The 45,936-nt window shown below is 41.5% G+C and carries 42 protein-coding genes and 3 riboswitches; of the genes, 15 read left to right on the top strand and 27 right to left on the bottom strand.

Features of this window, described 5'->3' with window-relative positions; all coding sequences use genetic code 11:
- Positions 1–266 (top strand): hypothetical protein (locus GJU40_RS20845; RefSeq protein ID WP_212029853.1); only part of this gene is annotated, 266 nt, incomplete at its 5' end.
- A 143-nt stretch (positions 267–409) separates the two neighbouring features.
- On the opposite strand, the gene GJU40_RS14450 is transcribed toward GJU40_RS20845, so the two are convergent.
- Positions 410–1,834, bottom strand: a complete 1,425-nt coding sequence (locus tag GJU40_RS14450; protein ID WP_246188376.1) for a dipeptidase — start codon at positions 1,832–1,834, stop codon at positions 410–412.
- Between the two features lie 250 nt (positions 1,835–2,084).
- Between GJU40_RS14450 and fosB the strand changes: the two genes are divergently transcribed.
- A complete protein-coding gene (fosB, locus tag GJU40_RS14445; RefSeq protein WP_154308781.1) occupies positions 2,085–2,504 on the top strand; it encodes a metallothiol transferase FosB in 420 nt (139 codons plus the stop codon).
- A gap of 350 nt (positions 2,505–2,854) precedes the next feature.
- Here the strand turns inward: fosB and GJU40_RS14440 are convergent, their stop codons facing one another.
- From GJU40_RS14440 to GJU40_RS14420, 5 genes are all read right to left on the bottom strand, one after another.
- A complete protein-coding gene (locus GJU40_RS14440; protein ID WP_154308780.1) occupies positions 2,855–3,388 on the bottom strand; it encodes a 1,2-dihydroxy-3-keto-5-methylthiopentene dioxygenase in 534 nt (177 codons plus the stop codon).
- 21 nt (positions 3,389–3,409) lie between these two features.
- Positions 3,410–4,039, bottom strand: a complete 630-nt coding sequence (locus GJU40_RS14435) for a methylthioribulose 1-phosphate dehydratase (protein WP_154308779.1) — start codon at positions 4,037–4,039, stop codon at positions 3,410–3,412.
- On the bottom strand, positions 4,036–4,701 hold the full coding sequence (locus GJU40_RS14430; RefSeq protein WP_154308778.1) for a 2-hydroxy-3-keto-5-methylthiopentenyl-1-phosphate phosphatase: 666 nt from the start codon (positions 4,699–4,701) through the stop codon (positions 4,036–4,038). The genes GJU40_RS14435 and GJU40_RS14430 overlap by 4 nt, the downstream gene beginning before the upstream one ends.
- Positions 4,698–5,921, bottom strand: a complete 1,224-nt coding sequence (mtnW, locus tag GJU40_RS14425) for a 2,3-diketo-5-methylthiopentyl-1-phosphate enolase (RefSeq protein ID WP_154308777.1) — start codon at positions 5,919–5,921, stop codon at positions 4,698–4,700. Before mtnW ends, GJU40_RS14430 begins: the two co-directional genes overlap by 4 nt.
- 81 nt (positions 5,922–6,002) lie before the next feature.
- A riboswitch (SAM riboswitch) is annotated at positions 6,003–6,112 on the bottom strand.
- Positions 6,113–6,205: 93 nt separating this feature from the next.
- Entirely contained in the window at positions 6,206–7,378 is a 1,173-nt protein-coding gene (locus tag GJU40_RS14420) for a pyridoxal phosphate-dependent aminotransferase (RefSeq protein ID WP_154308776.1), read from the bottom strand.
- Between the two features lie 94 nt (positions 7,379–7,472).
- Between GJU40_RS14420 and GJU40_RS14415 the strand changes: the two genes are divergently transcribed.
- The 6 genes from GJU40_RS14415 (at position 7,473) to GJU40_RS14390 (ending at position 14,665) form a co-directional block, all read left to right on the top strand.
- A complete protein-coding gene (locus tag GJU40_RS14415) occupies positions 7,473–8,258 on the top strand; it encodes a carbon-nitrogen family hydrolase (protein WP_154308775.1) in 786 nt (261 codons plus the stop codon).
- A 145-nt stretch (positions 8,259–8,403) separates the two neighbouring features.
- A riboswitch (SAM riboswitch) is annotated at positions 8,404–8,566 on the top strand.
- A 177-nt stretch (positions 8,567–8,743) separates the two neighbouring features.
- The gene (gene mtnK / locus GJU40_RS14410; RefSeq protein WP_154308774.1) at positions 8,744–9,934 is read left to right on the top strand and encodes an S-methyl-5-thioribose kinase; all 1,191 of its coding nucleotides are present in this window, start codon (positions 8,744–8,746) and stop codon (positions 9,932–9,934) included.
- Positions 9,935–9,948: 14 nt separating this feature from the next.
- On the top strand, positions 9,949–11,025 hold the full coding sequence (mtnA, locus tag GJU40_RS14405; RefSeq protein WP_154308773.1) for an S-methyl-5-thioribose-1-phosphate isomerase: 1,077 nt from the start codon (positions 9,949–9,951) through the stop codon (positions 11,023–11,025).
- Positions 11,012–12,169, top strand: a complete 1,158-nt coding sequence (locus GJU40_RS14400; protein ID WP_154308772.1) for a sugar ABC transporter substrate-binding protein — start codon at positions 11,012–11,014, stop codon at positions 12,167–12,169. Before mtnA ends, GJU40_RS14400 begins: the two co-directional genes overlap by 14 nt.
- Entirely contained in the window at positions 12,169–13,722 is a 1,554-nt protein-coding gene (locus GJU40_RS14395; RefSeq protein WP_154308771.1) for a sugar ABC transporter ATP-binding protein, read from the top strand. Before GJU40_RS14400 ends, GJU40_RS14395 begins: the two co-directional genes overlap by 1 nt.
- Complete coding sequence (locus GJU40_RS14390) at positions 13,691–14,665, top strand: ABC transporter permease (protein WP_154308784.1); 975 nt, start codon at positions 13,691–13,693, stop codon at positions 14,663–14,665. The genes GJU40_RS14395 and GJU40_RS14390 overlap by 32 nt, the downstream gene beginning before the upstream one ends.
- A gap of 137 nt (positions 14,666–14,802) precedes the next feature.
- Here the strand turns inward: GJU40_RS14390 and GJU40_RS14385 are convergent, their stop codons facing one another.
- From GJU40_RS14385 to GJU40_RS14370, 4 genes are all read right to left on the bottom strand, one after another.
- Entirely contained in the window at positions 14,803–15,381 is a 579-nt protein-coding gene (locus GJU40_RS14385) for a DUF2087 domain-containing protein (protein WP_154308770.1), read from the bottom strand.
- Between the two features lie 415 nt (positions 15,382–15,796).
- Positions 15,797–16,582, bottom strand: coding sequence for an SDR family oxidoreductase (locus GJU40_RS14380; RefSeq protein ID WP_154308769.1), 786 nt, complete (start codon positions 16,580–16,582; stop codon positions 15,797–15,799).
- A gap of 176 nt (positions 16,583–16,758) precedes the next feature.
- Positions 16,759–17,247, bottom strand: coding sequence for a methylated-DNA--[protein]-cysteine S-methyltransferase (locus GJU40_RS14375; RefSeq protein WP_154308768.1), 489 nt, complete (start codon positions 17,245–17,247; stop codon positions 16,759–16,761).
- 16 nt (positions 17,248–17,263) lie between these two features.
- A complete protein-coding gene (locus GJU40_RS14370) occupies positions 17,264–19,462 on the bottom strand; it encodes a PAS domain-containing sensor histidine kinase (RefSeq protein WP_154308767.1) in 2,199 nt (732 codons plus the stop codon).
- Positions 19,463–19,762: 300 nt separating this feature from the next.
- Between GJU40_RS14370 and GJU40_RS14365 the strand changes: the two genes are divergently transcribed.
- The gene (locus tag GJU40_RS14365) at positions 19,763–20,785 is read left to right on the top strand and encodes an acyltransferase family protein (RefSeq protein WP_154308766.1); all 1,023 of its coding nucleotides are present in this window, start codon (positions 19,763–19,765) and stop codon (positions 20,783–20,785) included.
- 352 nt (positions 20,786–21,137) lie between these two features.
- The gene (locus GJU40_RS14360; protein WP_154308765.1) at positions 21,138–22,934 is read left to right on the top strand and encodes a B12-binding domain-containing radical SAM protein; all 1,797 of its coding nucleotides are present in this window, start codon (positions 21,138–21,140) and stop codon (positions 22,932–22,934) included.
- A gap of 361 nt (positions 22,935–23,295) precedes the next feature.
- Here the strand turns inward: GJU40_RS14360 and GJU40_RS20735 are convergent, their stop codons facing one another.
- The 11 genes from GJU40_RS20735 to GJU40_RS14315 all read right to left on the bottom strand — a co-directional run bounded on the left by GJU40_RS20735 (position 23,296) and on the right by GJU40_RS14315 (position 32,420).
- Complete coding sequence (locus GJU40_RS20735; protein WP_170289420.1) at positions 23,296–23,469, bottom strand: hypothetical protein; 174 nt, start codon at positions 23,467–23,469, stop codon at positions 23,296–23,298.
- Positions 23,470–23,474: 5 nt separating this feature from the next.
- Positions 23,475–23,636 carry a hypothetical protein gene (locus tag GJU40_RS20730; RefSeq protein ID WP_170289419.1) on the bottom strand — a complete coding sequence of 54 codons (162 nt, stop codon included), beginning with the start codon at positions 23,634–23,636 and terminating at the stop codon, positions 23,475–23,477.
- A gap of 54 nt (positions 23,637–23,690) precedes the next feature.
- Complete coding sequence (locus GJU40_RS14355; RefSeq protein ID WP_154308764.1) at positions 23,691–23,846, bottom strand: hypothetical protein; 156 nt, start codon at positions 23,844–23,846, stop codon at positions 23,691–23,693.
- Positions 23,847–24,159: 313 nt separating this feature from the next.
- Positions 24,160–24,984 (bottom strand): carbohydrate ABC transporter permease, encoded by an 825-nt coding sequence (locus GJU40_RS14350; protein ID WP_154308763.1) that lies wholly within the window; start codon positions 24,982–24,984, stop codon positions 24,160–24,162.
- 12 nt (positions 24,985–24,996) lie between these two features.
- Positions 24,997–25,896: a carbohydrate ABC transporter permease gene (locus GJU40_RS14345; RefSeq protein WP_154308762.1), complete on the bottom strand. Its 900-nt coding sequence runs from the start codon at positions 25,894–25,896 to the stop codon at positions 24,997–24,999.
- Between the two features lie 132 nt (positions 25,897–26,028).
- Complete coding sequence (locus tag GJU40_RS14340; RefSeq protein WP_154308761.1) at positions 26,029–27,291, bottom strand: ABC transporter substrate-binding protein; 1,263 nt, start codon at positions 27,289–27,291, stop codon at positions 26,029–26,031.
- Positions 27,292–27,334: 43 nt separating this feature from the next.
- A complete protein-coding gene (locus GJU40_RS14335; RefSeq protein ID WP_154308760.1) occupies positions 27,335–29,446 on the bottom strand; it encodes an amylo-alpha-1,6-glucosidase in 2,112 nt (703 codons plus the stop codon).
- Positions 29,447–29,541: 95 nt separating this feature from the next.
- Positions 29,542–30,573, bottom strand: a complete 1,032-nt coding sequence (locus GJU40_RS14330) for a LacI family DNA-binding transcriptional regulator (RefSeq protein ID WP_154308759.1) — start codon at positions 30,571–30,573, stop codon at positions 29,542–29,544.
- 103 nt (positions 30,574–30,676) lie between these two features.
- A complete protein-coding gene (locus GJU40_RS14325) occupies positions 30,677–31,504 on the bottom strand; it encodes a metallophosphoesterase (protein WP_154308758.1) in 828 nt (275 codons plus the stop codon).
- 62 nt (positions 31,505–31,566) lie between these two features.
- Complete coding sequence (locus tag GJU40_RS14320) at positions 31,567–32,142, bottom strand: YkoP family protein (protein WP_154308757.1); 576 nt, start codon at positions 32,140–32,142, stop codon at positions 31,567–31,569.
- A 101-nt stretch (positions 32,143–32,243) separates the two neighbouring features.
- Positions 32,244–32,420, bottom strand: a complete 177-nt coding sequence (locus GJU40_RS14315) for a hypothetical protein (protein WP_154308756.1) — start codon at positions 32,418–32,420, stop codon at positions 32,244–32,246.
- 152 nt (positions 32,421–32,572) lie between these two features.
- Between GJU40_RS14315 and GJU40_RS14310 the strand changes: the two genes are divergently transcribed.
- The gene (locus tag GJU40_RS14310) at positions 32,573–33,682 is read left to right on the top strand and encodes an MGDG synthase family glycosyltransferase (protein ID WP_154308755.1); all 1,110 of its coding nucleotides are present in this window, start codon (positions 32,573–32,575) and stop codon (positions 33,680–33,682) included.
- Positions 33,683–33,811: 129 nt separating this feature from the next.
- Here GJU40_RS14310 and GJU40_RS14305 read toward each other — a convergent pair whose 3' ends face one another.
- Both GJU40_RS14305 and htpX read right to left on the bottom strand, forming a co-directional pair.
- Positions 33,812–35,161 carry a TrkH family potassium uptake protein gene (locus GJU40_RS14305; protein ID WP_154308754.1) on the bottom strand — a complete coding sequence of 450 codons (1,350 nt, stop codon included), beginning with the start codon at positions 35,159–35,161 and terminating at the stop codon, positions 33,812–33,814.
- A 199-nt stretch (positions 35,162–35,360) separates the two neighbouring features.
- The gene (htpX, locus tag GJU40_RS14300; protein WP_154308753.1) at positions 35,361–36,239 is read right to left on the bottom strand and encodes a protease HtpX; all 879 of its coding nucleotides are present in this window, start codon (positions 36,237–36,239) and stop codon (positions 35,361–35,363) included.
- Between the two features lie 144 nt (positions 36,240–36,383).
- Here htpX and GJU40_RS14295 point away from each other — a divergent pair, with 144 nt between their 5' ends.
- Entirely contained in the window at positions 36,384–37,106 is a 723-nt protein-coding gene (locus GJU40_RS14295) for a DUF1836 domain-containing protein (protein ID WP_154308752.1), read from the top strand.
- Positions 37,107–37,294: 188 nt separating this feature from the next.
- Positions 37,295–37,498: an alpha/beta-type small acid-soluble spore protein gene (locus GJU40_RS14290; RefSeq protein ID WP_154308751.1), complete on the top strand. Its 204-nt coding sequence runs from the start codon at positions 37,295–37,297 to the stop codon at positions 37,496–37,498.
- Positions 37,499–37,537: 39 nt separating this feature from the next.
- On the opposite strand, the gene GJU40_RS14285 is transcribed toward GJU40_RS14290, so the two are convergent.
- The 4 genes from GJU40_RS14285 to GJU40_RS14270 all read right to left on the bottom strand — a co-directional run bounded on the left by GJU40_RS14285 (position 37,538) and on the right by GJU40_RS14270 (position 42,689).
- The gene (locus tag GJU40_RS14285) at positions 37,538–38,812 is read right to left on the bottom strand and encodes an anti-sigma factor domain-containing protein (protein WP_154308750.1); all 1,275 of its coding nucleotides are present in this window, start codon (positions 38,810–38,812) and stop codon (positions 37,538–37,540) included.
- Entirely contained in the window at positions 38,809–39,564 is a 756-nt protein-coding gene (gene sigI, locus GJU40_RS14280) for an RNA polymerase sigma factor SigI (protein ID WP_343031563.1), read from the bottom strand. Before sigI ends, GJU40_RS14285 begins: the two co-directional genes overlap by 4 nt.
- 516 nt (positions 39,565–40,080) lie before the next feature.
- Positions 40,081–40,881 carry a TerC family protein gene (locus GJU40_RS14275; RefSeq protein WP_154308748.1) on the bottom strand — a complete coding sequence of 267 codons (801 nt, stop codon included), beginning with the start codon at positions 40,879–40,881 and terminating at the stop codon, positions 40,081–40,083.
- A 35-nt stretch (positions 40,882–40,916) separates the two neighbouring features.
- Positions 40,917–41,076, bottom strand: a riboswitch (yybP-ykoY riboswitch).
- A 56-nt stretch (positions 41,077–41,132) separates the two neighbouring features.
- Entirely contained in the window at positions 41,133–42,689 is a 1,557-nt protein-coding gene (locus GJU40_RS14270; RefSeq protein ID WP_154308747.1) for an aldehyde dehydrogenase family protein, read from the bottom strand.
- Between the two features lie 166 nt (positions 42,690–42,855).
- Here GJU40_RS14270 and ku point away from each other — a divergent pair, with 166 nt between their 5' ends.
- On the top strand, positions 42,856–43,734 hold the full coding sequence (gene ku, locus GJU40_RS14265; protein WP_154308746.1) for a non-homologous end joining protein Ku: 879 nt from the start codon (positions 42,856–42,858) through the stop codon (positions 43,732–43,734).
- A 39-nt stretch (positions 43,735–43,773) separates the two neighbouring features.
- Positions 43,774–45,621, top strand: a complete 1,848-nt coding sequence (locus GJU40_RS14260) for a DNA ligase D (RefSeq protein ID WP_154308783.1) — start codon at positions 43,774–43,776, stop codon at positions 45,619–45,621.
- Positions 45,622–45,936: the final 315 nt, after the last annotated feature.

The following is a 45,936-nucleotide window of genomic DNA, read 5'->3' as shown; positions in this document are numbered from 1 at the left end:
TTATCGTCGTTGAAAACAGTGTTGACAAGAAGGAACAAAATGACTCTTTCTTTTTACACAATTATATGGACTTAATCCAGGCAAGGCCCAAATCTATTAGAAAAGTGCAAACTGAGCCCCCAATAGACGGAGGAATTCCGCTTATCTGGCTGATATCATCTAAAATAGTGGAAATAGCCGGATGGATTCCGGCTATCTTCTTAACAAGGCTTGAAATGAGGCTTTTTCACAGGCTTAACCGGGATTCCTACCCTTATAATCCTTGAAAAATGCCCAATTTGGAACTTAACCGGAAAACGTCCGTTTATTTTTCCACCTGAGAAGGCTCCACCCTGCAATTACCCCGACTACCTCCGTTTATACTTCTCCCGTCAAAAAATAGCACCCTGTGGATGCTATTTTTTATCAGTTACTGACTGACATAGAAAATGATAGTTTCTTTTGCAACTTTGCCTGATGATGCTGCAGCCTCAAATGTAACAGTATGGAATTTCTCTTTCAGTTCTGCAGTTACCTGAAGAGACATGATTCCTGTTTTTTCATTGTATGAAGGGTTATAGGAGATACCGTCCACTATCATACGAAGCTGTTCCCTCTTCAGCTTGCTGCCTTTAGCTGTTACTTTTGCTTGCAGAAGCGGTGTATTGCTGCTCGCTTCCTCTCCCATTTTCAGTTCCGGCTGAATGACGATTGCATTTTGGTCGGAATTTGAATTGTAATTCGAAAGCTTTTCCACTTCTTTTAACAGGCGCAGAGTGTTTTTACCAAGGAGCTTTTCAATATCCTTTTTAGAATATCCGCGTTTTACAAGCTCTTCTGTTACTTTATACAATTCTGATGAATCTTGTATATCAGACGGCAGCGGTCCTCCGTCAAAATCTGATCCAAGAGCTACATAATCAATTCCGATTAAGTTGACGATATAATCTATGTGATCGACATAGTCTTTGAGTGTATTCTGTTTTTCCGGCCATCCATATGTAAGAAAGTCCGGATAAAAGACTACACCCACTACTCCTCTATTTTTAGCAATTGCTTTCAGCTGATCGTCCGTCAAGTTCCTGACATGATTTCTGAGCGAATAAACGCCGGAATGTGTAGCCATGACTGGGGCTTTTGTGACTTTCATGACATCCCAGAACGTGCTTTCCGCCATATGAGAAACATCGATAATCATTCCCAGCTTGTTCATTTCCTCTGCAACTGTTTTGCCTAACGGAGTCAATCCGCCTTGTGAAGGTGTGCGTGAAGGATCTCCGTATGTTCTGTTAGCACCCTCTCCAAGTGCATTAGAGTAATTCCAAGTAAACGTGATTGCGCGAATGCCAAGATCTCTGTATTGGTGAAGAAGTCCGATTGCATTGTCTTTGTCTATTGAATAAGCCCCTTCTACTGTAGGAACTGCTGCAATTCTGCCATCCTTGACTGCTTTTTCAATTTCTTTCACTGTTGGAGTGATCGTGAAAACATCTGAATTTCTTTCTTCCGTCCAATATAGTGCATTAATCAGCGCAAGCGTTCTGCTCAGGCTGCGGGGAGTATTTCCGTAATAACCGGATGTATAAGCTGCGAAGAATGGAACATCCAGTCCGCCGGCATGAAGCATTGGTATATCAATATGAAAAGATGTATTTCCTCTTATATCTGTTTGCGGGAGCCAAGTATCAGGGTTGACAGCCTTCATCATCGTATCATTATGGCTGTCTGCTACTACAGACTGAAAGTGAATGGCTTTGGCATCCAGTTCTTTGGCCGGGGCAGCTTCTGCAGGTTGAGCAAGGCCTGAGGACCAAATGAACAAAGAAACTGCACAGACTGACATTATTTTTTTCATACATACCCTCCTGTATTCTATTTTTATTACTTCTATAAATTGTAAATTCAGAATTTTTTAAAGTCAATTATTCTGGAAAAATCAGTTTATTTGACCCCCAGAGATTTCGGTATAATATGAAATCTGACTGATGCTGTTTCTTCCAATTGAAGACAAAGGCCTAACTTTTTCCTGGTTGATATTGCATGCAGCAGCATAGTGAAATACAGTAGAATAATAGGCAGAGTTTATTGTGAAAGGATGATATCTTATGAAAATAGAAGGCCTGAATCATTTGCTGTTTTCCGTTAGTAACCTTCAAACATCCATATTTTTTTATGAGCATGTTCTTCAGGGAAAGCTGCTTGTTTCCGGACGATCAACAGCTTACTTTGATATTAACGGCATTTGGCTTGCACTAAATGAAGAAAGGGACATCCCAAGAAGTGACATACATTTATCTTATACACATATTGCTTTTTCTATAAAAGAAGAAGATTTGAATTCCTGGCTTGAACGGCTGCACCAATTCGATGTTACTGTCTTGAAGGGCAGATCCAGAGCAGCAGAAGATAAATCATCCATATACTTCACTGATCCTGACGGCCATAAATTTGAGCTTCATACAGGAACATTGGAGGACAGACTTGCGTATTACAAAAGCAGCAAAGACCATATGACGTTTTACTGAGGATCTTCATGTTGGTTAATGAACGCGGAGGAAACAAATATAAATGGACGTTAGAGTTCTGGTTTTAACATTTCACCGGATCAATAAGCGTATCATTTCCGCTTATTGAATAAACAGCACGAAAAAAGCCTTATATAGCCGGAGGTATTCCGCCTATAGAGCTTAAATAGCGCGAAATAGAGGTTTTTAAGCACCATAAATGGAATTCATTCCCTTATATCCCCTGAAAACAGCGATTTTCAGCATATAGCCGGAAAAGCTCCGTTTATGTTTCTTATTCGTTAGTAAATCAGCCCAAATAAAAAAAGCCGAAGCAGAAGCCATTCAGCTCCACTTCAGCTTTTAATTTCTTATGCATTCACTTCATCCTGCTCGTAAATCGGAACCCAGCCTTCACTGGTGACAAAGATACGGACAGCTACAACTTTGCGGTCTTCCTGAAGCGTAAAGTAATGGCGGGTGTTTTCAGGTACGGAAATGAGATCTCCCGGATTCAGTTCTACATCAAAAAATTCGCCGTCTTCTCCTTGAATGGCAAAGATCCCGTGTCCGCTGACAATGAACCTTACTTCATCATCTGTATGGTGATGCTCTTGTATAAAGTTTTGCAGCAGTTGATCCAAGTTTGGCGTCGCATCTGATAACGAAATCACATCCTGCGCCTGATAGCCTCTTCTTTCAGAGATATCCTTGATTTCTTCTTTATAAACCTCAAGAATTTCGCTTTTTTCTTCATCTGAAAGCTGAAACTTTTCTCTCAGGTGGCTCGGCAGCTTTTCAATATCCCAGCTTTCATAAATAACCTCCTGCTTCTCCAAAAACGCTGTTACTTCCTCTTGAGATGTTAGTCTTTTATTGCTTTCATGAAAACGAATTGTAGCCATGTCATATTCCTCCCAGATTTTTTAATTTGTTCCTTGCAGCTGGCGCAAAGATGCCAGTTTTAATGTATAAGAAAATAAAAACTCAAAAGCTTCAAGCCATTTTTTTGCCTCAAATGCATCTCTGCCCCATACTGTAATGCCATGATTTCGAATCAGCACGGCTCCAGCATCACCGCTGATATGTTGAGCAAATTCATCAGCAAGCTGAGGGATGAAAGCAGTATTGGGAATAATCGGGATGGTAATGCTTGCATTTTCTTCCCAAAGGCCAAATGCTTTAATCAGCTCTTGACCTTGAAAAGTAATAAAGCCTTTGTCTCCATATAACTCAGAAATCACATTATTATCAAGTGTATGCACATGAAGGCTGCAGCCGGCTCTCGTTCTTTTATAAATTTCAACATGAAGGAGTGTTTCAGCCGAAGGCTTTAAAGAAGTCTGTTCAGCCGGCTTCCCTTCTTCATCAACAAGCAGAAAATCTTCTTCTGTTACCTTACGTTTATCTTTTCCGCTTGCCGTTACAAGGAAAGTTAACGGGTTGGAGTCTACCTTAATGGCTAGATTGCCGCTTGTACCCGGAAACCAGTCCCTTGCAGCCAGCTCCTGCTTCACGTCAGACAATTCCTGCCACTTTACTTTATAAGCTGTCATACTGTCACCTCCTCCAGCTTTTTCAAAATAGAAATGACATCATGAAAATCCGAAAATTCCTTGTAATTCAAATTGTACTCTTTTGACTTTTGAAGCAAAAGATCCCTTGCAATAACAAGATCAGCAAGTTTCGCTGCCTGCAGATCCGTTATGGAATCACCTATGACAATTTTCCGGTAATCCTCCAAGGCTAGTTTCCTGACAACCGATGGCTTGCAGCAGCCGCAATCATTTTCACAAAGATGATCACATTCATGCGGCCAGAGAATGGTAATGGCAGATTCGGAAAAATCAGCTGAATTGCAAAAGATAGAATCAGGGTCAACCAGACCTTCGAGCAATGGCTCAACAAAAAAATCAATTCCCCCGCTCACGATATAGAGCGGATAATCACTGTTTTTTGCAAAAGCAGCAAATTCTGCAAATCCTTCCCGAATGGCTGCATGCTTCAAAATATAATTTGTAATTTCCTGTTTTTGAGATGAACTTAGAAGAGAAAACATCTCTCCCACACCTTCCCTGATGGAAATCTCTTCTGAAAGAACTTCATCCTTCAGTTTTTCCCATTGAGGAGGTGCAAACTTTTTCATGATTGCGATGATGTTGTCACTGTTAGTTATGGTTCCGTCAAAGTCGCAGATAATGGCTGTTTTCCTGCTCATTTCGCTGCCTCTGCATATCCCCAAAGGTTTAAAGCCTGGCTGAGGTCCTCATGACTTTGTGCCTGTTCAGAAAGCGGAATGCCCTGCAGCACTGCATCTATGGCTGCAGTAAACGCTCTTCCTCCGCCTTGTGCACCCTGCGGATGTCCATGTACGCCGCCCCCCGCATTAATTACACTGTCAATTCCGAAATCCTGATACAGCAGCGGGACCAATCCAGGGTGAATTCCCGCTGATGGAACCGGAAGGATGGTTTTAAAGCTGTCGTTTTCATGGCATGCACGTGAAATGCCAAGGGCCTTTTCCTTTTCCAAAGCGACACTCCCGTAAGGTGACGGAAACAAGGAAAAATCAGCACCCGCATATCTCAGCAATTTGCCAAGCAGCAGTGAATGTGAAAATCCGTACGTTTCTGAAGAAGTAAATGCTCCGCTGACGGCAGGATGTGCCATGAGAGGCACCTGAATTTGAGGATCCTCTGCAAGCTCCTGAAGAACATCAAGCCCATACGCAAATACATTAAATAATAAGGCACTAGCACCAAGATCTGCAGCTTTTCTTGCCTTATCCTTCAGCTCAGATGTGCGTCCTGTCAAATTGACAGCATACAACGCCCTGCTGCCGCTTTGTTCGTATATTTCTTTCAGAACTTCTTTTCCTGCCGTAACCCGCTCTTCAAAAGGGGCAGACTCATTTTCAAAGAGAATTTCATCATCTTTTACAATGTTGACTCCTCCCAAGAGCTGCTCCTTCAACTGATCCTTCAGGTAGTCCAGATCTCTGCCGATTACTCCCTTAAAGATGCTCATTAGAAGGGGTCTGTCGTAGACCCCCGTCAATTCTCTTATGCCCTGAATACCAAATTTGGCACCAGGAAAGGTCTTTTTCAGGGTGTCAGGAAATGAGAGATCCAGGAGTTTTACTTCTCCATCAAGTGACAGCTTGCCAAACACAGTTGTTAAAATGGCAGGGATATCACTGCTGAAGTTAGCTGTTGGATAGGCGATCTTCAATATACCCCGTTTTCCTGCTGCCCGGCCTGCAGGATCAAGTTCTTTTATAGATACCACTCTGCCTTTGTGTTTTCTGAGCTGCTCTTGTTCCAGCGCATGCAAATCCGTCCAAGATCCAACAGTCAGTCCCAAGGCGATGCTTTCGGCCTTTTTTTCTAAATTACCTTTTTCGTCATATACCAGATAGCTGGCAATCAATTCATCCATACTATTACCTCCGTTGCAATAAGCATATAAAAAGCCTTTTCACCGCTGCGCGAGAAAAGGCTAAAAGTTTATACTTTCATCTCCTTATCTCTCAGCTGACGCTGCAAGATTTAGCACCGTGCTTAATTGGGAAAATTAAGTCGGTTGCCGGGCTTCATAGGGCTTTTCCCTCCACCTGCTCTTGATAAGAACGAATTGTTCATACTATTCAAATGATTTCGATTGAAATTAATATGGATTATGACATGTAATTTTCAACCTGTCAATGTTATTGAATGAAATTTTCAAAATAAGTTCAGCGCACCTATTCTTTCAGCTGCTTCTCTCAGCCTGTCTTCGCTTGTTAGGAGACCTACTCTTACATAGCCCTCGCCATATTCACCAAAACCTGCTCCGGGGGCAACCACAACCTGCGCTTTTTCCAAAAGAAGATCAGAAAATTCCTCAGAGCTGTAACCCTCCGGCACCGGCAGCCATGCAAAAAAGGACCCTTGTGGCGCTTCAACACTCCAGCCTATTGAATTCAGGCTGGTAATCAGCGTATTTCTGCGGGCTTCATACATGTCCACAAGCTTGTTGACAGGTTCCTGATCCTCCAGCAGTGCAGCAGCTGCAGCTTCCTGGATAGCACTGAATACACTCACATACATATGGTCCTGCAAGAGGTTGATCGCCTCAATCACACTTGGATTTCCGACTGCAAATCCGATGCGCCATCCGGCCATATTGTATGTTTTGGAAAGGGTGTATATTTCAATTCCTGTTTCTTTCGCCCCTTCCGTCTGCAGGAAGCTTCGCGGACGCTTTCCGTCAAACCCGATTGCACCATAAGCAAAATCGTGAACCACACAAATATTGCTGCTGTTCGCCAGCTCTACTGTTTCCTGGAAAAATTTCTCCGTTGCGGTTGCCCCGGTAGGATTATTCGGGTAATTCAAAAACATCAGCTTAGCTTCATTCAGCACTTCTTCAGATAACAAACTGTAGTCAGGCAGAAACGAATTTTCCGTTTTGAGGGGCATAACTGCCATCTTTGCTTTTGCAAGCTCAACCCCTGACCAGTAATCAGGATAGCCAGGATCAGGTACAAGTGCAACATCTCCCGGATTTAGCAGACATTGGGGAATTTCAACTAGGCCCGCTTTGCCGCCGAACAAAATAGCTACTTCTTTTTCCGGATCCAGTACTACTCCGTATTCACGCTCATAAAATTGTGAAATAGCATCCTTTAGGAAAATTTGTCCTCTAAACGGCGAATATTTGTGGTACTGTGGTTTTTCAGCTGCCTTCTTTAATGAATCCACGATATGCTGAGGCGTCGGCTGATCTGGATTTCCCTGTCCGAGATTAATAACATCATAGCCCTGCTGAACATAGGAATTTACTTTTTCTACAAGCGTGGCAAAAAACTGCTTTGGCAGTGAAGCCAGCAATTGTGATTGTTCGAATTTTTTCATTTTTACACCTTCTCAAATAGTTCTTGAAATTACAGTCACAAATCATATATTGTTAATAGCAAAATGTAAAGGAAATTCTTTAAGGAGTGAGTGCATGAATAGAAAAATAACCTGCCTTCAGTTTGACATAGCTTTTGGCAAGCCAGAAGAAAATTTCACAAAAGCACTTCAGCTAATCAGGGAAGCTGCAGAAGACAAACCTGATATCATTGTGCTTCCTGAGCTTTGGACAACAGGATATGACCTGAAGCGGCTGGACGAAATTGCTGATGAAGACGGCAGGGAGACAGCATCATTTCTAGCTGAACTTGCAAGAAAACATTCAGTTTCCATTGTGGGCGGATCTGTTGCAAAGAGAACTGGAAATGAAGTAAGAAACACGCTGCTTGCTGTCAGCCCGGAAGATGGCATCATTCATGAATACAGCAAACTTCACCTGTTCAGGCTGATGAATGAGGATCATTATCTTGCACCAGGCTCTGAGAAAAGCCTGTTTACGTTGAAAGGCGTCAAAAGTGCCGGCCTCATTTGCTATGATATCAGATTTCCTGAGTGGATCAGAACTCATACTACAAGAGGAGCCCAAGTGCTGTTTATTGTAGCAGAATGGCCGCTTGCAAGGCTGGAGCACTGGAGAACGCTTCTTTTGGCAAGAGCCATTGAAAATCAATGTTTTGTCGTTGCTTGTAACCGTTCCGGCTCAGATCCCAGCAATGAATTTGCAGGACACTCGATGATCATAGATCCATGGGGAGAAATTCTTGCGGAAGCAGGCAAAACAGAACAAAGCATCTCTGCAAGCATTCAACTTGATAAAGTAACTGAAGTCAGGAGCCAAATCCCAATTTTTGAAGATCGCCGCCCTTCTTACTATGATTGACTACACAAAATAAAGATTGACAGTTTTCAAAATCACCTGTTATGATTTCAAACAAGTGATTGCTTTCCAACATCATATTCCGGCAGTTTACGCTGCCGCGGCATGACATAATAATTTAATAGGATTCCTGCTTTGCAGGATCCATCTCTTATCAAGAGTTGGTCGAGGGTTTGGCCCGATGACACCAACAGCAACCGGCTGTAATTCCATTGCGAAATGGGGCGCTGCAATTTAGCGCCGGAGAGTACTTACTCTCTTTAAAGCACGGTGCTAATTCCATCAGAAAGATATTTTCTGGGAGATAAGAGGTGCGGAGCCAGACTTCACGCCTCTTTCTTGCGAAAGAGGCTTTTTTCATGCAGTTAAAAGAAGAACTGTTATGTAAGCACTGTCCGCAACAAGTGTTGTGCACTTTGTTTCAATAAGAATTTTTAATATTCATTAACCTGAGGAAATCGTGAATTTCATCAACTGGAGGTAAAAACATGAACAGACAAAAATCATCCTATAAGCCGCTTTCTGAAAACTCAGCTATCGCTTTAGCAGTACGCCTGAATCTTTTTCCAGCCGGAAGCGACCTGCACTGCCGTGAAATTGGAGATGGGAACTTGAACCTTGTTTTCCATATTGCAGACAAGAGCAGTGATAAGGGATTTATTATCAAGCAGGCTCTTCCCTATGCAAAGGTTGTCGGAGAGAGCTGGCCTCTTTCTTTAGACAGAGCAAGAATTGAAAGCAGTGCCCTTCAAAAGCAAGCGGAAACTGTTCCAGCCCTTGTCCCGAGAGTTTACTATACAGATGATTCTCTCGCAGTTACCGTCATGGAAGATTTATCACATTTGAAAATATCAAGAACAGGCCTAATAGGTGGTGAAAACTACCCACTTCTTTCTGAACATATCGGTGAATTTCTTGCTAAGACACTATTTTATAGTTCAGATTTTGCATTAGAGCCCTCAGCGAAAAAAGAACTCGTAAAGAAGTTCACAAACCCTGATCTTTGTAAAATTACTGAAGATCTTGTTTTCACAGATCCCTTCTTTGATCATGATACAAATGATTTTGAAGAAGAGCTGAGAGCAGATGTAGAGGCATTATGGGCAGATACAGAGCTGAAGCTTGAAACGGCCAAATTGAAGCGTAAGTTTCTGACAGAGGCAGATGCCCTGATTCATGGAGATCTTCATACTGGAAGTATTTTTGCCAGCGATACAGAAACAAAGGTAATCGATCCTGAGTTTGCATATGTCGGCCCGCTTGGATTTGATATTGGACAGTTTATCGGCAATTTACTGCTAAACAGTTTAAGTAAACCCTCTCAGGAGCAGGAAAGCTTATTTCAGCACATTGATACCACCTGGGAAGTCTTTCAAAGAGAATTTTCTAAATCCTGGGAAAGAGACAGCCTGGAGGTTTTCACCCGTACAGAAGGCTATCTGCAGCACGTGCTGACAAAGGCTTTTGAGGATGCTGTCGGATTTGCGGGGTGTGAAATTATCCGCAGAACAATTGGTCTTGCCCATGTAGCAGATTTGGACGGCATTGCTGACAAGAACCGCAGAATTCAAGCAAAACAGCAGGCCCTTGCACTTGGCACTGCCCTTATTAAAGAACGCACGTCTATTACCCAAACAAAACAACTGCGGAGCTACTTTGCACAAGTAGCTGCAAGCTAAGGAGAGACTACAATATGCATGAGAATAACAATAACTGCATTCCACGATCCGTGGAATGGAAAGAAACATCTATATCACTGCTCAATCAGCAAAAGCTTCCTCATGAGACAGAATATCTTGAACTGAAAACCATAGAGGATGTTTGGGATGCGATTACCACTTTAAAAGTTCGGGGTGCGCCTGCTATCGGCATTGCCGCTGCGTTCGGCCTGGCACTGTCAGCTGCTGATATCTCTGCAGACAGCCTTGACAGCTTTCACAGGCAACTGAATTCACAAAAAGATTATCTGGCAGGAAGCAGGCCGACTGCTGTTAATCTTGCCTGGGCGCTTGACAGGCTTGTAAAAGCAGCACAGAAAGCAATTTCTGTAAATGAAGCCAAAACCCTGTTAATCCACGAAGCTATTCGAATACAGGTTGAAGATGAAGAAACATGCAGGCTGATCGGAGAGAATGCTTTGTCTCTGTTCAAAGCAGGAGATAAGGTGATGACCATCTGTAATGCAGGGTCAATTGCCACTGCAAAATATGGAACTGCGCTCGCTCCCTTTTACCTTGCCAAGCAAAAGGATATTTCTCTTGAGGTGTATGCCTGTGAAACCCGCCCTGTTCTTCAAGGAGCGCGGCTGACAGCTTGGGAGCTTCTTCAAGCGGGTGTTGATGTAACCCTGATCACTGACAACATGGCTGCCCATACAATGAAATCAAAAGGTATTACTTCCATTATTGTTGGTGCGGACCGCATTACAGCAAATGGAGACACAGCTAATAAAATAGGAACCTACAATCTTGCCATTCTTGCAAAAGCGTTTGATATTCCGTTTTATGTTGCAGCTCCCCTCTCTACCTTTGATCCTTCCCTGGATAGCGGTAAATCTATTCCAATTGAGGAACGTAATCCAGAAGAAGTAACACATCTGCATGGCGTAAGAATCGCGCCAGAAGGTGTCAATGTGTTCAACCCTGCCTTTGATGTGACACCTTCCGAACTTATAACGGGGATTGTTACTGAAAGAGGCATCCTAACCGGAGATTACTTGTCAAAAATCAGAAACTTATTTAAGGAGGAAGCACAATATGTGGAAAGCTAAACAATTTCTTATTTCCTTCACGCTTGGCATCACTTTGCTTGCAGGCTGCACAAACGAACAGGATGCTGCAGGCAGCAGCAGTAAATCAGCCTCGACTCAGGCAGCAGCATCCGAAACTGCTGAAAAGAAAACTCCTTCTTCTACACAAGGCGGAGAAGCTGCCGAGATTCCTGAAGCTCTGCAAAAACCCGTCAAAATAGCAGCAATCATGCAGATGTCAATCGGCACTTTTTCATCTCAGTATATATCCGGCTTGAAAGAACAGGTTGAAACATTCGGCGGAGAAGTTCAAATTTATAACGCTGACAACGATTTGTCCAAAATGGCTACATATGTTGAAAATGCCATTACACAAAATGCTGATGCAATACTAATAGATCATGGGCGTGCCGATGCTTTAAGGGTTCCTGTTGAGAAAGCTTTGGCAAAAGGCATTCCTGTAGTTGCATTTGATAATGATTTGACACTCGACGGCGTTACTGTCATTGATCAGGATGACTACAGTCTTGCATGGAAATCTTTAAAAACACTTGCAGAAGATTTGAACGGCGAAGGAAACATAGTTACTGTCTGGGTCGGCGGCTTTACACCGATGGAGCGCAGACACGTTATTTATGATGCTTTTAAGCAGCGTTACCCGGACATTAAAGAGATTGCTAAATTTGGAGCAGCAAGTAGCAATACTGCCCTTGACACACAAACCCAGATGGAAGCGATTCTGAAAAAGCACCCTAACAAGGGAGATATTGATGCTGTTTTTGCCACATGGGACGAATTTGCAAAAGGCGCCTCACGTGCGATTCAGCAAGCTGGCCGCGATGAAATAAAAGTATATGGAATTGATTTGAGCGATGAAGATCTGGAGCTGATGCAGCAGGAAGGAAGTCCTTGGGAAGCTACAGCAGCAACGGATCCTGCTGAGGTTGGCCGCGTGCAGGTTCGGTTTGCCTACCAGAAAATTGCCGGAGAAGAAACGCCAAACATCTTTTCGCTTGAGCCGCATCTTGTAAGAGCTTCGTCTCTGCCTGAAGAACCAATCAAAATGGATTCTCTTACAGATCATGTTCCGAACTGGGGCACCTCTTCTGTAGCAGTCTCTCCCTGGATGAAAGCGCTCGAAGAAAAGGAAAAGGAGCAAAAATAATGCATGCTTTGGAAATGAAGCAAATCTGCAAAGCATTTGAGGAAAACTCTGTTTTAAAAAACGTGGACTTTACTGTGAAAAAGGGTGTAGTCCATGCCCTGCTGGGAATGAACGGTGCCGGAAAAAGTACACTTATGAAAATTTTATCCGGTGATTATCAGCCTGACAGCGGAAAGATCTTTCTTTCCGGAAAAGAAGTTTCATTTTCTTCTCCCCAGGATGCCAAAACATCAGGAATTGGAATACTCGTTCAGGAAGTAGACACTTCACTTTTTCCTGAACTTCCCGTTTTTGAAAATCTCGCAGACATGCCAAACGAAGACTTCCTAATCTCGGTCTCACGGCAAAAAAGCAATGCAATCAAGCTGGTGAATTCCATTGGACTTAGCATAAAGGTCGAGCAGCTGGTGCAGGACTGCTCACTGCAGGAAAAGCAGCTGATTTTACTCGCTAAAATTCTTTCCTCTTCCTCAGATTTAATTATTCTGGACGAACCTACCGCCCCATTGAGCCAGTCTGAAACAAGTGTGCTGTTCAATATTATCAAAATGCTGAAGAAATCAGGAACAGCGATTATCTATATTTCCCACAGGCTGTCTGAAATTAAAGAAATCTGCGATTCTGTAACGATCTTGCGTGATGGGGTTACTGCTTATACAAATTCCGTTGCTGCAACGGACATACCTGTCATGATTAAAGAGATGACCGGCTCTCAGTCAGGTTTGAAGGGGGCTGCAGGCAAATCTTCTGTGAATGAAGAGAAGCTGTCCTTAAAAGTCAGAAATTTATCCATTCCCCAAAAACAAACAGCAGTAGATTTCACTGTTCATTCAGGTGAAATTGTCGGGATTGCCGGCTTGGTTGGTGCAGGTAAAACTGAGCTTGCTCAGGCATTGTATGGTTTAAGCGGGGAAAAGGTCAGCCTGGAAGTAGAGGGAAAAGCAGTATCTGTTTCCTCCCCTTCTGATGCCATATCCGCAGGAATATGCCTGATACCGGAAGAGAGACGCAGACAGGGCTTATTTATCAAGCACAGTGTTGCTGAGAACATCACTTCTCAAATTCTCAAGAAACTCAGCGCTGCTGGATGGGTGAATAACAGAAAACAGCGGAATGAAGCTGAAGGACTAATGAAACAGCTGACAATCACGCCACAATCAACTTCTATTGCAGCCAGATATTTAAGTGGAGGAAATCAGCAAAAAGTCGTAATTGGAAAATGGCTGAAAACTGACAGCAGTGTTTATTTATTTGATGAACCAACAAAAGGAATTGATATTGCTGCTAAACAGGAAGTATTTGACATCATTGGGTCACTTGCTAAAAGCGGAAAAAGCATCTTGTATTTTACCAGTGAGTGGCAGGAGCTTTTGGAGGTTGCCGACAGAATACTCATCATGTATAACGGCAAAATGGTCAAGGAGCTGTCCTGCAGGGAAACTTCTTTAGAAGAAATTATTTATTATGCCAGCGGAGGAGATCAGAGTGGTACAAACAGAACTTCAGACAACAAGGAAACCTATGAAAGAAAAAGCTCTTCAGTTTCTATTTAAGCACGGAACTCTCCTTGTAACAGGAGCGCTCATCCTCTTTTTTTCAATTATTATAGATGAATTTTTAAGTTATTCAAATTTCAGCGATATACTGCGGTCCATCAGTATTGTGACCTTTGTTGCAATCGGTATCACTTTTTCATTAATCGTAGACGGCTTTGACCTGTCTGTTGGATCAACGGTAAGCCTTGCAACAGTAACAAGTGCCGCAGCACTTGTGCTTTATCGGCAGGAATTATTCATTGCGCTTATCATTCCAATTCTGCTCGGAGTGTTAATTGGGCTTTTTAATGCATTTTTGGCTGTGAAAATTAAGCTTCCTGACTTATTGGCTACCCTTGCTGTTATGTACATCATCAATGGCGTACAGCTGACCTATACAAAGGGCTTCTCCATTTATAATAATATGCCGCTGGAGAGCGGAGGAACAGCACCGGGCAGATTTATCCCTTCATTCCTATACATCGGACAAGGCGAGCTGTTCGGCATTCCTTTTTCAGCACTGCTCATGATTGCAGCAGTCATCGTTGTTCACCTTTTTCTTCAATACTCCCGGCCGGGCAGGCTTTTTTATATGACTGGCAGCAACCGGGAAGCAGCCCGCATATCCGGCATTCCTGTAAACCGCTATAGAACGTATGCATATGTTCTAAGCGGCATTTTTGCCTCTATCGGCGGGATTATTCTTGCCTCTAGAATTGGAACGGGTCAAGTATCAGCAGGCGCCCCTCTTTTAATGGACGCAGTGGCAGCAGCCTTCATCGGTTTCTCTGTCTTTGGTGCAGGAAAGCCTAATGTAGTCGGAACATTTTTCGGAGCTGTGTTAATTGGGATCCTGCTTAACGGTTTGACTATGCTGAACGTTCCCTATTATGCACAGGATATATTAAAAGGAAGTATTCTGATAGGTGCTCTTGCGCTTTGGCATTTACAGAAAAAGTAACATCACTATCTCCCCTCTAGATGTAGAGGGGAGATATTTGTTTCTCTAGGAAATATGCTGGGAACTGCCTGCCTCTCTCAAAAGGGCTTGTCCTGCCTAAAAGCGGAAGTTTTCCTCAAACTCAACTTTCAAGGAAATTAATCAATGTTATTCCACATTTCTTTCGGATTTAGCTCGTATATACCATCTTCTCTGTACATCATAGAATTCATAATCAATTCCCGGCGGAGGGTTGCAAAATCTTCATGGTATTTTAGCAGATATTCATTTATTTCTTTTTCAGGGTATTTGCGGCCTGGCTCAAATTCTTCCACAATATGTCTTAAAACAATTAGCTTTCTTTTTCTCTGAGATGGAATGACTTTCAGTTTCCCCTCTTTTGTTAAGTAATTCCTCAGTATCATGTGGTCACTCCCCTGCTGTGCGCTCATTTCCTCATCCCCTCCCTTACGTACCGTTTCTCCAACTGCAGCAGCATAATGATCATACACATTGTGATGAAGTGCAAAATATATACTGTTTTTCACCCGTTTCTCCTCAATCAAATTTAAAGCCCTCAGTTTTCCAAGGTGATGGGAAATAGTTGGCGCCGTTAAGCCGAGTATACCCGCTATTGCCTGGCCATGCTTAGGCCCGCTGGCAAGCAGTGTGACAATTCTGATTCTGGTTGGATCTCCCATCACTTTGTGAAACTCCACTAATTTATTCAGCTGCATAGTCACAATCCTCTATTTAGATATTTATCTAATTAGATTATAACCTAATTAGGTAAATTGTCAACAATATCCAAAGTACTCTCTTTCAAAAGGACAAGCCAGCATGAAAAACGATTTTTCATTTTTGTTTATTTGAAGACCTGCTGTTTTTTCATGATTTGCTCTTTCTCATCAGCTGAGATTATCCCCATTTTATGAACCAGCCATGATAGTGCTTCAATTTTATGAACACGGGAAACCAACATTCTCCACCACCTTTTGCATTAAGGAAACTTTTTTAACCTTAGTAAATTATATGTTGTTCATTTGTTGATGTGACAAGTATGATCCTTTTTTATGTACAACTAAAAGACCAAAAAGCTAAGCTAATTGGTCAGGTTGTATCCATATGAAACTTTCAGTGCTCTTCAATCTCTTATAGAAGAGATTCTGCACCGTCTATGAAGAGCTCTGTGCCGGTAATATGTTTGGAGGCATCTGATGTAAGAAAAAGAACCAGATCGGCTACCTGCTCAGGTTCACCAGCTTTTTGCTCCAGCGGCTGATTACCTTCAGGATACTCTACAGGTATTTCAATCTTTTTCAGCTTTTCCTTCTCTGGGAAGGTGTTTTCATCGATATTGGTATCGATTGCACCTGGACAGATGATGTTAACACGGATGCCGTACTGAGCAAGCTCCAGTGCAGCCATTTTACCAAATGCCATCTGTCCTGCCTTTGAGGTACTGTAGGCTGACATTCCAAAGTTTTTAAAAATTCTGTTTCCGTTGATGGAGCTTGTAATGACAATACTTCCGCCGTTCTCTTTCATATAAGGAATACAGTATTTCACTGTCATAAAAGTGCTTTTTAAATTAGTATGAATGGTTTTGTCCCAGTCTTCCACATTCAGGTCTTCAATGGGAGAAAGAGTACCATTTATACCTGCATTAACAAGAACCGCGTGAAATTCTCCCCATTTCTCTCCTGCTTCTGTAACCGCCGTTTTAAGTTTTTCCTCATCACTCACATCTGCTTCCAGCACAAGATATTCAGCATCAAGCTGTTTCAGCTCTTTTTCAACTTCCTCTGCGCCTTCCTTGTGGTGAACAAGCAAAGCAACTTTTGCGCCTGCCTTAGCGAGGCTGATGGCAGAAGCCATTCCAATCCCTGATGAAGCTCCTGTTACAAGTGCAGTTTTTCCCTTCAAAGACAAATTCATAAATATCCCTCCTTCATTTTCTGTTAGTTATATCCCCCATTTTTTCACTGTATAATCTAAAATCTATTAAGATCTTAGATAAGTTTCTGCTATCACCATCCACCCCTATAGAGCAAAAAATAAAAAAAGCCTGCTGCAGACACTGTTATCTCTAACTGGCTGCAGCAGGCTTTCCTTCAAGGTGAATAAGAAATGTTTTCTAAATTTAACAGCAGTTCTTTCAAATTTGTTCTGCTTCCAGCATATCCGGTTAATGATTGATTTTTACCTATCACCCTGTGACAAGGAACGATAATTGGCAGGGAATTTCTTCTGTTGGCCTGGCCAATTGCCCTGACAGCCTTCGGACTTCCGACTTCTTCTGCGATTTGTCCGTAGTTTTTGGCGGTTCCATAAGGGATTTCCTGCAAAGCTGCCCAGACACTCTGCTGAAAAGGTGTCCCATTTTGTTTAATAGGAAGGCTGAACACTTTCCTTTTTCCTTGAAAATATTCTTCCAGCTGTACAGCCGCTTCCTTTAGCAAAGGAGTTTCTTCCATTACTGCGAGGCTTTCCTGCCGGGAAGCCTTGTAATCTTCCTCATTTAAATACAAATGCGTCAGCATGCCATCCTCTTCAATGATATACAATTCTCCGAGGGGGCTGGAGTATGTTATGCAGTTCATTCTTTTCTCTCCTGTATCATATTTGTTCCTGGTGTATTGGCAAGGTAATATGAAACGTTGTTCCTTCGCCTAGAGTGCTCTCAACCTTGACTTTGCCTCTGTGCTCTTTAATAATTTTATAGCTCACCATCAGCCCAAGTCCGGTTCCCCTTTCCTTTGTCGTGTAGAAAGGCTCTCCCAGTCTTTTTAATTTATCTTCAGGAATTCCTGCTCCTTTGTCGCGAATGCAGATGGTGATGTGCTGTTCGTCCTTTTTATCCATCGTCACTGAGATGAAACCGCCTTTCGGCATGACTTCAATGGCATTTTTTAAAATATTGATAAATACCTGCTTCAGCTGATTGGGCTCACAGTAGATATATGGGATATTTGAATAGCTGGAAAGCCTGATTTGGACATTTGCCATAATAGCTTGAGCATTTAGCAGTTCAATCGTCTCTTTCATGATTTTTACCGCACTTTCCTGCTGATAATGAACGGCCTGCGGTTTCGCCAATACCAAGAACTCTGTAATAATTGATTCAATTCTTTTGAGCTCGGACGTGATCACATTGAAATACATCGGATAATCGCCCTTCACACTTCCCTGAAGCAGCTGAATAAAACCTTTCAGTGCCGTCATCGGGTTTCTGATTTCATGTGCAATCCCTGCCGCAAGCTCTCCAACCACATTTAACGTATCTGATTTTCTCAGCCTCTCTTCCAGCTCTTTCCGTTCAGTGACATCCCTGAAGATAGCCAGGTTTAGGTTTTCAATTACATTTCTCTTCACAGAACATTCTACAATGACTTTTTGGCCGTTCTTCAGGAACAGCGGAAATTCTTCGGTCACCTCATCAAGCAGGTTAAAGCTTTCCCTCTTCGCCTCATTGCAGCCTATTTTATCGAAACAGAACAATTCATACAAATTGCTGTTTTTTAATTTTTCAAGTGAAATATTAATAATTTTACTGGCGATTGGATTTGCATCCACAATATCATAGCTGTCATTAAATAAAACAATTCCGTCCATTGCGCCATTAAAGATTTTTCGGAATTTTAACTCGCTTTCTCTCAGCTCTTTCTCCATTTCTTTTCTGTCACTGACATTGCGGGCAATGATGAGATGCTGGCTGTCAAAAATATTCATTTTTGAAGTAAACTCTAACTCTTTACATTGGCCATTAGGCATACTGAATTTCAATTCGTCCCTGATGGCACCATTATCCGAATATCTCTTTGCCACCTCGATAAACCGGGAATCCTGTTTATCAATAAAATTCATAATATTGCTTTCCATTAATTTCTCTAAAGGTAATTCAAATGTTCTGCATGCCGATTGATTCGCTTTGGCAATTCTGCCGTCTTTCTCCACAATGAGTATAGAATCAATTGCGTTCTCAAAAATTTCCCTGAATCTTTCTTCGCTTTTATAAAGTCTCATTTCCATCATTCGCTTCTCAGTAATATCTCTCATGATGGACATATAAAATCCATTTAAAATATTGGAACTTGTAGTAAATTCAAAGATTTTCTTCTGCCCGCTTTTCAAGCGGAATGTAAGCTCGCCTTGAGCCCTTCCTGATACCCTCAGACTGCTCCAGATCTGCTCTTCAATCTCCTCTGCTTCAGCAAACATATGCAGATAATAAGCCGCAAGATTTCCCTTATCAATCTCAAGATCATGGCAAAACGACTGATTGGCATCAATAAAATTTCCTGCATCATCAAAAATAATAATACCATCTACAGCCCTGTTAAACAGATCCTTAAAAAGCTGCTCATTAATTATCCGTTCCCGTTCAAGCATCTTTTTTGATGAAATATCCCTCATGATTGTTAAATGATAACGGCCGAGAGCACGATTCTTTGCTGTGAATTCAATAAACTTAATATCTCCTCCATCCAGCTTGAGCAGCAGCTCTCCACAAAAAATACCTTCCCTCCGTAAGATATCAGATTGACGCTCCAGTTCATCTGCAGGCATTAAACTTAAAAAGTCCGATAAGTTTCTATTTAATAAATGCTCTCTCGACAGCTTAAACATTTCACATGCTGCAGCATTCACATTTATAAAATTCATATATTCATCAAAAACCATAATCGCATCCAGTGCTCCATGAAACATAATTTCATGTGTAAACAGTTTTTCCTGCAGCGCATCATTTTCTTTCCGAAGCCTGTCCAGCTCTTGCCTCATTTGAACCACTTCATCATTCATCATCGTATGATTCATGACGTCCTCCCCTTTTGCCGCTTCTTTCATGTACATAACTTTCTACAAATGCACCTAGAGTCCTTCACCAGAATGGATAAAATGACGATTTTTTCACCGCTTATTTCGACATATTTTTCATGCCTTCCCACTTTCTTACTGATATGTAACAAGAGGATGACAAGTTTCTAACAAAGGCTGTGATATGACTGACTTGCTGTTACTCATGTTTTATCCTAATGTAGCAGCGGGTATTTCTTAATTAAAAATACCAATATCTTACTCTGCTTTTTTAAAAATTTTTGAAATCAGGTGATCACTTTGAAAAAAACAAGGGACAGTTATTTTGATAATGCCAAGTTCCTTTTAATCCTGCTGGTCGTATTTGGACATTTCATCAGATCATTTATAAATGACAATGAGCTGATTATGACAATCTATAAGTATATCTACACATTTCACATGCCAGCATTCATCCTGCTTGCAGGATTTTTTGCAAAAGGATTTAACAAAAAAGGTTATGTTGCAAAGATAACCAAAAAGCTGATCTTACCCTACCTTATTTTTCAGGGAATTTATTCAGTTTATTATTATCTGATACAAAGCAAAGACACCTTGTACAGAGATCCTCTGAATCCGCACTGGTCACTTTGGTTTCTGCTCAGCTTGTTCTCTTGGAACATTCTTTTGTTTGTATTTACAAAATTCCCAAAGAAAGTGTCAGTGACGATTGCTTTTGGAATCGGAATCGCAGTCGGATATGCAGAGTTTATCAGCAGCTATCTCAGTCTTTCCAGGACGTTTGTATTTTTCCCTTTGTTTCTTCTTGGTTATTATTTGAGAGGGGAACATTTTAAAAGATTATCAGCACCCTCAGCAAAAAAACTTGCAGGCGGGATATTGGCAGCAGCATTCATCGCTTATCTGTTTATTGATTTTCATTTTGAATGGCTCTTCGGTTCAAAACCTTACGCTGCTTTTGGAGAAGCTGATGTATGGAGCGGGCTGACAAGACTTGGTTTTTATGTTCTAACAATTCTGCTCACTTTCGCCTTTATGGCATTCGTTCCAAGAAGAGAATTTTTCTTCACTAAATGGGGAACACGAACCTTTTATGTTTATTTGCTCCACGGATTTGTTATCGGTTATTTCAGGCAAAGTCAGCTTGCAGGCTGGCTGAAGGAGTATCAGAGCCTGACGCTGATTGTATTCATGGCAGTGGCACTGACGTTCATCTTGTCAAGTACAATGGTTAAAACCATGACACAGCCAATTATTGAACTGAAAACAACTACCTTCAGAAATATGTTGAAAGCCGTAGGAAAAAAGGAAATATACCGCTAAAGAACCGGGCAGATGCCCGGTTTTCTCTATTTCTCATATTTTACAGATAATTTGCCTATATCGTACTGGTTGGACTGGTTAGCTATGGTTAGCTATGGTTACCTATTATGAAATTGCTCCCAGCGCAACTACACTAAGTCTGTCTTACATCGATCATCAGCTTTTTGCACGGGCAAAAATATGATAGAATGGGTAAAGCTTTGTAAAAAAAATAGCTTGTTTTCATAATGCTTGTTGTTTTACTTCATAGTTCTTAACTTCCTTTAAAAAGTGTGACTGAAAAGGAGAGTTATCGTGCTGGCAGCACAACAGCAAAGCGAAAGCATCCAAATACTAACAGAAGTGGTGTAACATGAACATAGTAGTCAGTACATTAAATGCAAAATATATACACACAAGTTTGTCAGTCCGCTACCTGAAATCCTATGCAGCGCCTGAATTTGATGTAGAAATAGCTGAATATACAATTAAGGATCCCGCGTTAAATGTTGTGGCAGATCTTTATAAAAAAAAGCCTGATATTCTTGGGTTCAGCTGCTATATCTGGAACATAGAAGAAACAATCGCCATTATCAAGATGATCAAAAAGATACATCCCTCCATTACAATTGTCTTAGGAGGGCCTGAGGTCACTTATGACTCATACGAGTGGATGCAAAAAGTGCCCGAAGTAGATTTTATTGTAATTGGTGAAGGCGAAGAAACGTTTAAGCAATTTTTAACAGAAGCACAAGGATCTGGTAACTTCTCTTCTGTCAGTGGTCTTGCGTACAGGGAAGATGACAAAATTAAAATCAGCCCTCAGCGGAATAAAGTCGATTTAAAGGAGCTTCCCTCCCCATTTCGTTTTGAGGAAGACAAGGAGCAGCTGTCAAAGCGAGTGACTTATATTGAGACCAGCCGCGGCTGCCCTTTCAGCTGCCAATTCTGCCTCTCTTCAATTGAGGTAGGTGTCAGATATTTTGACCGGGATAAGGTGAAAGACGATATCCGCTACTTGATGAAGCATGGTGCAAAAACAATTAAATTCGTGGACCGCACCTTTAATATAAGCAGAAGCTATGCAATGGAAATGTTTCAGTTTCTGATAGATGAACATATCCCCGGCACAGTGTTTCAATTCGAAATTACTGCAGATATTATGCGTCCGGAAGTCATTCAATTTCTGAATGACCATGCACCCAAAGGCTTGTTCAGGTTTGAAATTGGCGTACAATCCACGAATGATGCAACAAATGAATTGGTCATGAGAAAGCAAAACTTCAGCAAGCTGACCCGGACTGTCACAATGGTCCGCGACGGAGGTAAAATTGATCAGCATCTGGATCTTATTGCAGGGCTTCCGGAAGAAGATTACCATTCTTTCAAAAAAACCTTTGATGATGTATTTGCACTCCGTCCTGAAGAACTGCAGCTCGGCTTCTTGAAAATGCTGCGCGGGACCGGCTTAAGATTAAGAGCGAAGGACCATCAATACACATACATGGATTCTTCTCCATACGAAATTCTGGGTAACAATGTTCTGACTTTTGATGATATTATTAAAATCAAGCAGGTGGAAGATGTATTGGAGAAATACTGGAATGACCACCGAATGGATACGACGATTGAGTATCTTGTTCAGCATGTTTTCTCCTCTCCGTTCGAGTTCTTCCAGGAGTTTGGGGCATATTGGGATGAAATGGGCTGGAGCAGAATCGGCCATCAGCTTGAGGACCTGTTCCTCCGTTTATCACTGTTTTTAAAGTCAAAATCGGATGAACATGTTGAAGCTGCAGAAGGACTGATGAAATACGATTATCTGTTAAATTCAAAACACAAGCCGAGAAAGCCTTGGTGGAACGAGATATTGTCCAAGGAAGAAAGATCTGCTTATTACCGTGAGATCCAGGAAAACCCAGCTGTGATGGGTCAGGCATTTGCCGATAAGAAACTTTCGGAAAAAGATCTATTTAAGCACACCGTATTGGAGCTGCTTCCGTTCAACTTACAGACTTACTTGGAAACCGGACGCATACAATACGAAAAAACGCTGCTGCTGGTACTTTACAATCCCCACAATTATCAAACAGAAGTATTTACAAAAAGCAGAAAAAGCTCTGCAAGCTTCACAGCAAACAAAGCGGGGGGCCGTTTTCTTACTTATTAAACAGAAGGCTTAAATAATTTTATAATGTAGTTTAAACGACAAAAGTACTTTTTAAGTCCTTTCAGACTGTAGACAAACTCGATGGAAATTGAGCTTGTCTACAGTCTTTTTGGTTTGTGCTGGTATGGGGCTGGGGGCTGTTGATTTCCGTTCCTTGCGCTTGACTATATATTCCTGAGGAACCAGTTGGTCTAAAGCAACCTTTCCTAATTGCAGGTTAGTTCCCGCAAACGCCAACGGCGGCGAGGAGGCTCACCGCCGGCCCCGCGGAAAGCGGTCCGCAAGTTGGTAGCAGCTTTAGATAAAAGTAGCACAAAACAGGCATGAACCCCTTAAGGTTTACTGCCTGTTTTGGTTTTCCTTACTTCTTAGGTTTTCCTTTGTTCTTCTTTTCATTTCTCTCACTTAGCAATTCGTATATTTTGCTCGCCTGATAATCTCCAAGTTCCTGGCCAAACTCTTCTTCAAGCAGACTGGTATCCATTGGTTTTTTATGATTCTCCATGTCCTTGCTTTTCTCATGTTTTCTCGTCATCAGTCCTACTCCTTCCCGTTTCCCTGCAGGCCGTGCTTAGAATTTCGGTTGAAACCTTTAGCAGGGTTTTCAGCATGAAACTGCCTGCGTGCTTCGTCCGCCGGCAAGCTTTCTGAAGGGGTCATATTGCTTGTAGCAGCAGCATCCTTACCTGTTTTTCTTTTCATTGATATCATCTCCTCTCTTCTTTAGTTTGCATATTCTCTTTAAAAGCATTCGTTTTATAGGATTGTTTTCAAATCTTTGTGCTCGTAGGCAATAAGTACGATGTCTTCCCCTGTACTCGCTCTTAGCGCTTCTTCAGCCTTGCGCAGCTGTGATAACTGCTCAGCGGAAAGATGCGCTGGGGGAAACTCGTTGCTTTCATGATCATTCACTAGACCCACACCTCTCTATTTCATCAATTGTTACTGGTATTAGATATGGCAACTTTGGATTCGTATAACAAAGTACGGCGTTTTGTTATAGTATCTTTGGGATCGTATAACAAAATTCGCGCACACTGAAGATCCTTCATAAGATAAAGCCTGCAATGATCATCAGCAAGGCTTCCCAAAGTCATTCCACTATTAATTCACGCGTTTCTTATCATGCAGAAAATAAAAATGATTATGTATGGTACTGTCTGGATAAACAAAAAAGCTGGCTCCACCTGCAGAGATACGGGTAAGAGCCAGCTTAAGCATATGATTATTTTCCTCCAGTAAAGGAGATGCCTTTAATAAAATATCGGTTAAAGAATGCGTATATAAGCAATACCGGGAGAGTGAAGACCATGGATGCTGCCATAATATAATTCCAGTAGCTGATATACTGGCCTTTAAAAGTGTTGAGCCCGAGCGGCAGGGTATACATACTCGCATCTGACAATATGATCAGCGGTCGCATGAAATCATTCCATAAACCCATAAATACGAAGATTGCTTGAGCTGCCAGTGCCGGGCGTGCAAGCGGCATGACAATTCTAAAGAAAACGCCAAAGCGGTTTAGTCCGTCAATTGCGGCAGCTTCTTCCAGTTCTTTAGGAAAGTTAATAAAAAATTGTCGCATCATAAAAATGAATGTAGCATTAATCATCGCAGGTACAATCATACCCTGATAAGTATTCAGCCAGCCAAATTCGCGCAAAATCAAATAATTCGGTATAAGAGTAACTTGAGCTGGAATCATCAAGACGGCCAGGATAAGAATAAACAAAGGTTTTTTGCCAGGAAAACTGAGTCTCGCAAGCGCATAGCCTGCCATGCTGTTAAAAACAATGTTCAAACAAGTACCGACTACTGCTATAAAAACTGAGTTAAACAGCCATCTGGGAAACAGTTCCTGTTCTAAAAAAATTTGTCTGTAATTATCCAAAGTGAAGTTTTTGGGAATAAAATGGATAGATCCTGAGACAATTTCAGCCAGCGGCTTAAATGAAGAAGACAGCGCCCACAAAAATGGTATGAGCGTGACAATTGCATAACCGAACAGTATGACATACAGCAGGGCTTTACCTATGCTGAATTTTTTCATTGCAGTTCCCCCCTAATAAAGTGATTCTTCTTTAGAAAATTTTCTTTGAATCAGAGTGGCCGTCAGGATCACGACGGCTAGCGCAAAGGCAAGTGCAGCAGCATAACCCATTGTGCCAAGACTCTTAAAGGCATATTGATAAATCAGAAGCACTACTGTCAGCGTTGAGTTATTAGGTCCGCCTGAACCCGCAGAGAATATGTAGGACTGGTCAAATAACTGAAAGGTTCCAATGAGCCCCATAATGACGACAAACGAAGTCACCGGGCGCAGATTAGGAACTGTTACATAAAAGAATTTCTGAATAGCGTTAGCACCGTCCAATTCTGCAGCTTCATATAAAGAATCAGGAATATCTTGCAGAGCAGCCAGATAAATGACCATATAAAATGGAGCTGTAGACCAAATATTCATAATCATAATTGCATTTAACGCAACAGCAGGATCACCAATCCAATTGTAGGTAGGCAGATTTACAAAGGCAAGAATATGGTTAATCAGCCCGTTTTGATTGTACATCCACATAAATATCAGAGTTAATACAGCAGATGAGGTCAGCGTTGGCAGAAAATAAATAATCCTGAAGGCTTTTTCTCCTTTTAGACCAGCATTTAAACTTGCAGCTAGTACCAAGGCAAGAAACGTCTGGACCGGTACTACAATCATTACGTATTTTGCAGTATTCCATAGAGCAATTCTTGCTCGGCCATCATTCAGAATGTTCGCATAGTTGTCCAATCCTACAAAATCGAAACTGGATGTTCCTAAAAGCTGCACTTTGTGAAATGACAGGAAAACTGCATAAAAAATAGGACCAATGATAAACAGCAGCAGAACAAATAAGGTAGGAGACATAAATGCATAGCCCTGTCCTGCTTCTCTAAGTCTTGCTCTTGATTGACTGAGTTTCATCCTTTTTCACTCCTTGCCCCAAGGCATATTTTTCCCATTCCCCTCTTTGAAGCAAAGAAGAAGAATCTTTACATCAAAGACGAAAATAGGAGGAAAGGAAGGCGCCTCGCCTCCCATTCAACTCCGATTAACTTAATCTCCAATTTCACTATTAGCTTGATCCTGTGCTTCTTTTAAAGCCTGATCAAGTGGACGCTCACCGAGAAAAGCACTAACATATTGGTTATTAAAATTGTTAAAGATAATTGGCAGGTTGGTATCATCTGCCCAGACTGTAGAATAAGATGCGCCTGCTACCAGTGGTCCGCGCAATTCATCCTTATCAAAACCAAGATTTTCAGCAACAGATACTCTACTTGGAAGCTCAAAACCTTTGGAAGTCCATTTTTCCATTCCTTCTTTACCTGTCAAGTAAGAAATCAGTTTCCACGAAGCTTCTTTTTTCTCTGAAGCAGCATTCATAACGTATGAAACTGTATAAGCCATTGTACCTTTATTACCATCAATAGTTGGAAGCTCAGCTGTATCGAACTCAAGATCAGGGAAGGTGGACTGCAGGTAAGGAATTGCCCAGTTTCCTTCAAATACCATAGCTGCTTTACCCTGGCCAAACATTTCACCTGTCCAGTTAGCTCCTGCTTCTTTTGGTTCTGCAGCAGATTTATCCACATTATGCATATCAATGATCGGCTGAAGCGCCTCGACCACTTTTGGATCTGCAAAAGTAGCTTTGTTATCAGTAGCTACCTTTCCCCCTTTAGATTCAGCAATATGATACAGCCTTGCGAGCTCTGGAGATGCACCAAATCCATAGACATTTGTTCCATCTGTCAGATTCTTGGCTGCTTCTTCAAACTCTTCCCAGGTAGCTGGAACTTCCAGGCCGGCTTCTTCAAACATTTTTTTGTTATAAAACATGGCTAAAGTTGAATAGCCTTTTGGAAATCCAAAAGTTTGTCCGTCTTTCTGGAAAGCTTGAATGAGCGGTTCTTCAAAATCTGCAATATCAAAATCTTCGTTTATATAAGAATCCAAAGGTTCAACGACTCCTGTTTCAATTAAACCAGGAGCTTCAAATGCATCTAGATAAAATACATCCGGGCCTTCACCGCCGATCAGCCTCGTTTTAATTACATCCATGTACTGATCTGCAATTGTATCTCTTTTCACATCAATATCCGGATTTTCACTTTCGAAGTCAGCGATTACTTCGTCCAGAAGTTTTGTCTCTTCAGGAGAAGACCCCCATCCTGCAAGTGTAATCTGAACCTTTTCCCCCTCCTGAGGAGATCCAGCTCCTCCTTCCCCTCCGCTATTGCTGCTGCAGCCTGCAAGTGAGGAACCGAGAAGCATGACTGATATACCAATGCCTGCAAACCATTTTTTATTCACCATTTTATTAAACCCCTTTCGTTTTTCCTTTTATAAAAAGAGAGCGTTATTCTCCCTGATTACCTTTAGTCATAACATCAAAGCCGGTTGTATTTTTATCAATGGATACAGTAAGTCCTGCTGTGCTGCGGGTGACAGTCACGGATAAATGTCCTTTTCCAATTGCAATATCTGCTGCAGACAAAATATTCATTCCTGGAAGCAGGGTTGGATGAAGCTGAATTTCTTTTTTTAGACTGTCCGGAAACAATCCAAGCAGAGACTGTATAAAGACCAGCGGTGTTCCTGCCGCCCATGCCTGCGGTGAACAGGCAACAGGATACTTGACTGCTTTTCCCATACTGCTGTCATATCCGCAAAAAAGTTCAGGCAGCCTGTCATATTCAAAATGCTCTGCAGCCTTTATCAACCCTTCCATTACGGAAGCCGCTTCCTCCTGGTAAGCCAGCTTACTGAGACCAAGTAGAATCATGCTGTTATCATGAGGCCATATACTGCCGTCATGATAGCTCATTGGATTATAGCCTGCCTCTCCGCTTCCCATGGTGCGAATGCCGTAGCCGGAGAACATTTTTTCTGATAGGAGCTTGGATGCAACAGCTTTTGATCGATCTTCCGATAGCATCTCAGAAAACAAGACATGCCCCGGGTTTGAAGTAATTGTGCCTACCTGCTTTTTTGCTTCGTCAAGAGCAATTGCATAATATCCACTATCCTCCATCCAGAATGCATCTTCAAAAGCTGTACGGAGCGCTTCTGCCTGTTTCTTCAAACGACTTGCATCTTTTTTGTTGTGAAGTAATTCATAAATTGCAGCGAGGCCTACTTTAGCCTGATATACGTAACCCTGTACCTCTGATAGGGCTATCGGTGTTTTTGCATACTCACCATTGGTGTGTACAATGGAATCTCCAGAATCTTTCCAGCCTTGATTGGCTATACCCTTGCTTGATTCCTGATGATACTCTAAAAATAAGTCTCCATCCCTGTCCCCATATTGATCAATCCAGTGGAGTGCAGCAGTGACGTTGTCACTCAACTCATGAAACAGATCAATATCTCCTGTCCATTTCACATATTCTGTAAGCAGCACAAGAAACAGCGGAGTCGCATCAATTGTTCCGTAATAAGGGGTGAACGGTATTTGATTTGTATTTGCCAGCTCTCCAAACCTGATTTCATGCATGATTTTTCCCGGCTGCTCATCCCGCCAAGGATCTACTTTAGTGCCTTGCTGTGCTGCCATTGTCAACAAAGTTCCTTTTGCTATGGCAGGATTAAAGGCCAGCATCTGTAATGCAGCGATAAGGCTGTCCCGGCCAAAAGGAACTCCAAACCAAGGGAGCCCTGCAACCGGAAATTTGCCGTGTCCTAAGTCTGTCAGGAGTACCCTGATATCATCAATTCCCCTGTCTACTAGCTTTTGAAGGGGGAGGAGATCAGTTACAATTTTAGAAGTGCTTCTTTCCCATTCCACGTAGGAAGCTGACAGCCGTTTCAATGCCTCCTCAGTCGGCAGTACTTCTTTTTCTGTTGCATGTCCAACAAGCGGCTGTATTGCCACTGTTAACACCTCTTCCTGCCCATGGGCGAGGGAAAAGGCAAATTTCACACTGCCTTCTTTGCTAATCTCTTCAGCAGTCTTGTCCCAAATGATTTTAGTAGTTCTGTCCAGTTTATCTGCTCCTTGATAATGAAAGGAAAGTGATTGTCCTGCAATTGTTTCTCCTGTCCGCTTTCCGGTTTCTCCTGACTGAAAACCCCGTACGATAAACATATCGTTGAAATCTACATCCATATGCAATTCAATAGTGAAGTTAACCCTTTTTGGAAAATAGTTTTTCAACTTAATACCTTCATAAAGCACATCATCATATATAAATCTCTTTCTCTCTATCTCTACCGACTCTCGCCACAGCTTCAGCTCTCCGTTCTTCTCCATATGTGGATTAGTTAAAAGAATAGTAGCTGCATAGTTTTCAGAACCATCAGATGACAGCAGAATGGGCTGCTCCCCATTTATATGTAATTCCATCTTACTTAGAAAACGAGTATCTTTTGAATAAAGACCAAGACCGTAGGGATGATTCTCCGGAATGTTACCGTTTACATCAGTCAGTAGAAATAAATCATTTTCTTTAATTACTCTATATTCCATAGCTAGCTCCTCCAGTTGAATGTTCTAAGAACCGAAACGTTTTGGAAATTCTCATATATTACCGAAACGTTTCGGAAAGTAAGTACCTATCCAATTCAATTGGATAGCCTTATTGCAGATTCCCTCTCAATTAATTCAGTTTCTATAATGATTGATTGAGGCTTAGCCTCTCCCTCGAGCATCTGAATCAGAAGCTTTGCAGCTGAATAGCCCAGCAGTGCCTTGTTTTGTGCGATTGTAGAAAGGCTTGGAGTAACATAAGAAGCAAGAAGAATATCATCATAGCCAATGACTGAAAGCTGCTCAGGTACTGTTCTTCCCAATTTTTGAGCTGCTTTTATACAGCCGAGGGCCATCAGGTCGCTTGCACAAAAAATGGCGGTAATCTCAGGAAAACTTTCCAAAAGGATTCTCGCTTGTTCTTCCGCTGCACTTTCTTGAAAGAGCCCGTTAACGACCCATTCCTTTCGAAATTTAATGGTCGCAGATTTCAATACATTTTTATATCCTTGCAGTCTTTCCTCACTGACAAAGGCGAATTCATGTCCATTAATCATAGCCACATGCCGATGTCCCAGTTCCAGCAAATAAGACACAGCCTTTTCCGCACCAAGTACATTGTCTGTTGTCACATATCCGACGTTTTCCGTCTTAATGGGAATGTCGACCAGTACACATGGTATGTCGCTGTCCACAACCTCTTTTAGATATGGATCATCTGTTTTTATGCCCTGAATGATTGCTCCGTCAACTCTTCTCTCTTTACAGAGCTGTGCGTAAGTTTTCTCCCTCTGCTTACTGGAGTTTGTATTAAAAAGAACCAAATCATAGTCTGTTTCTGCGGCAAACTGATTGATGCCTGTAAGCACTTCAAACGTAAAATTATCTTTGATGCTCTCTTTGTTAAACCCAGATACAAGCAGCCCGATCGTTTTCGATTTTTTCATCACCAGCCCCCTGGCCAGGGAGTTAGGACTGTAATTAAGTACTTCAGCAACCTCTATTATTTTACGGCGGGTTTTTTCGTTCACATCCGAATAACCATTTAAGGCACGTGAAACTGTTGTTACAGATACACCGGAAGCCTTCGCAATATCTTTAATTGTTGTCATCAGCAGCTCCTCCAAAACGTTTCGGATGTTTATGACAAAATCATAACTGATAATGAAAGCGATTGCAACACTTATTTAAAAATAGCTGCAGCCTTGTTGAGTAAGGTGCAGCAAGCAATTAAGAAGTTATCTCATGAAAAGTAATTTCCGGTCTGCTTCCCACTCTGATGTTTAAGCCGGTTTGCCCAAGTCCCTCACTTATATAGAAATGTCTGCCATTGTGCTCATGAAGACCTTTAACCATATTCATTTTTACCAGCTTGCCCATTTTCACTAAATGATACGGCTTTGGCCAGCAGATTTGTCCGCCGTGAAAGTGTCCTGACAGCATGTAGTCATAGTGATAATCATCCATTTCCAATACGATATTAGGATCATGCGTCAAAATTAGACGATAGCCTTCCTGAAGATCTTGATACGCTTTAGAAAGATTACTGCGCTTTGTACTATAATCATCGATTCCAATAATATTGAGAACTTCCCCATTCCAGGGAAGCTGAACATTTTCATTTTGCAGAGTGACAAAACCATACTTATGCAAAACAGCTTTTAACTCTTCAAAATTCTTCTTTCTTAAAACATAATCATGATTGCCAAAGACAGCGTACATGCCTAATACCGGATTGCATGAGTGTAGAGCCTGCAAATATGGCTCAAGGCGCGGGATGCTCCTCTTGCGGTCCAGGAAATCGCCTGTGATTGCAATGACATCTATTCTTTGTCCTTTTATTCTAGACAGTATGTCTTGCGGTGAGATTGAAATATTTTCTAAATGTAAATCTGAGAGATGTAGAATTGTTATATTTTCAGCTGGCAGAGCTTTACGGGGAGAACTAACTGTAATGGTGTTAACAGCAACGTCTTTTGTATTTAAATTTGCTGCACGATAAACAAGAATCAGGATTGCGAACAGCAGAAGTATACTTACTGCTATAAAAATGGACATAAAAAAAGCCCCCTTCCCTTCTAATCAGTATAGAGGGGACTAGGGATTGCTTCCAGTGGGAATTACTGGGCCTGCTGACGTGGATAAAGGCTGATCAGTTTTTCCTTGGACATCAGTAAATAGACGGGTACTTGTTTGTATATACCTGATAAATCTGCCCCTGGGGATGAGAGGAAGTATATGGGGAATTGCGTTGTTTTTTTAAAAACCTTGTACAGGAAGCTTCTCGGCTTTTGACATTCAAAACCCAGCTGTTCATATCCCTTTTTTATCATCGTAATCCCGATAATTCCTTTAATTTCTTCCGCTTTTTCATGTTCCAGCAGAAACTTCGACAATTGGGGCATCGAATTTCTAACAGATTTATAAATGGTCCTGCCTCTTCTTATATCAGATTGGAGATGCAGAGATTGAGTGAGCAGTCTAACATTATGGAGATGAATCTTAAGAAGCATATCTCCTCTTTTTATGCTGGTTCCATCTGACAAAGTCACTGGCACACCTTTATAGCGGGTAAGCCTGACACGGAATACAGACCCTTCCCCATCACCGCCTGATAAGCAGATGAGGCTTGAGAAGAAATAATAAACAGGATCGATAAAATTCCAGAGCGAAATGATGCAGTACCTGAAAACCATATGCCTTCTCCTTTCTCTTTGCCCATAGTCACCCTTTGCTGTTGATACTTGCACCAACAATCCCACTGTTTAAATGGGCTCAAGGTGATCATAAAAATATGTTATGACAAATTCCCTTTCTTACTATTGGTAATGAAAGGTTGAAGGTTTTCGGCATGAAGAGCAAGACTTCCTCTCATAATAAAGACATTGATATTTGACAGAAGCGACAATTCTATCGCTTGCCTTTCCTGCCAGTCAGTTAATATTCCGCATTGTTCAAAGTCTGTGAAGTACAAACCCATTTCCTGCTCAATTACTTATTTGTTTGAAGAAACTTAGGGGCCCTGGTGAATTGGTATCAATGATTCCTTGCATGTTGACCAGGACTTGATAGGTGACCAACGAAAAACCTTCATCATCAATATTGCTTAATAAAAGGGGTGCAGTCTTGCCGAAAATCCTGTTTCTGCCGTTTTTACAATTCTACTCAGGCCATCATTCTGTTTGTGATTCATTAGCAGAGTTTATGAAACAAATACATCCCGGCTGCTCCATAGAAATCGTGGACATCTTTTCTTATAGGAGCCGTATTGCTGAGGAAGCTGTTTCCAGGTTGTATTTAGCCGGTATCGCTTCATGTCCTGAAATCTACAGCAAACTATATAAAAAAGCAGCCTGTGCACAAAAAAATATTGATCAGCGCCGCTATTTTTATGAATGGTTTTTTTTATCCGCTATGAAAAAGCTGCTGGAGAAAACAGCTCCAGACTTGATTGTTTGCAGCCATGCCCTTCCTTCTTATCTTTGTAATGTTTTGAAAAGCAGGGGTGAACTTACAGTACCAGTTATTAATGCCTATACAGATTACTTCATCAATGATTTATGGGGAGTAAGAAACATAGATTTACACCTTGTTCCCGGCACTCAAAATCGGGCTGCTCTGCTTTCAAGGGGAATACCCAGCAGTTCTGTCATTGTGACGGGAATTCCTGTTTCTCCATCATTTGAGAAGCGGATAACCCCTAAAGAAAATGAGAAAGCATTGATATTAATAGCAGGAGGCAATTTGGGGATGTTGAATGATTACCAACTGTTGCACGCTATGTTGTCTACGGACTGTGTAACCTTCTATATTTTGTGCGGAAGAAATAACAATCTTTACAGAAAGTTGAAGCAGCTTGGAAAACCTCATATTGTGCCGCTTTCATACATTTCAAGCCGGGATGAAATGAACACGCTGTACAGCTGTGCCGATATGGTGATTACAAAGCCGGGGGGCGTCACAATCAGCGAAGTGCTTTCTAAGCAAGTTCCCGCTTATCTTCTCCCTCCTCTCCCAGGACAGGAAGAATTCAATGCAGCATTCCTGACTGAAGAAAAGCTCTGCTTAAATGCCTATGCAACACTGGATTTTTCTGTTTTTCCCCAAAGTCTTTCTCTCCTTTTAAGCAATCAAGAGGTACTTACAGCCTGCAAAGAAAGAATGGCGGCCTATCAGGCGAGTTTGTATGACTGCAGAAAAGCAGTATTATTTATGTCAGAAAACTACCTAACCTAAAAAAGAAGAGGATAGTTACCCTGTAGTTCAGCTTCACAACTAACAGACCCTGTATGGCAGTCTTCTTTGTCTGCACTTCAGGGTCAGATTAGTGTTTAACAGTACCAGAGTCCGAAGCACTTACTTACGTTATCCGATAATGACGCGTTCTTTCGGATAATGGTAATTGGCTTTTGCTTCTTTAGTACCAATAATATAAATAAAAGTCAGGATACCAACACGCCCGATAAACATGAGAATCATGAGGACAATTTTTCCGACTGTGCTAAGATCCGGTGTAATTCCCATGCTCAGTCCTGTGGTTCCGAACGCTGAACATACTTCAAAGAGAATTTCTATAAATGAAAACGACTCAGATATGCTTAGGATAATAACTGACACAAACACAAGCAAAATCGCCATAAGCGTAATAACAAACGACTTCATAAGATCTTCTTCATGCAGCTCCCGGTTAAAAATCTTGATGTTCTTGTTACCTCTTGCATAATGATATAAAAATAGCAGGTTTAAAGCAAAAGTAGTTGTCCGGATTCCTCCCCCAACCGAACTTGGTGATGCACCAATAAACATCAGTGCGCACATAACAAGAAGCGTAGTCTCCGTAAACAGGCTGACATCCATTGTCGCCAGCCCTCCGCTTCTGGTTGACGTTGATTGAAACAGTGAGTAGAACAGTGCCTCATGCCATGATTTACCGCTGAAAAAGTACCGGTACTCCAGCGCGGCGATAATGACCGTACCGGCTACAACCAGCAGGACGAATGTAATGGTGGTGATTTTTGTAAACAAACTAAAGCGGTACTTACCTTTTTTACTTGCTGCAAAATCCTTTAATTCGATTAGAACCGGAAAACCTATTGCCCCCAAAGCAATAAGAAGAATGACAATAAACTGGATGAAATAATCTTCCGCAAACGGGACCATCGAGGCCCCTGTAATATCAAATCCCCCATTTGTTGTAGCACTGACCGCAGTAAAAAATCCATGAAGATAAGCATCCTGCCAGTTAGGAAAATAGTTTAAAAAGTAGGTTCCGAGCACAATACCGCCGATGGCTTCGATTGTCAGAATAAGCAGGAGAATCTGTCTCATTAGATTAACAATTCCGGACAAATTGGTCTGATTTTGATCGGTCATAATCAATCGTCTTTCTTTCAGGCCGATTTTCTTGCCCATGACAAGCCAGATAAAAGTCCCCAGCGTCATAATGCCGATTCCTCCAAACTGCAGAACAAACATAAGAATAAAAATACCTGGAACGCTGAATGTATCTGCAGTGTTGACAACGGTCAATCCTGTCACGCTTACCGCACTGACTGCGGTAAACAGCGCATCAATAAAAGACCAGGCAGTTCCGTCCTGATGTGCGATTGGAAGGCTGAGCAGCACAACAGATACTGTAACAGCCAATGAATAATAAAGAACAATAATTTGAACAGGAGTTAATTTTTGAAGATAGTACCGAAATGATTTTTTCATATATGTACTCCAAACTGAACATTTTACATAGTATGCCCTATAAAAATATGTACTCAACTTCCATCATAAAAAAAATCCCTCAAAATGAAAAGGGATATTTGCAAAATATATCAAAAGGTCTCCTTGGAGGCAGCTGCCTTAGAGTAGCAGTATGACTGAAAAGTCATAAAAAAAGGAACCAGTGCGGTTCCTTTACAAACTATCTTGCTTCTAAACGTGCAATACGATCATTTAAATCTGGGTGAGTAGAGAATAGTGCAGCACCTTTTTTGCCGTTTATCTTTAATGTTGCTACTGCTGTCTGGTCATCTCTGATGCGCTGAGAATACGCCTGAAGAGATCTTAGAGCATGAATCATCTTGTCCTTACCGGCAAGATCTGCTCCGCCGTTGTCAGCGTGATACTCTCTGTAACGGGAGTAAGCAAACACGACGATGCTTCCAAGAATCGAAAACGCAATCTGAAACACAATAACAGCAATAAAGTGAACGATAGGAGCCATGTCCTCTCTGACAACCCTTGAAACTGCCCATGCTGCAATTCTTGCAAGAAAGACTACAAATGTATTTACAACACCTTGAAGCAGCGTCATTGTCACCATATCACCGTTAGCGATATGGGCAACTTCATGAGCCAGAACTCCTTCAATTGCGTCATCATCCATTTCCTCAAGCAGTCCTGTAGATACCGCTACAAGCGAACGGTTTTTAGAAGGACCCGTTGCAAAAGCATTTACTTCAGGAGATCTGTAGATACCCACTTCAGGCATCACTCTGATTCCCGCAGCACGTGAAAGGCGGTGAACGCGTTCAACAAGATCTCTTTGAGCAGCAGAAAGACTTTTATCAGGGTTAAGAACCTGAACGCCCATCATCATTTTGGCCATCCAGCGGGACATGAGCAAGGATATAAACGCACCGGTAAAACCTACCACTGCACTGAATGCAAGCAGCGTACCAAGGTCAATTCCACCGGCAGCAGTTCTGTAGTTGCCAACTCCAAGTACTGAAAGAACAATACCAATTGTAACGATTACCAAAATATTTGTTAATATAAACAAAAATATACGTTTAGCCATTTTTTCTCCTCCATTTTAAGCTCCAATGAACTCACACTTTAAATTATAAAAATTTTTATTTGAAAAAGCAAGAAAAAAGACGTAATATTGTGATTTAAGAACTGCCTTTCTCTCACTGATTATTTGTCTGGATTGAGGTGCATTATGAAAGCATTAAAATTAACAAGATTACAGATGGTTAACCTTCTATATTCATTAAAAGGCATTCACGAGGAAAATCCAATCTCTCTGTTAAAGTACTCAGTGAATGATCCGACTCTAAACGTTCTCTATCATGAAAGCGTTCCAAATTTCATCAGAAGATATGAACGAAAAAAAACCAAGAAAGAATACGGTTTATCAACGAATGAGATTGTCGATTTGGGTAATTTATGTGAATTAACTTCATTCAAGTCGACAGCAATCCAGAATTGGATTAAGCGGGATATCAAGGAATTAATCGGACAACCTGAGCTTGGAAAAAAATATTCCATTGACCAGGCTGCCATATTATTAATCGTACGTGACTTAAAGTCAGTCTATGACTTTGAATCCATTCGATCTATTTTAACATCATTATTCAATACTTTATCAGATCGAAGCGATGATTTAATTAATCCTTTAAAATTTTACGAAGCTTATGCAACCATTTTGGAAAAAATCAACGATTTGAACGTTTCTTCAATTCGGTACAAAAGGATTGAAGAGAATATTGAAGAAGAAGCCGATTCTGTAAGAAACACGTTTCCCGTCCTGTCTGACAGCCAATGGGAACAGGTCAGGGGCACCTTAATACTGGTTGTGCTGGCTGTATTGTCTTCCCATATTCAAAGACGCGCACATTTATATTTTCAAGAGCAATTCCCGGGCAAGGAAGAAACACAATGACAAGGCTATTTACAGCCTTGTTTTTTTGTGCAGGAAAGCTTATTTCAAATCCTACAGCAAGTGCAGATTCTCAGAATTCTGTTTTTGTAATGTCAACCGAGTAAAATACTGGTCTGCATAGAACGCTTTCTTCTTTCAAAAGCTAGAAATGCAGCAAAAGCTGCAATGAAGGTTAAGGAGTGAAGAAGATGGCTCGAAGCTCTAACAAGCTTCTCGTACCGGGAATTCAACAGGCTCTGGACGAGATAAAATACGAAATTGCACAAGAATTTGGAGTAAGTCTAGGTTCGGATACAGTTGCACGCGCTAATGGCTCTGTCGGGGGCGAAATCACAAAACGTCTGGTTGCACAGGCTCAAGCTCAGCTAGGCAGTACTCAAAAAACAGAATAAGACTGGAAAAATCGCCGTGCATTGTGACACGGCGATTTGCTATTCTTTTTTACTATGTTTTTTGTCCTCTTTTTGATCTGATTTTCCCTTATTTTCCTTTTTACCATGGTTTTCTTCTTTTTTGCTTGCTTTCTCTTCTTGTTTATGTGCTCTTTTTTCTTCTTTTTGAGCTTTTTGATTCCCTTTTTGATCTTTCTTTTCTTCTTTTTGCACCTTATGTTCTTCTTTTTTATTTTTATGCTCTTCTTTTTTGTTTTTCTGCTCTTCTTTTTTTGCTAAACCTGGAGGGTTATTTTTTTTTTCGCCCTTTGGAGGAACATTTTTAGGTTCAGCCTGCTCTCCTTTAGGAGCATTCGCCCCTCCATTCTGATTATTTGAATGTGCGGGCTTTGCTGCAGGTGCTGCAGGTGCAGAAGCAGGCTTATTGCTTGAGTCATTTTTCTTCTCTTGAAGCCTTTCCTTTGTTTTTTCAAGCTTCGGAATGGTTTCATTGTTTAATTTTTGTTTCGTATTCTGTTGTTCTTTGGGAACTTGAACAGCAGTTTTTACTGTTTCAGTTCTTTTAGGCAGCAGCGGCGGCTCCTTTTCCTGACTATCAGCAGGCACGTGAGAATTCTTTAAAGAGCTTTTTTCTGGCTTAGTTTGAGGTTTTTGAAGCTTCAGAAATTTCCCGGTACTCATCCCTTTTTCCTGAGCCTGATCCCTTACCTTCATGTCTGCCTGAAGTTCTTCAAGGTCAACATCCTTCTCTTTTATGGCAGCTTTCAGCCCTGTTAACTGCTTTTTCATCAAGTCCCGTACTGCCCCGGAACTGTCTTCACTCAAAACGGTTGTTAGCAGCACATCCTGATTTTTCCGCAGGTAGCCGCTGCTTTCAGATTTTTCGATAATTGTAGTGACCACTTCGTGAAACGTTTTCTTTTTCCAGTCCGGAATAATCCCCAAAAGTTTTTCACCATCATTATTTAAAGGCTGAATGTCCACAACCTCGAGATTAGAGTCCAGAGCCAGTTCAAAACTGGGATTAATATCAAGGGTCAAGTAAGCTGAAACTTCATCTGAATTTAAAAATGGTGAAATAATGAAAAAGAGCAGAAGAGCTGCAACAGCTGTCACGAGGCCTGTTCTAAGAGGCCGTATGTAAAGTAAAAAATTTCTTTTTGAAGCGCTGTTTTCTGGTTCCTGGATAGGAAAAAAAGTAATTTCTTCTCCAATCTGAGAAGCACGGTCAAGCCTGGCTTTCAGAAATTGTCCGTCAGGGGTGAGCATTGTAGCTTCTTGGCCCTTTAACTCAACAACAACCCCTTTATTCATTCATTCAGCACCCCTTTGATGTAATCTTGCAGGTAGAGATAGTCACCGGTCATAATAATCGCCATGGCAATGATGTATTTTCGGTTTCTTTCTATGGTTTTTCGGCTGACAGAAACCATTTTCTCCAGCTGCTTTACAGGTATTTGTTTTTTTTGAAACAGCAGTTTCTTTAACTCAGGATGCTCTGTTAATACCTTTGCAACTTCTATAGCGTTTTGCCTCGCATCTCTATGCTTCGGCGATTGCTCCATTAACTCAGAGAATGATAGATCAAATTCTGTTAATACATTAGTAAAATGAAGAATTTCTTCACGTCTTTGTTCAGCTTGTATCAGCTTTTGATATTCCGTGACAGAAAGATCAGCCTCAATTTTACTTTGTGAGGATTCTCCTTCTTCTTGCTCAGGCACATCTATATTCACCGTGTGGGCATTTCTTGCTTCTTTTCTGATATAATCTATCACTTTACGTTTTATAATTAATTCAGCGAAGGCAAGAAGAGAGTTCCCTTTATCAGGTGAATACTTCTCTATAGCTTCATTGAATGCTATCAGACCTATACTGAATTCATCGTCTCGCTCATCTATATATCTCTTGCACACTGATGAAACAGTTTTAGCCACGAAAGGTTTATATTGTTCTATTAATGAATTTTGAAGCAGAGTGTCACCCTCATGAATTTTCATCACTGTCTGTTCAAGGGTTTGCTTCTTTTTTCCCAATTTAAAAAGCAGGCTAGGCACCGTTTTCACCTCAGTTTCTCCCATTATCACTTTGTTAATCATAGCTAATTTGTCTGGGAATCGCAAAGGTAGAAATTTGCAACCAGTATATAGTTATAAATACTCAGAAAGTGATAACTTCGTATACTGATTACCTGCTTATGTTATAATAAGGAATGTATGATTTTACACAGGGCATACCATGTTGGCTGCATGGGTGCTCATTTTTCATTTATTTTATAGATACAATTAACCAAGACTATTCTCCTAATATAGTTCTTTTATACAGAATCATCCGGCATTCAATTAATAGACAACAATCCTCCTTTGTAACAAATTGCCTCCTCGCTACAAACTACGTTAACACTAAAAAAATTAAGGGTGTCCTATTATAACTTAATTATAAAATCAAAATAAACACTTCTTTAGCAACATAAGGATACAAGAGCTGTAAACAATATGTAACGCACTTGTAACATTATATAGAAAAAAAGGGAAAATAAAAAGACCATCAGGTACAAAACTAATGGTCTTTTTGAACTATTTTTATTTACCTTCTACTTCTTTCAGGATTTCTTCGGCCTCTGTTGCTTCCAAATCAGGCTCTTCTTTAGAAAGAAACCATCCTCCCACTGCAATGCCAGCCAGTACAAGCCAGAAGGATATTTTCCAAGGAGCAGACTCAAGGAAGTGTTTGGACATATAGCCAATATCGGGGTGAGCAAGCGTATACAGCGCAAGCTTCACACCCACCCAGCCGACAATCAGGAATGCTGCGGTTTCAAGGCTGGGGCGCTTTTTAAGCACACCTACAAATAACGTTGCAGCAAATCTCATGATCACAAGACCGATAATTCCTCCTGCCAGAATAACAAGAAACTGTCCACCGTCCATTCCTCCAATAGAAGGAAGGTTTGTAGCCGGCAGTGTCATAGCTAAAGCTACAGCTGCCAGTATAGAATCTACTGCAAAAGCCATATCAGCCAGTTCTACCTTTAACACTGTTCCCCAGAAACCGGATTCTTTTTTCTTTTTAGCATTTTCATGGCTGTCCCTGTTAAAAACAAACTTCTTAAAGATGTGATTAAAACAGATAAAAAGTAAATAAATTGCACCTATTGCCTGAACCTGCCATACGTCTACTAAAAATGATATTAAAAATAATGATCCGAATCTTAATACAAATGCACCGGCAAGTCCGTAAAACAATGCTTTTTTACGCTGTTCATCCGGCAGGTGTTTTACCATAACCGCCATAACAAGTGCGTTGTCTGCTGCCAATATCCCTTCAAGAGCAATCAGGACCAGCAGCACCCAGCCGTATTCCAACAATAAACCAACTTCCATATTTTCTCCTCCTAGATATTTGCACTCTTGTACCTGTTACGGAGAAGATCAGACAATATAAAAAGACCTTTGCCGCAACAGGCAAAGGTCTTGCTAGACAGTGTGAACCGCCAACAAAGCCGGTGAATGAATTCACGAAATGACGACTTTGTTTTCGAGTATGTAACTCGAACGCTACTCCCCTTTGAAAGAAAGCATATCAAATTTATATACTCATTTTATCCATTTCAAGGAAGGGTGTCAACTATTTTTTACTTGCTGTCCTCTTTGGAAAGCCTGGCAAGTTCTCTGTATACCTTCGCACTTTCAGCCAGGTTTTTTTGCTTGCCGAACATTTGCTGAAACAGGCTGCTGAACTGCTGATATTTGCCTTTGTATGGATACCATTGAATTTCAGTATCTTTCTTCCCAGAATCTGTCATGACGGCTTTTTCCTGGCAGAACATGCGAAGTCCGCCATCGCCATGGTAGCTGCCCAGCCCGCTTTGCTTTGCTCCTCCAAAGGGAAGCCCATGGTTAACGACACTCACCATTACATCATTTACTACAGCATTTCCGGTCACAAGCTTTGAGACAACTCTTTCTGCTTTGGCTATATCCCTGCTGAAAACACTTGCATTCAATCCGTAAATGGTTCCGTTTGCCAGCTCCACCGCTTCTTCTTCTGTATCAAAAGGAATGACAGGAATGATTGGCCCAAAGCTCTCCTCATGGACAATTTTCATATCATCAGTCACTTCTGTCAGGATGATTGGTTCGATAAATAGACCTTTTTCTGTATCCCACTTGTCAGGGTGTTCACCTGTCACCAGCTTAGCCCCTTTTTCAAGAGCATCCAGGACCTGCTCACGGACAACAGTAATTTGTTCAGGATACGTCATAGACCCGATATCGTGATTCATGCCGCTCCCCTGACTCAGCATTCTTACTTCATCTCTCATTTTAGCAACAAAGCGTTCAAAAATCGGCCGTTGTACATAGAGCCTTTCCGCGCTCATGCACACCTGTCCGCTGTTTGTAAAAGAGCCCCATACTGCTCCCTTGACTGCTCTATCAATATTAGCATCTGAGAACACTATCATTGGATCTTTGCCGCCGAGTTCGAGAGTTGTTGGAATTAAATCCTTTGCTGCAATTTCCTGAATGATTTTGCCTGTTCTGACGGAGCCTGTGAAGAAAATATAATCAGGCCTGTGTTTTGTTAATTCCGCCCCCACTTCTTTTCCTCCATGAGCTACCTGAACAACATGCTCCGGAAAACCTGCTTCTTTAAATAGCGCTTCTACCAGCTGACCTACGAGCGGTGTGACTTCAGAGGGTTTCAAAACAACAGTGTTTCCTCCTGCAAGTGCACTCAGCATTGGAACCATAGCGAGCTGCAGAGGATAATTCCATGGAGAGATAACAAGTACTGATCCTCTGGCCATGTATTCTACATAGCTTTTTTTTCCAAAAAACAGAATTGGCGTAGACATCTTCTGACGGCCCAGAATTTTTTCAGCATGCTTTTCCATGTGTAAGATAGCATCCAAAACCGGCATAACATCTGCAACCGCAGCTTCCATCCTTACTTTTCCCGTATCACTGCTGATAATTTCTGTAATCGCATCTATTTTTTCTGCCATTAAATGGCGTAGTTTTTTAAAATAACGAAGTCTTTCTTTTACCGTTAAAGCACTCCAACTTTTGAAAGCTGCTCTGGAGTCCTCATAAATGCCGGGTATTCGCTCCAATTGCGTCTCTTCTATTTCCCTGATAATCTGTCCTGTTGCCGGATTTATGGCTGATATGGTTTTCCTGTCCGTCATATTTATCCCGCCTTTGCCTTATTGTAACCTTACTATAACGCTGCTGCTTCCGAAGTACAAACAATATGATATACCTTTTACAATTGAGCGAAAACATGAAAATTTTGTTAGTCATGTTACTGCCGTTTTTGCTGAGAATAATAAAAAAAGAAGGCAGGTAAATACCATGCATACAATGTGGAAAGGATCCATCAGCTTCGGTCTTGTCAACATTCCTATTAAGCTTTTTGCTGCAACTGAAGACAAGGACATCAAGCTCCGCAGTCTTCATAAACGCTGCAGCACACCTATTCAGTACGAAAAAAAATGCCCGCACTGTGAGGAAGAAATAAAAAATGAAGATATAGTAAAAGGCTATGAGTATGTAAAAGGCAAGTTTGTCGTTCTGACGGACGAAGAGTTAAAAGAAATAAAAGAAGAGCACGAAGACAAAACAGTCGATATTATTGACTTTGTCAAGCTGGAAGACATCGATCCCATCTATTTTAACCGCTCTTATTTTCTAGGGCCGGGTGAAAATGGCGGTAAAGCTTATGCACTGTTAAGAGAAGCTCTGAATACATCAGGGAAAATCGGTATCGCCGAAATCACGATACGCTCCAAGCAGCAAATGGCCATTGTTCGTGTATTTGAAAATTGTCTTGTGATGGAAACCATTCACTATCCTGACGAAGTCCGAAGTGCCGGGGATGTACCAAGTGTACCTGGACATGTGGAATTACAGGATAAAGAACTGGAAACAGCGATCATGCTGATAGACCAGCTGACAACAGAGTTTCATCCTGAAAAGTACAGGGATGATTATCGTCTGGCACTTCAAACTCTTATTCAAAATAAAGTTGAACACAATGAAGGTCATACTCCTGCGGAAGCTCCTCGCCAAAATGTTGTTGACCTAATGAGCGCGCTGCAAGCAAGCATAGAAAGAACAAAAACAGGTTCAGCGGCTCCGCCTGCAGCAGCTCCTGCCCCGGCAGCGGAAAACCCTGTTCCTGAAGGCAGGCAGGAAGGCAAAAAAACAAAAACAGCACGCAAAAAAGCTTAATGCCTTATGGATTAGAAAGGAGGATGTTCATTGAAGCCTATGCTTCCTACTCTTGCCGCTGAAGCCCCTGCAGGAGAAAACTGGGTATATGAAGTAAAATATGATGGTTTTAGGGCCATGCTTCACGTGAGTAACTCAAACATCCTCCTTGAAAGCAGAAATCAAAAAGAGCTTAATTCTTCTTTTCCTGAAGTTGTCTCTTTCATTGAGGAACAGTTGTCAGAGCTTCTGCCCTACACGCCTTTTACACTCGATGGGGAGATCGTATTTCTCACTTCTCCCGTCTCAACTGATTTTGAAGCTGTTCAAGTAAGAGGCAGAATGAAAACACCGTCAAAAATCCAAGAAGAAGCTCAGCAGCATCCCTGCGCTTTTCTGGCATTCGATTTATTAGAAATCAACGGAATTACACAAACTTCCATTCCCTTTGCTGATAGAAAACGTAAGCTGAAAGAGCTTTTTAAAGGGGCAAATCTTAAAATGGAACCATTACCTGCCTCCAGCAAGCTTCTTCAATTTGTTCCTTATCATAAGACATTGGAAGAGGCATGGCAGCCTGTGTACGATCACAGTGGTGAAGGTATTGTGGCAAAACATCTCGGAAGCACCTGGGATGCCGGCATAAGAACAAAAGGATGGCTGAAAGTTAAAAATTACTGCAAATCTACATTCTTCCTGACTGGCTATGACCAGCAAAATAACTATTTTCATGCAAGTGTACTGAAAGATGGAGCAGTAATGGGAGTAGGCAGCTTTTCTCACGGTATATCTCCTGAGGAGAGACATGCATTAGTCAGCATTGTAAAAGAGCATGCTGTCACCGAAGGCAAAGGTTTCTACTCCATCAGCCCTGCCATATGTGTTGAGCTGCAGTTCCTGCAATTATACAAAGGCCAGCTCCGTGAACCTTCCTTCCTTTCTTTTCAATTTCAGAAAAATTGGGAGGAATGTACATGGGAACAGCTTCAAATTGACATGGCTCCTATTCATAAAAATATACAATTTACTCATCCAGATAAGCCTCTTTGGCAGAATCCAACTGTTACAAAAGAAGCATTCATTGCCTACCTTATGCAAATTGCTCCAGCTATGCTTCCCTTTCTTAAGGACCGGCATTTAACTGTTATCCGCTTTCCGCATGGAACCTTAGGGGAAGCCTTTTATCAGAAAAACATACCTGATTATGCGCCTGACTATATATCAGCTTCTCTTTACGAAGGTATTTCGTATATCATCTGCAATGATCTATCAACGCTGGTCTGGCTCGGCAATCAGCTGGCAATTGAATTTCACATTCCTTTTCAAACTGCTAGAACGAGGAATCCTGTTGAAATTGTCTTTGATCTCGATCCGCCATCCAGGGAGCACTTTCAGCTGGCTGTAAAGGCAGCGCTGGAAATGAAGACCATTTTCGATCAGTTCAATATAAAGTCATATCCCAAGCTTTCGGGTAACAAAGGGCTTCAGGTCCACATTCCCCTTACACCCGACAGCTTGAGCTATGACCAGACCAGACTTTTCACTGAATTTATTGCAGAATTTCTAGTCGCGAAGCACCCAAATGATTTTACTGTAGAACGGCTGAAAAAAAACAGGGGCGACCGCCTTTATATAGATTATATACAGCACGCTGAAGGAAAAACGATTATCTGCCCTTACTCTCTTAGAGGAAAGGAAAAACCTTTCACAGCAGCACCCCTTTTCTGGGAAGACGTCAACAGCAGCCTTACTGTTGAAGATTACACAATGAACGCAGTGCTGAAAAGAAATGCTGTAAGGGGCTGTCCTTTCAAAGATTACTTTCAAACGCCCCAGGACAGTGTAATAAGGGAACTGCTGTCTCTTATTGAAAAGAGTAAACCAAAAAAAAAAAGCGCTGCTAGCTAATGCAAATGTTTAAAAATCTCAAAGGCGGCTAAACAAAACTAAAAAGGAAATGTGGTGATCCATCATGCTCCAAAAGGAACTCACAAAGTACTGCAGCAACTGTGAAAAGGAAACCCTGCACCTAGCGAAGGAAGATACAACGGAAATTGAATACCAATGCAAAAGATGCCATACTACGGAAGAAATAGTGAAAAACTACTTTTAGTGGGACACGGGGACGGGGACACGGGGACGGGTAGAGACCACTGAAAAAGTAACCTTATTTATCACCTGTTAAGCATAATTTTTGTGGATTTAACAAAAAAGTACAAGAAA

Source organism: Metabacillus lacus (assembly GCF_009674805.1).
Classification (GTDB): domain Bacteria; phylum Bacillota; class Bacilli; order Bacillales; family Bacillaceae; genus Metabacillus_C; species Metabacillus_C lacus.
Note: the sequence above shows the minus strand (reverse complement) of the source record. Positions and strands in the feature narration are given on the sequence as shown.

What these genes read in the sequence shown, in the direction of transcription:
- GJU40_RS14450 (WP_246188376.1), bottom strand. Translation starts at nt 1,834, where the DNA reads ATGAAAAAAATAATGTCAGTCTGTGCAGTTTCTTTGTTCATTTGGTCC.
- GJU40_RS14430 (WP_154308778.1), bottom strand. Translation starts at nt 4,701, where the DNA reads ATGAGCAGGAAAACAGCCATTATCTGCGACTTTGACGGAACCATAACT.
- GJU40_RS14290 (WP_154308751.1), top strand. Translation starts at nt 37,295, where the DNA reads ATGGCTCGAAGCTCTAACAAGCTTCTCGTACCGGGAATTCAACAGGCT.
- GJU40_RS14390 (WP_154308784.1), top strand. Translation starts at nt 13,691, where the DNA reads ATGAAAGAAAAAGCTCTTCAGTTTCTATTTAAGCACGGAACTCTCCTT.
- GJU40_RS14260 (WP_154308783.1), top strand. Translation starts at nt 43,774, where the DNA reads ATGCTTCCTACTCTTGCCGCTGAAGCCCCTGCAGGAGAAAACTGGGTA.
- GJU40_RS20735 (WP_170289420.1), bottom strand. Translation starts at nt 23,469, where the DNA reads ATGACGAGAAAACATGAGAAAAGCAAGGACATGGAGAATCATAAAAAA.
- GJU40_RS14295 (WP_154308752.1), top strand. Translation starts at nt 36,384, where the DNA reads ATGAAAGCATTAAAATTAACAAGATTACAGATGGTTAACCTTCTATAT.
- GJU40_RS14395 (WP_154308771.1), top strand. Translation starts at nt 12,169, where the DNA reads ATGCATGCTTTGGAAATGAAGCAAATCTGCAAAGCATTTGAGGAAAAC.
- mtnK (WP_154308774.1), top strand. Translation starts at nt 8,744, where the DNA reads ATGAACAGACAAAAATCATCCTATAAGCCGCTTTCTGAAAACTCAGCT.
- htpX (WP_154308753.1), bottom strand. Translation starts at nt 36,239, where the DNA reads ATGGCTAAACGTATATTTTTGTTTATATTAACAAATATTTTGGTAATC.
- GJU40_RS14370 (WP_154308767.1), bottom strand. Translation starts at nt 19,462, where the DNA reads ATGAATCATACGATGATGAATGATGAAGTGGTTCAAATGAGGCAAGAG.
- GJU40_RS20730 (WP_170289419.1), bottom strand. Translation starts at nt 23,636, where the DNA reads ATGAAAAGAAAAACAGGTAAGGATGCTGCTGCTACAAGCAATATGACC.
- GJU40_RS14375 (WP_154308768.1), bottom strand. Translation starts at nt 17,247, where the DNA reads ATGAACTGCATAACATACTCCAGCCCCCTCGGAGAATTGTATATCATT.
- GJU40_RS14380 (WP_154308769.1), bottom strand. Translation starts at nt 16,582, where the DNA reads ATGAATTTGTCTTTGAAGGGAAAAACTGCACTTGTAACAGGAGCTTCA.
- GJU40_RS14400 (WP_154308772.1), top strand. Translation starts at nt 11,012, where the DNA reads ATGTGGAAAGCTAAACAATTTCTTATTTCCTTCACGCTTGGCATCACT.
- mtnA (WP_154308773.1), top strand. Translation starts at nt 9,949, where the DNA reads ATGCATGAGAATAACAATAACTGCATTCCACGATCCGTGGAATGGAAA.
- GJU40_RS14285 (WP_154308750.1), bottom strand. Translation starts at nt 38,812, where the DNA reads ATGAATAAAGGGGTTGTTGTTGAGTTAAAGGGCCAAGAAGCTACAATG.
- mtnW (WP_154308777.1), bottom strand. Translation starts at nt 5,921, where the DNA reads ATGGATGAATTGATTGCCAGCTATCTGGTATATGACGAAAAAGGTAAT.
- GJU40_RS14305 (WP_154308754.1), bottom strand. Translation starts at nt 35,161, where the DNA reads ATGAAAAAATCATTTCGGTACTATCTTCAAAAATTAACTCCTGTTCAA.
- GJU40_RS14340 (WP_154308761.1), bottom strand. Translation starts at nt 27,291, where the DNA reads ATGGTGAATAAAAAATGGTTTGCAGGCATTGGTATATCAGTCATGCTT.
- GJU40_RS14350 (WP_154308763.1), bottom strand. Translation starts at nt 24,984, where the DNA reads ATGAAAAAATTCAGCATAGGTAAAGCCCTGCTGTATGTCATACTGTTC.
- GJU40_RS14435 (WP_154308779.1), bottom strand. Translation starts at nt 4,039, where the DNA reads ATGACAGCTTATAAAGTAAAGTGGCAGGAATTGTCTGACGTGAAGCAG.
- GJU40_RS14345 (WP_154308762.1), bottom strand. Translation starts at nt 25,896, where the DNA reads ATGAAACTCAGTCAATCAAGAGCAAGACTTAGAGAAGCAGGACAGGGC.
- GJU40_RS14320 (WP_154308757.1), bottom strand. Translation starts at nt 32,142, where the DNA reads ATGGTTTTCAGGTACTGCATCATTTCGCTCTGGAATTTTATCGATCCT.
- GJU40_RS14415 (WP_154308775.1), top strand. Translation starts at nt 7,473, where the DNA reads ATGAATAGAAAAATAACCTGCCTTCAGTTTGACATAGCTTTTGGCAAG.
- GJU40_RS14325 (WP_154308758.1), bottom strand. Translation starts at nt 31,504, where the DNA reads ATGTCCATTTTTATAGCAGTAAGTATACTTCTGCTGTTCGCAATCCTG.
- GJU40_RS14360 (WP_154308765.1), top strand. Translation starts at nt 21,138, where the DNA reads ATGAACATAGTAGTCAGTACATTAAATGCAAAATATATACACACAAGT.
- GJU40_RS14270 (WP_154308747.1), bottom strand. Translation starts at nt 42,689, where the DNA reads ATGACGGACAGGAAAACCATATCAGCCATAAATCCGGCAACAGGACAG.
- ku (WP_154308746.1), top strand. Translation starts at nt 42,856, where the DNA reads ATGCATACAATGTGGAAAGGATCCATCAGCTTCGGTCTTGTCAACATT.
- GJU40_RS14440 (WP_154308780.1), bottom strand. Translation starts at nt 3,388, where the DNA reads ATGGCTACAATTCGTTTTCATGAAAGCAATAAAAGACTAACATCTCAA.
- GJU40_RS14420 (WP_154308776.1), bottom strand. Translation starts at nt 7,378, where the DNA reads ATGAAAAAATTCGAACAATCACAATTGCTGGCTTCACTGCCAAAGCAG.
- fosB (WP_154308781.1), top strand. Translation starts at nt 2,085, where the DNA reads ATGAAAATAGAAGGCCTGAATCATTTGCTGTTTTCCGTTAGTAACCTT.
- GJU40_RS14335 (WP_154308760.1), bottom strand. Translation starts at nt 29,446, where the DNA reads ATGGAATATAGAGTAATTAAAGAAAATGATTTATTTCTACTGACTGAT.
- GJU40_RS14275 (WP_154308748.1), bottom strand. Translation starts at nt 40,881, where the DNA reads ATGGAAGTTGGTTTATTGTTGGAATACGGCTGGGTGCTGCTGGTCCTG.
- GJU40_RS14385 (WP_154308770.1), bottom strand. Translation starts at nt 15,381, where the DNA reads ATGCAGCTGAATAAATTAGTGGAGTTTCACAAAGTGATGGGAGATCCA.